The sequence below is a fragment of the Streptomyces sp. NPDC002994 genome, from assembly GCF_040611155.1.
GTDB lineage: Bacteria > Actinomycetota > Actinomycetes > Streptomycetales > Streptomycetaceae > Streptomyces.
The window spans coordinates 278171-325800 of sequence record NZ_JBEXNQ010000006.1 but is presented as its reverse complement, the minus strand read 5'-3'; the positions used below and the strand labels follow the sequence as shown (position 1 = coordinate 325800).

35 protein-coding genes and 1 pseudogene (1 of these 36 cut by a window edge) are annotated in these 47630 nt (G+C 70.4%); 14 read left to right on the top strand and 22 right to left on the bottom strand.

The window, feature by feature from the left end:
• Positions 1 to 1389: 1389 nt before the first annotated feature.
• Together ABZX79_RS10555 and ABZX79_RS10550 are read right to left on the bottom strand one after the other, a co-directional pair.
• Positions 1390 to 1608, bottom strand: a complete 219-nt coding sequence (locus ABZX79_RS10555) for a hypothetical protein (protein ID WP_355254267.1) — start codon at positions 1606 to 1608, stop codon at positions 1390 to 1392.
• A gap of 111 nt (positions 1609 to 1719) precedes the next feature.
• On the bottom strand, positions 1720 to 2565 hold the full coding sequence (locus tag ABZX79_RS10550; RefSeq protein WP_355254265.1) for an LLM class F420-dependent oxidoreductase: 846 nt from the start codon (positions 2563 to 2565) through the stop codon (positions 1720 to 1722).
• 178 nt (positions 2566 to 2743) lie between these two features.
• On the opposite strand from ABZX79_RS10550, the gene ABZX79_RS10545 reads away from it, so the two are divergent.
• Positions 2744 to 4255, top strand: a complete 1512-nt coding sequence (locus ABZX79_RS10545; protein WP_355254263.1) for a CehA/McbA family metallohydrolase — start codon at positions 2744 to 2746, stop codon at positions 4253 to 4255.
• A 151-nt stretch (positions 4256 to 4406) separates the two neighbouring features.
• Here ABZX79_RS10545 and ABZX79_RS10540 read toward each other — a convergent pair whose 3' ends face one another.
• The 10 genes from ABZX79_RS10540 to ABZX79_RS10495 form a co-directional block, all read right to left on the bottom strand.
• A complete protein-coding gene (locus ABZX79_RS10540) occupies positions 4407 to 5795 on the bottom strand; it encodes an FAD-binding oxidoreductase (RefSeq protein WP_355254261.1) in 1389 nt (462 codons plus the stop codon).
• Between the two features lie 370 nt (positions 5796 to 6165).
• Complete coding sequence (locus ABZX79_RS10535; protein WP_355254259.1) at positions 6166 to 8082, bottom strand: LuxR C-terminal-related transcriptional regulator; 1917 nt, start codon at positions 8080 to 8082, stop codon at positions 6166 to 6168.
• A gap of 184 nt (positions 8083 to 8266) precedes the next feature.
• Positions 8267 to 9826: an APC family permease gene (locus ABZX79_RS10530; protein WP_355254257.1), complete on the bottom strand. Its 1560-nt coding sequence runs from the start codon at positions 9824 to 9826 to the stop codon at positions 8267 to 8269.
• A gap of 239 nt (positions 9827 to 10065) precedes the next feature.
• Positions 10066 to 11526, bottom strand: a complete 1461-nt coding sequence (locus ABZX79_RS10525; protein ID WP_355254316.1) for an aldehyde dehydrogenase family protein — start codon at positions 11524 to 11526, stop codon at positions 10066 to 10068.
• 11 nt (positions 11527 to 11537) lie between these two features.
• Positions 11538 to 13280: a D-aminoacylase gene (locus ABZX79_RS10520; RefSeq protein ID WP_355254255.1), complete on the bottom strand. Its 1743-nt coding sequence runs from the start codon at positions 13278 to 13280 to the stop codon at positions 11538 to 11540.
• 335 nt (positions 13281 to 13615) lie between these two features.
• A complete protein-coding gene (locus ABZX79_RS10515; RefSeq protein ID WP_355254253.1) occupies positions 13616 to 14746 on the bottom strand; it encodes an LLM class flavin-dependent oxidoreductase in 1131 nt (376 codons plus the stop codon).
• A 95-nt stretch (positions 14747 to 14841) separates the two neighbouring features.
• The gene (locus tag ABZX79_RS10510) at positions 14842 to 15627 is read right to left on the bottom strand and encodes a glucose 1-dehydrogenase (RefSeq protein ID WP_355254251.1); all 786 of its coding nucleotides are present in this window, start codon (positions 15625 to 15627) and stop codon (positions 14842 to 14844) included.
• A 12-nt stretch (positions 15628 to 15639) separates the two neighbouring features.
• The gene (locus ABZX79_RS10505) at positions 15640 to 16560 is read right to left on the bottom strand and encodes an LLM class F420-dependent oxidoreductase (protein ID WP_355254249.1); all 921 of its coding nucleotides are present in this window, start codon (positions 16558 to 16560) and stop codon (positions 15640 to 15642) included.
• 248 nt (positions 16561 to 16808) lie between these two features.
• A complete protein-coding gene (locus tag ABZX79_RS10500; protein ID WP_355254247.1) occupies positions 16809 to 17057 on the bottom strand; it encodes an SCO4226 family nickel-binding protein in 249 nt (82 codons plus the stop codon).
• A 142-nt stretch (positions 17058 to 17199) separates the two neighbouring features.
• The gene (locus ABZX79_RS10495; protein WP_355254245.1) at positions 17200 to 17613 is read right to left on the bottom strand and encodes a PaaI family thioesterase; all 414 of its coding nucleotides are present in this window, start codon (positions 17611 to 17613) and stop codon (positions 17200 to 17202) included.
• Between the two features lie 232 nt (positions 17614 to 17845).
• On the opposite strand from ABZX79_RS10495, the gene ABZX79_RS10490 reads away from it, so the two are divergent.
• On the top strand, positions 17846 to 18694 hold the full coding sequence (locus ABZX79_RS10490; protein WP_355254243.1) for a hypothetical protein: 849 nt from the start codon (positions 17846 to 17848) through the stop codon (positions 18692 to 18694).
• Between the two features lie 82 nt (positions 18695 to 18776).
• Here the strand turns inward: ABZX79_RS10490 and ABZX79_RS10485 are convergent, their stop codons facing one another.
• Positions 18777 to 19997, bottom strand: coding sequence for an amidohydrolase family protein (locus ABZX79_RS10485; protein ID WP_355254241.1), 1221 nt, complete (start codon positions 19995 to 19997; stop codon positions 18777 to 18779).
• Positions 19998 to 20166: 169 nt separating this feature from the next.
• On the opposite strand from ABZX79_RS10485, the gene ABZX79_RS10480 reads away from it, so the two are divergent.
• Entirely contained in the window at positions 20167 to 23208 is a 3042-nt protein-coding gene (locus ABZX79_RS10480) for a BTAD domain-containing putative transcriptional regulator (protein WP_355254239.1), read from the top strand.
• A gap of 211 nt (positions 23209 to 23419) precedes the next feature.
• Complete coding sequence (locus ABZX79_RS10475) at positions 23420 to 23581, top strand: hypothetical protein (RefSeq protein ID WP_355254237.1); 162 nt, start codon at positions 23420 to 23422, stop codon at positions 23579 to 23581.
• Positions 23582 to 26539: 2958 nt separating this feature from the next.
• Here the strand turns inward: ABZX79_RS10475 and ABZX79_RS10470 are convergent.
• On the bottom strand, positions 26540 to 26689 hold the full coding sequence (locus ABZX79_RS10470) for a hypothetical protein (RefSeq protein WP_355254235.1): 150 nt from the start codon (positions 26687 to 26689) through the stop codon (positions 26540 to 26542).
• Positions 26690 to 26726: 37 nt separating this feature from the next.
• On the bottom strand, positions 26727 to 28331 hold the full coding sequence (locus ABZX79_RS10465; RefSeq protein ID WP_355254233.1) for a FadD3 family acyl-CoA ligase: 1605 nt from the start codon (positions 28329 to 28331) through the stop codon (positions 26727 to 26729).
• 175 nt (positions 28332 to 28506) lie between these two features.
• Between ABZX79_RS10465 and ABZX79_RS10460 the strand changes: the two genes are divergently transcribed.
• The 3 genes from ABZX79_RS10460 to ABZX79_RS10450 are packed head-to-tail and all read left to right on the top strand — an operon-like array spanning position 28507 to position 30944.
• Positions 28507 to 29655 (top strand): lipid-transfer protein, encoded by a 1149-nt coding sequence (locus tag ABZX79_RS10460; RefSeq protein ID WP_355254231.1) that lies wholly within the window; start codon positions 28507 to 28509, stop codon positions 29653 to 29655.
• Between the two features lie 3 nt (positions 29656 to 29658).
• The gene (locus ABZX79_RS10455; protein ID WP_355254229.1) at positions 29659 to 30105 is read left to right on the top strand and encodes an OB-fold domain-containing protein; all 447 of its coding nucleotides are present in this window, start codon (positions 29659 to 29661) and stop codon (positions 30103 to 30105) included.
• Complete coding sequence (locus ABZX79_RS10450; protein WP_355254227.1) at positions 30102 to 30944, top strand: enoyl-CoA hydratase/isomerase family protein; 843 nt, start codon at positions 30102 to 30104, stop codon at positions 30942 to 30944. The genes ABZX79_RS10455 and ABZX79_RS10450 overlap by 4 nt, the downstream gene beginning before the upstream one ends.
• Before the next feature lie 49 nt (positions 30945 to 30993).
• Here the strand turns inward: ABZX79_RS10450 and ABZX79_RS10445 are convergent, their stop codons facing one another.
• Complete coding sequence (locus ABZX79_RS10445; protein WP_355254225.1) at positions 30994 to 32229, bottom strand: serine hydrolase domain-containing protein; 1236 nt, start codon at positions 32227 to 32229, stop codon at positions 30994 to 30996.
• Positions 32230 to 32432: 203 nt separating this feature from the next.
• Between ABZX79_RS10445 and ABZX79_RS10440 the strand changes: the two genes are divergently transcribed.
• Entirely contained in the window at positions 32433 to 33110 is a 678-nt protein-coding gene (locus ABZX79_RS10440; RefSeq protein ID WP_355254223.1) for a hypothetical protein, read from the top strand.
• 87 nt (positions 33111 to 33197) lie between these two features.
• Here the strand turns inward: ABZX79_RS10440 and ABZX79_RS10435 are convergent, their stop codons facing one another.
• Together ABZX79_RS10435 and ABZX79_RS10430 are read right to left on the bottom strand one after the other, a co-directional pair.
• Positions 33198 to 35738 carry a PQQ-binding-like beta-propeller repeat protein gene (locus ABZX79_RS10435; protein ID WP_355254221.1) on the bottom strand — a complete coding sequence of 847 codons (2541 nt, stop codon included), beginning with the start codon at positions 35736 to 35738 and terminating at the stop codon, positions 33198 to 33200.
• Positions 35739 to 36317: 579 nt separating this feature from the next.
• Positions 36318 to 37124: pseudogene (locus ABZX79_RS10430) on the bottom strand (VOC family protein); the annotation flags it as partial.
• Between the two features lie 302 nt (positions 37125 to 37426).
• On the opposite strand from ABZX79_RS10430, the gene ABZX79_RS10425 reads away from it, so the two are divergent.
• Positions 37427 to 38074, top strand: coding sequence for a TetR family transcriptional regulator (locus ABZX79_RS10425; protein ID WP_355254218.1), 648 nt, complete (start codon positions 37427 to 37429; stop codon positions 38072 to 38074).
• A gap of 95 nt (positions 38075 to 38169) precedes the next feature.
• Here ABZX79_RS10425 and ABZX79_RS10420 read toward each other — a convergent pair whose 3' ends face one another.
• Together ABZX79_RS10420 and ABZX79_RS10415 are read right to left on the bottom strand one after the other, a co-directional pair.
• A complete protein-coding gene (locus ABZX79_RS10420) occupies positions 38170 to 38652 on the bottom strand; it encodes a nitroreductase family deazaflavin-dependent oxidoreductase (RefSeq protein ID WP_355254216.1) in 483 nt (160 codons plus the stop codon).
• Positions 38652 to 39884 (bottom strand): acyl-CoA dehydrogenase family protein, encoded by a 1233-nt coding sequence (locus ABZX79_RS10415; RefSeq protein ID WP_355254214.1) that lies wholly within the window; start codon positions 39882 to 39884, stop codon positions 38652 to 38654. Before ABZX79_RS10415 ends, ABZX79_RS10420 begins: the two co-directional genes overlap by 1 nt.
• Positions 39885 to 40089: 205 nt before the next feature.
• Between ABZX79_RS10415 and ABZX79_RS10410 the strand changes: the two genes are divergently transcribed.
• Entirely contained in the window at positions 40090 to 41265 is a 1176-nt protein-coding gene (locus ABZX79_RS10410; RefSeq protein WP_355254212.1) for an acetyl-CoA acetyltransferase, read from the top strand.
• A 64-nt stretch (positions 41266 to 41329) separates the two neighbouring features.
• Complete coding sequence (locus tag ABZX79_RS10405; protein WP_355254210.1) at positions 41330 to 41983, top strand: pyridoxal 5'-phosphate synthase; 654 nt, start codon at positions 41330 to 41332, stop codon at positions 41981 to 41983.
• Between the two features lie 35 nt (positions 41984 to 42018).
• On the opposite strand, the gene ABZX79_RS10400 is transcribed toward ABZX79_RS10405, so the two are convergent.
• Positions 42019 to 42432, bottom strand: coding sequence for a Zn-ribbon domain-containing OB-fold protein (locus ABZX79_RS10400; protein WP_355254208.1), 414 nt, complete (start codon positions 42430 to 42432; stop codon positions 42019 to 42021).
• The gene (locus tag ABZX79_RS10395) at positions 42432 to 42881 is read right to left on the bottom strand and encodes a DoxX family membrane protein (RefSeq protein WP_355254206.1); all 450 of its coding nucleotides are present in this window, start codon (positions 42879 to 42881) and stop codon (positions 42432 to 42434) included. Before ABZX79_RS10395 ends, ABZX79_RS10400 begins: the two co-directional genes overlap by 1 nt.
• 163 nt (positions 42882 to 43044) lie before the next feature.
• On the opposite strand from ABZX79_RS10395, the gene ABZX79_RS10390 reads away from it, so the two are divergent.
• The 3 genes from ABZX79_RS10390 to ABZX79_RS10380 form a co-directional block, all read left to right on the top strand.
• Entirely contained in the window at positions 43045 to 44223 is a 1179-nt protein-coding gene (locus ABZX79_RS10390; RefSeq protein WP_355254204.1) for an NAD(P)/FAD-dependent oxidoreductase, read from the top strand.
• Positions 44224 to 44450: 227 nt separating this feature from the next.
• Positions 44451 to 45647 (top strand): RNA-guided endonuclease TnpB family protein, encoded by a 1197-nt coding sequence (locus ABZX79_RS10385; RefSeq protein WP_355254202.1) that lies wholly within the window; start codon positions 44451 to 44453, stop codon positions 45645 to 45647.
• Positions 45648 to 45894: 247 nt separating this feature from the next.
• Positions 45895 to 47630, top strand: partial view of an acetate--CoA ligase family protein gene (locus ABZX79_RS10380; RefSeq protein ID WP_355254200.1) — the 5' portion only. Its footprint extends 499 nt past the window's final position; 1736 of the gene's 2235 nt are visible here — the first part of the coding sequence; the start codon lies at positions 45895 to 45897; its stop codon lies beyond the right edge, outside the window.

The window sequence follows — 47630 nt, the reverse complement described above, 5'->3', positions numbered from 1 at the left end:
TACACCCCAGACTGCCGCCCGCGACCAGTACGAGCAGCCCGAAACGGGGTCACGCCACCCCGCGGACCAGCCACTTCAAGATGGCGGAGCTTCAGTGATGGTCGCAAGCGAGTCGCGTTCCGACGCCCGGAAGAAGCCGTTGCTGCGACTCAACCCCACGCACGGCGATGACGGAACGCTGCGGGGGCCGAGGCGGTGGCGGCTGCCGGGCTGGCTGACGAGCCGCCGCCCCATCCACTCCTGCCGCACCAGCAGAACCTGCTGCCCCGACAGTCGCCCTGTTCGGTCTCGCCCGGCTTTCTGCCAATGGGCCGAAACGCTAGCGCGAGGGTTTGAAGCGATACGGCGGAGACGGGTGGGACTGGAGGGGAATTGGGATTCGCCAAGTGGTGGGTTAGTCGCGTTCCGATGCTTCGACTGAAGCCCATCCACGACCAGCGGGACTGCTGTGGGCGAGACACCGGCTCATGGCGGCGCACCGGACCGCAGGGGTCGCGCTCGACGGCACACCGCGCGTCGACTGGGGCAGGTGAAGCAGTCGTGGTCGCTGGGGTTTGTGGGCCGTCGGGCATCGCCATCTGGTGGATTAGGTGCACGCCGAAGTCCGAGCCGGGCTGTTGACGCGCAACGAAACCGGCATGTGACACATGTCGAGCCCTTCCCGATGCTCCGAAAGTAGGGCAAATAGGATGCCCTGGTTCGTCTTCTGCCGGGTTCGTCCCATCCACCTGGTTAATAACCGGGACCGATCCCCAGCCGTGACCGTCGTACCGGCCGCAGCCCGTTTCCGGCCGTACCGTCAGCAGGACTGCCTGCCACTGGACGCCCCTCCACCCATCCACATCAGCCACCCGCTCGAGGCTCCACCGATCACCGGCCGGGGTGGACGCCACACCCGGCCGAGTCACCCCATTCAACTGTCGCGCCCTACCCACGCAGCTCAGGAATCCGCAGGTCGACCCGGTCGGTCGGCCGTCCACCTGCGTGGGTGCTCGTGTGCGTGGGAATGGGCATGTCGCACCAGCGGCCGTTCCTGCAGTCGCTGAGGCTGGGGCCGCGCCGCCCCAGAGACCTCGTGCGCCCCAGCCACTCAGCCGCAAGCCACCGAGCCGGGCCGCGCCCATCCCCCAGCTCCCGTGCAGGGCGTTTTTCTTTGGGCCGTCCCCGTACAAGCGTTAGCGGTGGGCCGGGGCGGCGGGTCAAGGGGAGCCCGCAGGGCTCTCGCGCAGCGACGCGACCGCAGGGAGCGCCCTTGACGCGGCGTCACGGCCCACCGACACTCGAGCGCTCAGGGACGGCCCGAAACCCCCAGAAGCAAGCCTTGGTTCGGCTCAGCGGCCGTGGGTTCAGGAGCTCAGAGGAGGGCTAGGTCACCCCGTCGCGGTGTCGTCACGGTGCCGACATCGAGCTGAAGACTACGAAGCCCAGCACCATGCCGATGGCCAGGCCCGCTCCCGCGACGATCAGGCCCGTCACCGCCAGCGGTTCGTCCTTCGACTTGGCGATTCCGCCGAAGACCAGGCCGAGGATGCCGAACAGCGGCGGGCAGAAGAACAGCGCTACCACGCCGAAAACGATCGCGACGATGCTGAATGGGCTTTTCTGCATGTGCGTAGCCTCTCCCCCGAGGTGCCGGCCGCAGGGCCGGGCGCTGTCCATGCCGAGATGGCCAAGGTAGCGGCGACCGGGCGCCTCGCACAGAGGGGCGGGCCGTTCTGGTCAGATAAACCTCGCGTACTCATCCAGTACGCGAAGGACCTCCGCCTCGCCCGCAGGCGGCAGTTGCAGCACCACCTCCGTGATGCCCAGGTCCGCGAAGTGCGCCAGCTTCCCCGGGCTGGGTTTCACCGCGTACGGGACCACTTGCAGGGACTCCGGGTCGCGCCCCGCCTCCTCCCACGCCGTACGCAGCACCGGCACGGACTCCGTCAGGCCCCGGCCGCCGATCGGGAGCCACCCGTCCGCGTACTCCGCGATGTGGGCGAACAGCTTCGGGCCCGCCGCCCCGCCCACCAGCGTGCGCGGGCCGGTCACCGGGCCTCGTGGCTTCTGCACCGGCTTCGGGTGGGCGTATGACGCGCGTACCGTGCCGAACTCGCCCTCGTACGCCGTCGGTTCCTCCGCCCACAGCGCCCGCATCAGCGCCATCCGGTCCCGCGTCCGCTCGCGACGCGTGGCCCACTCGACGCCGTGGTCTGCGGCCTCCTCCTTGTTCCAGCCGTAGCCCACACCAAACGTGAAGCGGCCGCCGGAAAGGTGGTCCAAAGTCGCGATCTGCTTGGCCAGGTCGATCGGGTCGTGCTGGGCGACCAGCGTGATGCCGGTGCCGAGGCCCAGGCGTTCGGTGACCGCGGCGGCCTGGCCGAGAGCGACGAAGGGGTCGAGCGTACGACCGTACTCACGCGGGAGTTCGCCGCCCGCCGGATACGCGGACTCCCGCGAGACCGGGATGTGGGTGTGCTCGGGCAGGTAGAGGCCGGCGAATCCGCGCTCCTCCAGCTCGCGCGCGAGCCGTACCGGCGTGATCGTCTCGTCGGTGAGAAAGATCGTGGTGGCGATGCGCATGCGGGAGCTCCTCATCGTCGTGACCTCGGCCAGCCTGTCTGTCTGTGGGCCGACCCACGAGCGTCAAACTACGTCCTGCCGTACGTTGGCGCACCCCTTCCGTTGCAGGGGCGTTCACGGCTCAATATCAGGGTTTCTGTACGCACCATCACGCCAACACGCCAACGGAGATACCGGCATGACGGGTTCTACGACTGGACCGACGCGACGCCAACTGTTCGTGACCGGAGCGGCCGCCACCCTTACCTTGGGCAGCGTGACCTTCGCGAATGCCGCGCCCGCCGACGGCGAGGAGACCACGACCGTACGCGGCACACTCCCGCCAGGGTCCCCCGACTACGTCTACCTGCCCGTCGAAGTACCGCGCGGCGTGCGCGAGATCGCCGTGTCGTACACGTACGAGAAGACGCCCGTGCCCACCGGCACTCAGGGCAACGCCCTCGACATCGGCATCTTCGACGAGCGCGGCACCGACCTCGGCGGTCGCGGCTTCCGCGGGTGGTCCGGCGGGGCTCGTACGGAGTTCTTCGTACGAGCCGACGCCGCCACGCCCGGTTACATCCCCGGCCCGGTGCGCGCCGGGACCTGGAACATCGTGCTGGGTCCGTACACGACCGCGCCCGAGGGTCTGCCGTACGCCGTGACCATCACCCTGCGGTACGGCGCCCCGGGCAAGACCCCCGCGCCCGTCTATCCGCCCGAGCGCGCCAAGGGGCGGGGGCGCGGCTGGTACCGGGGCGACTGCCACCTTCACTCCGTGTACTCCGACGGACGGCGCACCCCGGGCGAGATCGCCGCGGCCGCCCGTGCCGCCGGGCTGGACTTCATCAACACCAGCGAGCACAACAACCACTCCGCGCACAGCGCCTGGGAGCGGCTGTGGGGTGACGACCTGTTGATCCTCACCGGTGAGGAAGTCACCACCCGTAATGGTCATGTCGTCGCCGTCGCCACCGACCCTGGCACCTTCATCGACTGGCGCTACCGCGCCCGCGACAACCGCTTCGGGCACTTCGCCCGCGAGATCCGCCGCGCGGGCGGCCTCGTCGTACCCGCGCACCCGCACGCCTCCTGCATCGGGTGCAACTGGAAGTTCGGCTTCGGGGACGCGGATGCCGTGGAGGTGTGGAACGGGCCGTACACCCCGGAGGACGAGATCGCCCTCGCGTCCTGGGACAACACCCTGGTCGACGGAGCCGGCGGCCGCGGCTGGACACCGGCCATGGGCAACAGCGACGCCCACCGCGAGCCGCAGCTCGTCGGTATGCCGCAGACCGTGGTGCTGGCCGACGACCTGACCCGCGAGGCGATCCTCGACGGCATACGAGCCGGACACTCCTACATCGCCGAGTCCTCGTCCGTGTCGCTCACCTTCGGCGCCTCAGGCGGCCGCGCCCGCCACGCCGGCATCGGTGACCGGCTGGACGTCGACGCCGGCACCCCCGTGACCGTCCGCCTGGAAGTCACCGGCGCGCCCGGCTGCACCGCCCACTTCGTCACCGACCAGGGCACGCTCCACACCGCGCCGCTGCCGGAATCCGGCGCGGGCACGGTGGAGTGGCGTACGACGCCGCAGTACGCGACGTACGTACGGGCGGAAGTCCGCCACGCACCGAAGGTGCCCGGCCTGCCTGGACCACTGGCGGCACTGACGAATCCCATCTTCCTAACCAGTGAGAACCAGGGGTGAGAACCAGAGGAACCAGGGGAACTAAGTGAAGTCCCAGCTGCCCGCGAATGTACGGTCCTGCTGGCCGAAAGCGGCGACCCCTCCCACGCGATCCTGAGCACGACGCCCACCGCTATGGCCGCACTGCTCCTGCACATCAAGGCCGAGGGCGTCATGGCGCGATGTTGTGGTTGATGCGGAACACGTTCTGCGGGTCGTACTGGCGCTTGATCGCACGCAACCGGTCGTAGTTCTGCCGGTAGTTGGTACGCACCCGGTCCTGGTCGTCGGCGCCGAGGAAGTTGATGTAGCCGGCCTCCTCGGTGTGCGGGCGCAGCGCCGCGTCGTACTCACGGGTCCAGGCGATGTTGTGCTCGGTGTCGGCGGGGTCGGCGTAACTGGCCCCGAAGGCGGCCGAGAAGGTGGCGTCGCGGTAGGCGAACGCGGTGTCCTCGCCGCCGACGCGGTGGCAGGCGCCGTCGATCGGGAAGATGACGGTGTCGCTCTCCATCGACGGAATCGTCGCGCCGTACGTCATGTGGACGTCGATGGCGCCGTCGGTCAGTTCGCGGCTGAAGTTGCCCTTCCAGTAGTGGTAGAGGCCTGGCGGCAGGTCCTCGTCGAAGAGGGTGTTGATCACGGGGTACGGCATGCGGTCGACGTACTGGCCGATGACCGGACCCAGTGCGTCCAGGCGGCCGCGGGCCGTGTCGTCCTTGTCTGTGGGGCCGGTGAAGCAGGTGAGGACGGCGCACACGGGGCGGCCGTGCCAGCGTTCGGGCAGGAACGGGAGCTGTGGGCCGAGAAGGACAGCGAAGAGGGAGTTGAACTCCTCCGGGGCCTCGGCGTTCATGTCCCGCCAGCGGCGCGCGACGTCGCCGTCGAGCGGGTAGAAGGTGGGGCCGCCGAGGATGTCGCTCACCGGGTGCAGCCGGAACTTGAAGGAGGTGACGATGCCGTAGTTGCCGCCTCCGCCGCGCAGGGCCCAGAAGAGGTCGGGGTGGTGCTGGTCGGCGTCGCAGGTGAGGAGGGTGCCTTCGGCAGTCACGACGTCGGCGGAGATGAGGTTGTCGCAGGACAGGCCGTATCGGCGGGAGAGGTGTCCCATACCGCCGCCGAGCGTGAGGCCGCCGACCCCGGTGGTGGAGACGACCCCGCCAGTGGTGGCGAGACCGAAGGCGTGGGTGGCGTGGTTGAAGTCGCCCCAGGTGCAGCCGCCCTCGGCGCGGGCGGTACGGGCCTCGGGGTCCACGCGGACGGCGCGCATCCGGGACAGGTCGGCGACGACACCGCCGTCGCAGGTTCCGTATCCGGCGACCGCGTGGCTGCCGCCTCGGACCGCGAGGGGGAGGTCGTGGTCGCGGGCGAAGCGTACGGCGGCGATGACGTCGGCGGCGTTGGCGGCGCGGACGACGACGGCCGGGGTGCGGTCGTGGATGGCGTTGTAGACGCGGCGCGCCTCGTCGTACGCCGGGTCGGCGGGGGTGATGACGTCGCCGTGCACGGTGGCGCGCAGCAGGTCCAGGGCCAGGTCGGTGGGCTGGGTGGTCAGCGTTGTCATGGCGGGCACCGGCTTTCTGGGAGCGCGAGGAGTGGCTTCATACGTCCGTTGTACGCCGGGGGTGTGCGGCGGGCATCGCATGGACCACCCACTTCGGCCGGGGCCGGACATGGGCAGAACGGCCTATGGGACGCGGGCGGGGGCGTTGCCGCTGCGCGGGGCTCTTTCCCCGACCCGCCCCTTCCCGCTGAGACACTTTGCGGCTCCGCCGCGTGAGGGGCTCCGCCCCAGACCCCGCTCCTCAAACGCCGGAGGGGCTGGATAGTGCCGCTGAGCGGGCAAATCCAGTCCGTCCGGGGCCTGGGGGCTTGCCCCCAGTTCGGGAAGGGGCGGGTCGGGGAACAAGCCCCGCGCAGCGGCGCCGGCGGTGTCAGGTCAGGCCGTGGGAGTAGGCGTAGGCCGTGGCGGCGGTGCGGGAGGTTACGTTCAGCTTGGCGAAGATGTTGTTCAGGTGACGGGCCACGGTGTGCTCGCTGATCACCAGCTCGCGCGCGATGTCCCGGTTCGTGCCGCCCGCCGCCACCAGCCGTAGTACCTCGCATTCCCGTGGGGTGAGGCCCCCGGGCAGCGCCTCGTGTCTCTCGCCCAGCAGAGCCGCCGCGCGCCGGGCGTCGGGAACGGCGCCGAGTTGCTCGAAGGTGGTCCGGGCGGCCCGGAGCTCCAGCCGGGCTGCCTCGTCGTCACCGGCCGCCCGGTCGGCGGCGGCGAGCAGCATCCGTACCTGCGCGGCCTCGTACGGGATCCGCAGCTCCAGCCAGCCCGCCAGCGCCCGGCGCAGCGGCCGCAACGCCTCGTCGGGGTCCCGGGCGCCGTGCCGCGCGAGTGCGAGCGCGCCGCGGGCCGTGTCGGCCATGGCGCTCAGCAGGGTGGCAGCGGAGGCCGGGGGGCCGCCGACGGCGAGTGCCTCCAGCTCCGCGACCGCGGAGGCGGCGCCGTCCACATCACCCACGGCCAGGGCCACCTCCGTCTGGGCGGCCCGCAGCCGGGCGCGTCCCAGCAGGTCGGGCGGCGCGTCGTGCTGGCAGGCGAGGGCCAGCCGCAGGCCGGTTACGGCGGCGTCGGCCTTTCCCTGGGCCAGGCGTAGCAGGGCGAGGCCGGGCTGGGGGATACGTCCGAGTTCGTGGGCGTGCGCGTACGAGACGGCGGCGGCGTCGAGGTGGCCTCGGCGCCGCATGATCTCGCCGACCGCGTAGTGGGCCGCCGCGGCGGCTTCGAGGGAGTCCGGCAGCACCTCCTCGCAGACCCGCTCGGCCTCGGCGGCCGCGAGAGACCAGGCGCCGCGCAGGTCGAGCACCTCGACGTGGTGCACGCGGCAGAGCCCGCGGAAGGGGTTGTCCGTGAGGGGTCCGACCACCGCACCTGTTTCCGCCGCGCCCGGTGCGGAGCCTCCCGTACCCGTGGCGCCTGGATCCGCAACGCCCACGCGCATTGCGCCCGCCCGCGTTACGCCCATACCCGTGGCGCCCGCACCCGTGGCGCCCGCAACGCCCCCACCAGCCGTACCCGCGCCCGCGCCCGTACCCGCGCCCGTACCCTGCGCTGCCCGCTCCCCGCCCCCCGGCGGCGTCGCGTGCTGCGACCACGGGACGGAGCACCAGGCCATCGCGGCGTCGGTCCATTCGACGGCGCGGCCGAAGTCCGCCGCCGCCATGCACTGGTTGAGCCCCATGCAGTAGAGCCAGCCGGTGAACATGCCGCTCAGCTCGCCCGCCGTAACCGCGCACATCACGTCGTCCAGCAGGGCCAGGCCCTCTGCCGTCCGGCCGTCCGCGAGCAGCACCGCCGCGTGCGCCTGGCGGCTCAGGGCGATGAGGTCGGGGCTGCCGGAGTGCCGGGCGATGCGGTACATCCGGCGGGCGGCGGCCAGTGCGGCTGCGGGGTCGCGGTTCGCTTGCGCCTCTTCCGAATCCGTCCAGGCGAGGAAGCACTGCTCGGGGCACTCCGGTTCGTGCTCCAGGTGGTGGCGGGCCCGGTGCAGCCAACCTGCGGCCGCGGCGGGACGCCCCAGCTCGCGGTACTCGAAGTACAGCCACCAGGCGGCACAGCCGGCCCGGCGGTGGTCTCCGGCGGCGGCGTACCCAGCATGGGCGCGCAGGCGGGCGTCGACCGACTCGTCCACGTGACCGGCCCACCACGCGGCGTCGGCCAGCGTGTCGAGGTCCTCGGGGGCGAGAGCGCGCGGGGCGTGGCCGTCGAGGGCGCGCAGCAGGACGTACGCCTCGGCCCAGGACTCCCGGGCCGCCGCGTCCCGCGCCCGCTCGACGGAGGGGGCCTCCTGGACGGCCATGGCCGCTCCCTTTCCTCCCGGTCCCCCGGTCCTCCCAGAATATGGGCGGCCCGGCACGCACGCCCAGTGTGGTGGTCGCCGGCTCGCGGCGGCACGACAGACAAACAGGTCAGGGGGAGCCGTATACGGCTCCCCCTGACCTGTGACTCATGTACGTCGGTCCGACTGGTCCGACTGGCCCGGACTAGTCCTCGACGACGAGCGCCGGGGTGTCCTGCGTCAGCACCTCGCCGCGGAAGAACGCCGGGCTGACGCGCTGCATGGCGAACATGAGCACCGCACCGAGCAGCAGCAGGCCGACGCCGATCACGAAGACCGAACCCATCCCGAAGAGCGAGCTGCCGCTGCCGTACGCCGGGTCCCACATGTCGTACAGCGTCTGGCCGAAGACGGCGGTGAGCATCAGGGCGCCGACGCCCGGGAAGATGCCCTTGACCATCAGGTTGCGCGCCGACTTGCGCAGCTCGCGGCGGAAGTACCAGACGCAGGCGAAGGCGGTGATCGCGTAGTAGAAGCAGATCATCAGACCGAGCGCGTAGATCGTGTCGACGAGGACGTTCTCACTGAGCATGGTCATCGTCGCGTAGAAGACGCCGGTGGCGAGGCCCGCGACGACGGTCGCGCGACCAGGCGTCTTGAAGCGCGGGTGCACCTTCGAGAAGGAGGCCGGCATGGCCTTGTACGTGCTCATCGCCAGGGCGGTGCGCGCGACCGGGATGAAGGTGGTCTGCAGGCTCGCGGCGGCGGAGGCGACGACCGCGAGGAAGAGCAGGATGCCCAGCCCGGAGCCCATGATCGGTTCGGCGAGGACCGCGAAGACGTTGTCCGAGGTCTCCGGGTTGCCGAGGCCGGTGCCCTTCTCGCCGACGCCGGCGTACATCTGCGCGGCGATGGCGACCATCAGGTACGAGACGACGATCACGATCATGGCGAGCGTCGCGGCGCGGCCGGGCGTCTTGGCGCTGCCGGTGCTCTCCTCGTTGATCGACAGGCAGGCGTCCCAGCCCCAGTAGATGAAGATCGAGAGGGACAGACCCGCGGTGAAGGCGGCGAAGGACTCGACCGCGAAGGGGTTCATCCAGGACCAGGAGAAGTCGATCGAGTTGGCGACCTCGCCGGACTTGGTGAGCGCCATGTAGACGAACATCAGGAGTACCGCGAGCTGCAGCCCAACCAGGGTGTACTGGACCCACTTGGTGGCGGTGATACCGCGGTAGCTGATCGCCGTGGCGATGGCGATGAAGGCCAGCGTGGTGAGGATGTGGGCGGCCTTGTTGTCGTCCAGCGCGGCGACGTCCGCACTGCCGGTCAGCTCACCCAGGAGCAAGTAGAAGAAGGATGTCGCGACGCCCGCGAGGTTCGAGAGCACCACGATGGTGGCGACCAGCAGGCCCCAGCCGCACATCCAGCCGATACGAGGCCCGAAGGCCTTCACCGACCAGGTGAAGGAGGTGCCGCAGTCGGGTATGGCCTTGTTCAGCTCGCGGTATGCGAAGGCCACCAGCAGCATCGGCAGGAACCCTGCGAGGAAGACTGCGGGCATCTGCAGTCCGACCTCGGCGACCGTGGGGCCCAGCGTGGCAGTGAGGCAGTAAACAGGGGCAACGGTGGAGATGCCGATGACGGCGTTGCCCATAAGCCCGACGGAGTTCCCGCCCAGGCCCTTCTCGCGTACGCCGCCCTCCACCGAGGGGGCGCCGCTTACCGTGTCTCCGGCCTGGGGCCGTGTATCCACATGAGTCATAAGCGCGACGTTAACGGCTGCGCTTTCCACATCCGGAGCACTTGACTCCGCTCCAAAGATCCTTGCATTCGGCGGTGTCGGACGACTCATTGGTTGAGTATTGAAGGTCGTGAGCAACTCACGGGCGGCCATTGCCAGGCCAATTGCAGAAACTTCCACGCTACGGAAACCGCAACACTGTCCGTTATGCCCGTTTCAAAAGTTTCCCGTACGTCTTTCCGGAGGGCCCATCCGGTTCATCAGGTCCAGACGATCGCCTGCGTCTCGCCGTACGCGTGCAGCGCGTACGAGCCGACATCCCGCCCCACTCCGCTCTTCTTGAACCCGCCGAACGGCGCCTCCATGTTCCTTCCGACGGTGTTCACCCCGACCCCGCCGGCCCGCAGCCGCCGCGCCACGCGGAAGGCGCGGGCCATATCCCCCGACCAGACGTAGTCGATCAGCCCGTAGTCGCTGTCGTTGGCGAGCGCGACCGCTTCCTCCTCGTCGCCGTCGAAGGGGACGACCACGACGACCGGCCCGAAGATCTCCTCGCGGACGACGCGCATGTCGTTCGTACAGTCGGCAAAAAGAGTCGGCGCCACATAGAACCCCTTCTCGTACGACGGACGCTCGCCGCCCGCGACCAGCCGGGCGCCCTCCTTCTTGCCCAGCTCGATGTACGACTCGACGCGGTCGCGATGGGCGGCCGAGATCACCGGGCCGACGACCGTGCCCGGGGCTGCCGGATCGCCCACCGTGAGGGAACCGACGTAACCGGTCAGCTTCTCCACCAGCCGGTCGTAGATCCCGCGCTGTGCGATCACGCGGGTCGGGGCGGTGCAGATCTGGCCGCTGTAGAAGGAGAACGTCGTCCCTATCCCCATCACGGCGGAGTCGAGGTCGGCGTCGTCGAACACGACCGCCGCACCCTTCCCGCCCAGCTCCATGAGCTGACGCTTCATGCCGCGCCCGCAGACTTCGGCGATGCGCTGTCCGACCGCCGTGGACCCGGTGAAGCTGACCATGTCGACGTCCGGCGAGTCGACGGCGGCCTCACCGACGGCGGGCGCTGAGCCGGTGACGACGTTCACCACACCGGGCGGAACTCCGGCCTCCGCCAACGCCGCCGCCATGCGGTAGACGGACAGCGGGTCCTGCGGGGCGGGCTTCACGACGACGGTGTTGCCCATGGCCAGCGCGGGCGCGACCTTGCCAGCCGCGTTGGCCCAGGGGTTGTTGTACGAGGTGATGCAGGTGACGACGCCGACCGGCTGGCGGACGGCCAGGGCGCCGAAGATCCCCGCCTTCCCCATCGGCCCCGCCGGATTGACCTGCGGCGGCAGCCCGGTCTCGACCGGCTCCAGCGCCCCGCGCGCGTACCGCCGGAAGCGGGCAGCCCCCACCGCCACCTGCATGCCGAGCGCGGTCGCGGTGGTGGCGCCGGTCTCGGCGCGGGCGAGTTCGGCGTACGCCGCCGAGTCGCGCTGGATGAGGTCGGCGGCCCGGTCGAGGATCGCGGCGCGCTCCTCGGGGGCGGTGCGGGACCAGGCCGGGAAGGCGGCCCTGGCGGCGGAAGCGGCGGCGTACACCTGCCGGCGGCTCGCCTCCGGGGCCGGCCCGACCACTTCCTCCGTGGCCGGGTTGACCACCTCGTAGTGGCCGCCGTCCGGCTCGGTCCACTCGCCGCCGATGAACAGCCGCTCGGCGCCGCCCTTCACCTGGTCGCCCTTCACTTGGTCGCCACCGTCCTCGTGTCCCGGCCCGAGCGCAGCACCGTGCCCGGCACCGCCCCGGTGACCTGGTCGTCGCGTATCGCCTCGACGCCGTTGACGCGTACGGACACGACGCCGATCGCCTTCGAGTCGAGCCGCGGACTGTCGCCGGGCAGGTCGTGCACCAGCGTGGCCGGGCCCGCCTCGATCTGCTCCGGGTCGAAGAGGACGAGGTCCGCGTGGAAGCCCTCCTCTATACGTCCGCGCTCGCGCAGCCCGAAGAGCTGGGCGGGGTCGTCGGTCAGCATCTTCACGGCCTGTTCGAGTGACACCAGTTTTCGGCCGCGCAGGCAGTCGCCGATGAAGCGGGTCGTGTACGGCGCCCCGCACATCCGGTCCAGGTGGGCCCCGGCGTCGGAGCCGCCGAGCAGAACGTCCTCGTGCTGCCAGGTGCGCTGCCGCAGTTCCCAGCTGGCGGGGTCGTTGTCTGCGGGCATCGGCCACAGGACGGTGCGGAGGCGGTCGTTGGCGCATATTTCGACGAGGCAGTGGAAGGGGTCCTGGCCGCGTTCGGCGGCGATGTCGCGTACGACGCGTCCGCTGAGGCCGGCGTTGGCGTCGGAGTACGTGTCGCCGATGACGTACCGCTCGAAGTTGGCGAGGCGCCGGAAGACGCCGGCCTCCTTGCTGTCGGCGCGGCGCAGCATTTCCCGCCGTACGTCCGCATCGCGCAGCTTCTCGATGCGCTCGGCGACGGGGAGGGCCAGGATGTCGCCCCAGCCGGGGATGAGGTTGAGCGCGCAGAACGTGCCGAGGGACATGTTCATGGGGGTCAGGATCGGCATGGTGAGGGCGACGATCCGGCCGCCGGCCTGCCGGGCGCGTTCGCTGGCCTGCAATTGGCGCGGGACGCGGGTGGGGACTGCCGCGTCGATGGTCAGTACGTTCCAGTTGAGGGGGCGGCCGGCGGCCGTCGTCATCTCGACGAAGAGGTCGATCTCGTCGTCCGTGAACTGGTCGAGGCAGCCGGCGACGATCGCCTCCAGCTGGGTGCCCTCGTGCTGGCCGACGGCCCGGGAGAGGGCGATCAGTTCGGCGGGCTTGGCGTGCCGGGAGGCGACGGGCCGGCCGTCACCGTCGGAGTGGGTGGACGACTGGGTGGTGGAGAGCCCCCAGGCACCGGCGTCCATCGCGTCGTGCAGCAGCTGGAGCATGCGCGCCATCTGCTGCTGGGTGGGCTGCGCGTCGCTGACGGCGTCGGGGCCCATGACGTGGCGGCGCAGGGCGCAGTGGCCGACCATGAAGCCGGCGTTGACGGCGATGCGGCCTTCGAGGGCGTCGAGGTATTCGCCGAAGGTGTGCCAGTTCCAGGGGGCGCCTTCTTCGAGGGCGACGAGGGACATGCCCTCGACCTTCGACATCATGCGGCGCGTGTAGTCGGCGTCCTCGGGGCGGTCGGGGTGCAGGGGGGCGAGGGTGAAGCCGCAGTTGCCGCCGGCGACGGTGGTGACGCCGTGGTTGAGGGACGGGGTGGCGTACGGGTCCCAGAAGAGCTGGGCGTCGTAGTGGGTGTGCGGGTCGACGAACCCGGGGGCGAGTACGAAGCCTTGGGCGTCCTCGCTGGTACGGGCGGCCTCGTCGACGGTGCCGGGCGCGGCGATGACGGCGATACGCCCTTCACGGATGCCTACGTCGGCGACGTACGCGGGGGCGCCGGTGCCGTCCACGACGGTGGCTCCGCGGATGAGGTGGTCGAGCATGGCGGTCCCTTCGGGGAGGAGTGGAAAAGGTGGGTATGGGTGCGGGGTGGGGGCTGCGGGCGTGGGCCGCTGCGCGGAGCTTGTCCCCTACCCGCCCCTTCCCGCTGTGACATTTGCGGCTCCGCCGCGTGGGGGGCAAGCCCCAGCCCCCAGACAAAACGGACGCCCTCCGGGCGTGTCCTCAAACGCCGGACGGGCTGGATTTGCCGCACAGCGGTAAATCTCAGCCCTCCGGCACTTCCAGCCCCTCCGGCGTTTGAGGAGCGGGGCCTGGGGCAGCGCCCCAGTTCGGGAAGGGGCGGGGTGGGGAAAGGGCCCCGCGCAGCGGCAGCCACTCAGCCGCCCGCCGCCGCCCCGCGGAACCGCGTGGTCCGGTGCACCGGATCCGTGTCGATCTTCGGGATGACGTGCTCACCGATCAGCTTGATCGTCGTCTTCGTGTCCTCGGGCGACACCCCGATCGGCAACCCGAACGAAAGCTGATCCGCCCCCGCCTGCTCCCACCGCTCGCACTGCCGCAGCACCTCATCAGGATCCCCGCAGATCATCAGCTCCTCGGCGATGAGCAGCTCGATAATCTCCGCCGAATACTCCGGCAACAGCTCCGGCCACTCCGGAACCCCCTCCGGCCGCGGAAACGTGTCGTGGTACCGGAAGAGCAGCGACTGCAGGTAGTTGAGCCCCCCACTCACCGCGATCTCGACCGCCTTCTCGTGCGTCTCCGCACAAATCGCCGTCGACGTCACCATCACGTTGTCGTTGACGAAGCCCCCCACCGGCTCCGCGTCCTTGACCGCGTTCTTGTACGACTCGACGACCCACTCCATGTCGGAGACCTTCTGCACGCTGAAGCCCAGCACCCCGAGCCCCTTCTTCCCCGCCATGGCGTACGACGACGGCGACCCGGCGGCGTACCACATCGCCGGGTGCGACTTCCCGTACGGCTTCGGCAGTACCTTCCGCGGCGGCAGAGACCAGTGCTTGCCCTGGAAGCCGACGTACTCGTCCTGGAGCCACATCTTGGGAAACTCGGAGATCGTCTCCTCCCAGATCTCCTTGGTGTGGTTCATGTCCGTGATCCCCGGCATGAAGCCGAGAATCTCGTGGCTGCCGGCCCCGCGCCCCGACCCGAACTCGAAGCGCCCCTCCGACAGGTGGTCCAGCATCGCCACCTTCTCGGCGACCTTCACCGGGTGATTCACCGGCGCCAGCGGATTGAAGATCCCCGACCCGAGGTGAATCCGGTCGGTCGCGTGCGCGAGGTACCCGAGGAAGACGTCGTTCGCGGAGAGGTGCGAGTACTCCTCCAGGAAGTGGTGCTCGGAGGCCCAGGCGTACTTGAAGCCGGACTTGTCCGCCTGGATGACGTACTCGGTCTCCTCCATCAGCGCCTTGTGCTCCGCCTCGGGGTCGGCCTTGGCACGCGCGGCCGGCACGTATCCCTGTACAAAGAGCCCGAATTCCACGGTACTCCCCCTCCGGAGAAAACTGACACACCGTCAGTTACGAATATGCACGACTGTTCCACTGCCCCTTCGGACCGTCAATAGCTGATACACCGTCAGAAGAGACTGACGCCCGCCAGCCACCCGCCGTCGATGACGAACGGCTGCCCCGTGATGTACGACGAGTCGTCCCCGGTCAGGAACAGCGCCAGCGCCGCCACCTCCTCCGGCTGCCCGATCCGCCCCATCGGCACGAGCTTCTTGTAGAGCTCCTCCACGGCGGCCTTGGCCTCCACCGGATCGGCCGTCGGATCCAGCGCGGCCGGATTCGTCATCGGCGTGTCCACGGCCCCCGGGCACACCGCGTTCACCCGTATCCTCTTCGCCGCCAGCTCCACGGCCGCGACCCGCGTCAGCCCGAGAATCGCGTGCTTGGTGGCGGCGTACGCACCCACGAAGGCCATGCCCGTGAGAGCGGTGTACGACGCCGTATTGACGATGGTCCCGCCACCGGCCGCCTCGATCTCGGGCGCCACGGTCCTGATCCCCAGAAAGGCGCCCACCTGGTTGACCTGCACCACCTGCTGGAACTCCTCCAGCGGCGTGTTCACCAGCTCGTTGAACCGCAGAATCCCCGCGTTGTTGACCAGCCCGTCGATCTTCCCGAAGGTGCCCTTGGCGGCGGCCACGGCAGCAGCCCAGTCCGCCTCCTGGCTCACATCGAGATGGACGTACGTCGCGACGCTCTCCCCGAGCTCCTTGGCGAGCGCCTCGCCCTGCTCGTCCAGCACATCGGCCAGCACCACCTTCGCGCCTTCGGCCACGAAGAGCCGCGCCTCCTGCTCGCCCTGCCCGCGCGCCGCGCCCGTGATGACGACGACGCGCCCGTCCAGCTTGCCCATGCCAGGTCTCCCTCAGTTCAGGTGCGGGGCCACTTCGGCGGCGAACGCCGCCATCTGGTCGGTCAGTTCGGTGCGACCGCGACTGCGGAACCGCACCTGGATCTGATGCACACCCATCGCGCCGTACGCCCGCAGCGACTCGGCGATCGCCTCCGGCTTCCCGGCCACCGTCCGCCGCCCGACGTCCCAGGCCGCGTCACCGACGTACAGCGGCTCGGTGATGGCGCCGACGGTGAGGGGCCACACGACCCCGGCCTCCTCCCGGATCGCCTTCAGCCTGGCGATCTGCCGCGGCAGCCGGTCGCGCGGATCGCCCTGCGGAAGCCACCCGTCCCCGCGCAAAGCCGCCCGGCGCACGGCGGCGGGCGACGACCCGCCCACCCACACGGGTACGCGGTCCTGCGCCGGGCGCGGCTTCTGCCCGAGCCCGCTGAAGGCGTACCGCTCCCCGGCGAACTCGGGGTATTCGTCCGGCCCCAGCGCTGCCCTGAGCGCGTCGATCGTCTCGTCGAGTACGCCGCCCCGCCCGCCGAAGTCCGCGCCGAGCGCCTCGAACTCCTCCCGCACGTGCCCGGCGCCGACCCCGAGGACCAGCCGCCCGCCGGAGAGGTGGTCGAGCGTCGCGTACTGCTTGGCCGAGGCAAGAGGATGCCGCAGGCCGACGACGGCGACGTGGCTGAGCAGCAGGACGCGCTCGGTGACGCCGGCGAGGAAGGAAAGGGTGGCGACGGGGTCGTACCAAACGGTGCTCATCGCGTCGGCCAGCCGACGAGGGATCGCGACGTGGTCGCAGCTCGCGATGTAGCCGAACCCGCAGCGGTCGGCGGTCCTGGCCACCTCGGCGAGATCCTCCGGCCCGGCCTCGGCCTCCCACGACTCGGCGTAGAGGGTGCTCTGCGACTGGACCGGGAGCTGCATCCCGTACATCACCATGGGAACACCACCTCATCTGATGGGCCGTCATGACTGACCAAGGTGGCCATCGTCGTTCCTGACGGTCCATCAGACAAGAGGCGGGGGCGGGCCGGCTCGCGCACGAGGCCGTTCCGCGCGCACGAGGCCGTTCCGCGCGCACCTGGCCGTTCCGCGCGGCCACAGCACTGCAGCCGCCCGAGCGGCTCCCCTCGGGGGCGCCGTACGAACGGCTGCAGGGCTCGGCCGCGCGATCGGCCGGGGCGCTACTACACGGAAAGCGGCACGGGGTGGATCTCGCTGGCCGGGTGACCGGTTCGCTCGTGGATACGCTTCACCGCATCCGCGGACGGCGCCTCGGAGAGGCAGTACACGACTCCCGCGTCGGGATCGGCCCACGCCCGCTCGAAGTGCACCCCTTCCTCTGCCTCGATCGCCAGGTCTGCCCGGTGTGCCGCCGACAGCTGCTCAGCTGTGATGCCCTTCATGTCGTGGTGGACGTCCATAAAAGTGGTCATCGACCGCCACCTCCCGTCGTCTCGTCGTCTGCTCCTTCCATCGTGCGCCCGCCCCCGCACCGCCGCACCCGCCGGTACGCACGGCGCCCCGGCGAGCACGGAGAGTAAACAGCGCGTGCCTCCCCCTCCCCCTCCCCCCGGGTCATCCGAGCAGCGCGTAGACGACAGAAGCGCGGGCTGCGGGGTCCTGGGATCCGGTGGCGGTCATGCTGATGTCGGCGAAAGCCATGCGCTTGCCCAGTTTGGTGACGCGCGCGTCGAGCACGACGTCCGCGCCGACGACGGCGCGCTGGAAGGACGTCGACTGCTGGACGGTAGTCATTGGAACGAACGCGCCGCGGGCCGCGGACACGGCGATGACGGTCGCGGTGTCCGCGGCGGCCATGAGCGCCTGCCCGGACATGCCCCCGCCCTCCCGGGCCAGCCGGTCCGACCAGGGCAGCCGCAGCACGGCATGGCGCTCGCCGGTTTCAACGACGGCCAGCCCGAGGTCGAGCACCCAGGGAGCGAAGTTGTCGGCGAGGATCTTTTCGGCTTCGGCGAGGGTCAGTGTCATGCGCAGATGATCCCGCCCCGCCCCGGCTGCCACCAGGGGTCGGCCGGTGTGCCGGACCATCGCACAAGTGATCAGATACGTTGGCTTTTCGCATACGCAACGCCCAACGGGGCTGGCCGGTATACGCGGTGAGGTGTTCAGGCTGCGGCCGGCGAAGCCGGGGGCCCGTCTCCGGGGACCGGACCCGGGGCAGTAGCAGCAGAACAGAGCGACAACGGGGGGATCTCGCAGGATGAGTTATCAACAGCCACAGCCACAGCCGGGGCCACAGCCGGGGCCGGGGCCGTACGGGCAGCCGCAGCAGCCAGGGCCGTACGGGGGGTACCCGTACCCGCAGCAGCAGCAACACCAGCCCTTCCCCGGGCAGCCGTACGGCCAGCAGCCGCAGCCGCATCCCGGTGGGTGGGGCGGGCCGCCGCCGATGCCGCCGAAGAAGAGCAACAACGCGCTGATCGTGACCTTGAGCATTATCGGGCTCGTGGTCTTCGCTGTCGTCGCGCGGGTCGCTGTCAACGCGGCCAGCCGTGGCGAAGGGCCCGCCAGTTCCTATCCCGACGCCGAGTACAGGCTCACCTTGCCCAAGACCCTTCTCGGCGGGACGTACACACTGGCCGAGGACCTGTCCAACTCCGCCCCCCAGGAGAGCAGCGGCAGCTGGGACAAGAGCGACATGAAGAATTGGACGGGCGTCGCGGCGCAGTACACCGGGAAGGGCGGCGTCGAGTCCGGAGAGGTTCTCACCCTCTCCGGGTTCTACGGCCAGATCCGGCACCCCGAGGACGCGCGCGCGAGCCTGTTGCGTGGGGCTTCCCAAGGGGAAAACGTGACCCTTGCCGTGCCCGCCGAGGAGATCACACCCGCAGGAGCGGACATGTCGCTGAGCTGCCAGGTGATGACCTCCGACCAGGCCGGGACCAAGGCCACCGTGCCCATGTGCGCATGGGCCGACGACAACACCAGTGCGGTCGTGGCCCAGGTCGGCAAGGACACCGTGTCGCAGGCCCCCGAGGAGGTCGACCTGGAGAAGGTGGCCGCGCGCGTGCTGGAAGTGCGGGATGAGATGCGCCGGCCGCTGGGCTGAGTTTCCCGGGACGCGGCCGGTTCACCCGACACCGCAGTCCCGTCCAGAGGTGAGGAGCGTACGGAGGCCACACCCGATCACATCACTGCCCCGGCCACAGTCCTTCGTCGGTGAGTCCGAGCAGCTCGATCGCGTTCCTCCGTACGATCCGGTCCACCACGTCCGCGTCCAGGTGGCCCATCTGCTGCTCGCCGACCTCCCTGGACTTGGGCCAGGTGGAGTCGGAGTGCGGGTAGTCCGTCTCGTACAGGACATTGCCCACGCCGATCGCGTCGAGGTTCTTCAGGCCGAAGGCGTCGTCGAAGAAGCAGCCGTACACGTGCTGCGTGAAGAGCTCGGAGGGTGGCCGCAGCACCTTGTCGGCCACGCCGCCCCAGCCGCGGTTCTCCTCCCAGACGACATCAGCGCGCTCCAGGATGTACGGAATCCACCCGATCTGCCCCTCGGCGTACATGATCTTCAGGTTCGGGAAGCGCTCGAACTTGCCGCTCATCAGCCAGTCGACCATCGAGAAACAGCAGTTGGCGAAGGTGATCGTCGAGCCGACCGCCGGCGGGGCGTCGGCCGAGGTCGACGGCATCCGGCTCGACGATCCGATGTGCATCGCGATGACCGTTCCGGTCTCGTCACACGCGCGCAGGAAGGGGTCCCACTCGTCGGTGTGGATGGACGGCAGGCCCAGGTGCGGGGGTATTTCGGAGAACGCGACCGCACGGACGCCGCGCGCCGCGTTCCTGCGGACTTCGGCGGCGGCGAGTTCGGCGTCCCAGAGAGGGATGAGCGTGAGCGGTATGAGCCGGCCGCGGGCCTCCGGACCGCACCACTCCTCCACCATCCAGTCGTTGTACGCCCGGACGCCGAGCAGTCCCAGCTCGCGGTCCTTGGCCTCGGTGAACGTCTGGCCGCAGAAGCGCGGGAAGGTGGGGAAGCAGAGGGCCGACTGGACGTGATTGACGTCCATGTCGGCGAGGCGGTCGCGGACGGAGAAGGACCCCGGCCGCATCTGCTCGTACGTGATGACTTCGAGCCTGATCTCGTCCCTGTCGTACCCGACCGCCGTGTCGAGCCTGGTCAGCGGGCGGTGCAGGTCCTCGTACACCCACCAGTCGCCGACCGGCCCGTCATCGCCCTTGGCGCCCATCACGGGGGCGAACTTCCCGCCGAGGAAGGTCATTTCCTTCAGCGGGGCACGGACGATGCGCGGACCGGAATCCTTGTACTTGGACGGGAGCCGGTCCCGCCAGACGTTGGGGGGCTCAACCGTGTGGTCGTCCACCGAGATGATCTCCGGGAAGGTCTCCATACGATCCAAGGTAGCACCGATCTGACGATCCGTCAGCTATACGGGCGTGGGTAGGTAATGGGTAGGCGCCTTCCCGTGCTGACGCATTCGCCATGGACAAGGCAAACTGACTGTTGCGACTGGGCGGTAAGGGCAGACCGCAGGCGGCAGCAGAGGCAGGGGGAGTGCGATGGACGGCGTACCACGGGTCCCGGAGCAGCGGACTCCGGCTTCCGGCCCGCGCCCCGACGAGGGCACTCAGCACAAGAACCAGCACCAGAAGAAACACCAGCGACAACACCAGCAACACCAGCAACACCAGCAACAGCAAGAAATCACCGAGGCCGTGCGCTTCAGCGTGCTCGGTCCCGTCCGTGCCTGGCGCGGCGGCGAATCCCTCAACACCGGCTCACCGCAGCAACGCGCCCTGCTGGCCGCCCTCCTGCTCCGCGACGGCCGCACCGCGACCGCGTCCGAGCTGATCGACGCGATCTGGGGCGAGGAGCCGCCGTCACAGGCCCTGGCGGCGGTACGGACGTACGCCTCCAGGCTGCGCAAGGCGCTGGACCCGGGGGTGCTGGTCAGCGAGTCCGGCGGGTACGCGATACGGCCGGGCTCCGACACCCTCGACCTGGCCGTCGCACAGGAACTGGCCGCCGACGCCGAGAAGTCGCGCGCCTCCGGCGACCGCTGCCAGGCCCGTACGCTGATCAACAAGGCGCTCGGCCTGTGGGACGGCGAACCGCTGGCGTCGGTCCCGGGACCGTACGCCGAGAACCAGCGGGCCCGGCTGGAGGAGTGGCGGCTCCAGCTCACCGAGACCCGCCTCGACCTGGACCTGGAGGTCGGCTGCCACGCGGAGGCGATTTCGGAACTGACGGCGCTGACGGCGGCCCACCCCCTCCGCGAACGCCTGCGCGAACTGCTCATGCTCGCGCTCTACCGCAGCGGCCGTCAGGCGGAAGCCCTCGCCGTATACGCCGATACGCGCCGCCTGCTCGCCGACGAGCTGGGCGTGGACCCGCGCCCCGAACTCTCGCAGCTCCAGCAGCGCATCCTGGAGGCGGACGCGGACCTGGCCCGCCCGGTGGAACCGGCGCCGTCGGCGGCCCCCACGGTCGTACGCCCCGCACAGCTCCCAGCCACCGTCCCGGACTTCACCGGCCGGTCATCCTTCGTACGCGAACTGGGCGACCGCCTGGCCACGGCCGAGACGAGCGTCATGGCGGTGTCGGCGCTGGCCGGGATCGGCGGCGTAGGGAAGACAACCCTCGCGGTGCACGTGGCGCACGCGGCCCGCTCGCACTTCCCGGACGGCCAGCTGTACGTAGACCTGCAAGGCGCCGGCTCGCGGGCAGCCGAGCCAGAAACGGTCCTGGGCGCGTTCCTGCGAGCCCTCGGCACCCCCGACACGTCCATCCCCGACACCCTGGACGAGCGCGCGGCCCTCTACCGCTCGACCCTCGACGGCCGCCGCATCCTGGTCCTGCTCGACAACGCCCGCGACGCATCCCAGATCCGCCCCCTGCTCCCCGGAACCACCGGCTGCGCGGCGCTGGTGACGAGCCGGGCGCGGATGGTGGACCTGGCCGGAGCGCACCTGGTCGACCTCGACGTCATGTCCCCCGAGGAGGCGCTCCAGCTCTTCACAAAAATAGTAGGAGCCGAGCGAGTCGCCTCCGAACGCGAGGCGGCGCTCGACGTCGTAGGCGCGTGCGGCTTCCTCCCCCTGGCCATCCGCATCGCGGCCTCCCGCCTGGCTGCCCGCCGCACGTGGACGGTCTCGGTCCTGGCGGCGAAGCTGGCGGACGAACGCCGCCGCCTGGACGAACTCCAGGCCGGCGACCTGGCCGTAAAGGCGACCTTCGAGCTCGGCTACGGCCAGCTGGAACCGCAGCAGGCCCGCGCCTTCCGCCTCCTGGGCCTGGCGGACGGCCCGGACATCTCGCTGGCCGCGGCGGCGGCCGTACTGGACGAGCCCCTCCAGACCACGGAAGACCTCCTGGAGTCCCTGGTCGACACGTCCCTCCTGGAATCAGCGGCGCCAGGCCGCTACCGCTACCACGACCTGGTCCGCCTCTACGCCCGAGCGTGCGCGGAACGCGACGAACAGCCCCCGGTGGAGCGCGAACGGGCACTCTCCCGCCTCCTGGACTTCTACCTGGCCACGGCGGCGGCGGTGTACGCGCTGGAGCGGCCGGGGGATCGGCTGGCCGACCACCTGGAGCCGACCGATTTTCGAGGCCTCACGTTCCCCGACCGTCACGCCGCGCAGGACTGGCTGTATTCCGAGGCCAACTCCCTGCTGGCGTGCGTACAGCAGTCCTCTGCGCCGGCCATGCTCCGCCGGGCCGTGGACCTGCTGTGGGCGGCCAAGGATCTGGCGGAGTCGGGAGCCAACGCCAAGCAGTACGAGGCGGCGGCCACGGCCGTGCGTGAGAGGGCCCTGGAGTGCGGCGACGTGCGTGCCGAAGGCCGGGCGCTCACCACGCTGACCAATGTCCACCTGGTCGCCGGCCGCTTCGACCAGGCTGATCAGGACGCACAACGCGCGATGCTCCTCGCCGAGGACGCCGGAGACCCGCTGCCCAGCTGCTGGGCCCCCAACGACAGGGGAATCATCGCGATTTACCAGAACCGGCACGCCGACGGCGAGGGGTACCTGAACCAGGCGATCGCCAACTTCCGCCTGGGCAAGAACCGTCCCGGCGAGGCCAGTGCGCTGTGCAACCTGTCCCGCATCCACCTTGCGATGGGACAGACAGTCAGCGCTGTCGACCTCGCCCAGCAGGGCATCGACATCTACGACTCCATGGGGCACTCCCTGCGGGGCGCGAACGGCCGGTACGCCCTGGGTCTGGCGCTCACTCGGTCCGGACAGTTCGCCGATGCCACGGACAGGCTTCTGGAGGCCCTGGATGTATTCCGCGACAGCCGTCAGCGCCTGTGGGAGGGCATGACGCTGTTCCGGATCGCCGAGGTCGATCTCGCAGCGCAGCGACCGGCAGCGGCCGCCGCCCGGGCGGAGCAGGCACTCGCCATCCTGCGGGGCATCGGCGGGGAGTGGCGCCGCGGCAACGTACTCACCGTCCTGGGCCGTGCTCTCCATGGAATCGGTCAGATCGGCCGGGCTCAGGTCTGCTGGCGCGAAGCCGTGGCCATCTACGAGGAATTGGGTTCGCCGGAAGTGGCCGACGTACGGTCACTTCTGGCACCCGTAGCGAGGGCGTAACGCCCCGTACAGGGCGTTCATTGAACGTTTATCGCCGGAGGCCATGCTCGTACCTGTCGATCCGCCGCATCGGGGGCAGACGGATCAACGGGGAAGGCCGCGCACTAAGGTGAACGGCCCTGACTTGCCCGCCCGGCAGTCCACGGGGGAACAGCCGGGCGGGCATCTCCGACCCATCGAGCACAGCAAGCCTCACAGGGGAGCAGACATCATGAGCGAGACGAAGAAGACAGAGCCCGTACTGAAGCCGCAGGACAACCACGCCACGGGCACGGACAACGACGCCATCACAACCATGGACAACCACGCCACGGGCACGGGTGACGTCATTGCTACCCCTGAGGACAACCACGCCACGAGCGAGCCGGCGTAACAAGACCTTCCTGACGGGGAACGGCCGCGGTGGCGCGGAGGGGAGCCACCGCGGCCGCCGCATGTCCGGGGGCCGCCCCCTCGCGACCAAGCCGCGCGGGGGCGGCGGGGGTGGCGGGGGTGGCGGGGCCGGCTTCGGGCGCCCCGGGGCGTTGGTCGCTTCTGCGATGGGGGCCGCCACACGTAAGTGTGGCGCCGGAGCCCCGCCCCTCAAGGGCGCTCCTACGTCGCGTCGCCTGCGGCGATTGCGCTGCGCTACACCCTTGACCGCCGGACCTCCGCCGCAATGCTTCTGGGGGGCGGCCCCCGGGGGGAGCCCACGGGGAAACCCCGGCAAGTGGCCGGCGTGCCGCTGCCGACCGACGGCTGAGTGGGTGGGGCGCGGCAGGTTGAGGAAGCGGCGCGGCCCCAGACTCAGCGGGTGCGGGAACGGCCGCTGGTGGCACATTCCCATTCCGACGCACACGACCACCCACGCCGGTGGCCGGCTGGCCGGTCGGGCCGACGTGCGGACTCATGGTCGTGGCGGGTGGTACGCGACAGTTGAATGGGGCGACGCGGGCGGGTGCGGCGTCCACCCCCACCGGTGGCCGGTTGCACTGCAAGCCCGTTGCTGATGTGGACGGGCGAACCCAGCACACCACCCATGCGACGGTCGGCACGGCCCGTATGGGGCCTCGCGTGGGCCGAAACACGCCCGTGGTGGCCGAAGGCGTTGCGCGTGCGACGGGTGGGACTGGATGGGCGTTGAAATTCATCAAGTGGCGGGTTAGTCGCATTCCAAGCCCGGAAACGGGCGAAAACCGGGCGCTACTGCGACACAAGCTGCGTCACACTGCCCAGACCAACTGACCTGTTCGATCTCTGTGCGCCGAAGCGCTCCATTGATGGTCGCAAGCGAGTCGCGTTCCGACGCCCGGAAGAAGCCGTTGCTGCGACTCAACACCACGCACGGCGATGACGGAATGCTGCGGGGGCCGAGGCGGTGGCGGCTGGCGGGCTGCCGCCCCATCCACTCCTGCCGCACTAGCAGGACCTGCTGCCCCGACAGTCGTCCTGTTCGGTCTCGCCCGGCTTTCTGGCAATGGGCCGAAACGCTAGGGCGAGGGTTTGAAGCGATACGGCGGAGAGGGGTGGGACTGGAGGGGGATTGGGATTCGCCAGGTGGTGGGTTAGTCGCGTTCCGATGCTTCGATTGAAGCCCGTCCACGACGAAAGCGGGACTGCTGTGGGTGAGACACCGGCTCATGGCGGCGCACTGGACCGCAGGGGTCGTGCTCGACGGCACACCGCGTGTCGACTGGGGTAGGTGAAGCAGTCGTGGTCGCTGGGGTTGGTGGGCCGTCGGGCATCGGCATCTGGTGGATTAGGTGCACGCCGAAGTCCGAGCCGGGCTGTTGGCGCGCAATGAAACCGGCATGTGACACATGTCGAGCCCTTCCCAATGCTCCGAAAGTAGGGCAAATGGGATGCCATGGTTCGTCTTCTGCCGGGTTCGTCCCATCCACCTGGTTAATAACCGGGACCGTTCCCCAGTCGTGGCCGACGTGCCGCAGCGACCAGCCACACATCAGCAGGACGTCGTCCCACCATCCCTGCCCGTCTCATCAGGCTCACCGCCCAGTCGGTCCCTCGCCCACCGGCCCGCCGTGATCACGCCCCGAGGTGGCCGAGCCCGCCCCACCGGGTGCCGGTGGGGGCCGGTGTGACTGGTGGGCCGTCGGGAGCCGCCTGCCTGCGCCGCGCCATTGGCTGCAACGAACCCCACACATGACGTACGTCGAGGCCTCCCACAAGGGGTGAAAATGGGGTGAAAAGGGGGCGCCTGTGTGTCATGTGCTGGGTTCGTCCCATCCCGCCGGTGTGGGAGCCGGGACAGTGCCCTATACGCCGACCGAGAGTCGCCAACTTGTTCATCTGTCCGGCCGAGAGTGTCGGCTGTCCCACTGGCGGGCCGAGAACGTGCGCCGCCCCTACCGGCCGGGCCGAAAGCTTCGAACCACTGTTGGCTTGGCCGGGAGTGTCGAGCCAGCCTGCGAGTCCGGTCGTTCATTCGGCCAGGCCGTCGGCAGGGCCCACCCGCCCCTGGGCGCCCCTCCACCCACTCGCATCAGCAACCTGCTTGCTGCCCAGCCGGCCACCGGCCGGGGTGGACGCCACACCCGGCTGAGTCACCCCATTCAACTGTCGCGTCCTATCCGCGCAGGTCAGGAATCCGCAGGTCGACTCGGTCGGTCGGCCGTCCGCCTGCGTGGGTGCTCGTGTGCGTGGGCATGGGGATGTCCCGCCAGTGGCCGTTCCTGCAGTCGCTGAGGCTGGGGGCGCGCCACCCCATAGACGTCATGCGCCCCACCCACTCGGCCGTCGGCCACCGAGCCGACCCGCGCCGCTTCCCGGAGGTAGCGTGCAGGGCGTTTTTCTTTGGGCCGTCCCCGTACAAGCGTTAGCGGTGGGCCGGGGCGGCGGGTCAAGGGTGGGCCGCAGGCACATCGCGCAGCGACGCGACGCAGGAGCGCCCTTGACGCGCCGTCACGGCCCACCGACCCTGGAGCGCTCGGGACGGCCCGAAACCCCCAGAAGCAAGCATTGGTTACCGACCCCCGCCGAGGGCGCGACGCCGCGCAGGCACTCGACCGGGGGCGCGCTACAGCGGCCAGACCCGCACCCGGGGGTGGCAGAGTTTCCTCATGTCGTCCTCGTCCGAGGTGTAGAGGACCACATCGCCCGGCTGCCTTCCCGCGATCACCGCGAGTGCCGCATCAAGAGCGTACTTATGACCGTGCAGCCCCGTATCTTCGGCGTCGGACCTTGCTGCGATAGGCCTCGATCAAGGTCATGGAGCTCGTCACCACCGTGATACCCATCCGGTGCGCGTCCTTCAGCCTGGCCGACCTCGCCCGGTCACCAAGGACAGCCCGCGACAGGCCCTCGCAATCCAGCACGTAATACGAATCGACCATCAGGCGGCCGACGAGTGGTTCTCGAAAGCAGCTGGGCCGCGCTCGGCAAACCAGCGCTCGTTGTCCCGTCGCTCCGCCTCTGCGGCCGCCAGCTCCTCCTCGGTGACCGGGCCGTACTCCCCCTCCAGGTCCGCGATCAGCTCACCCAACCTGTCCCGCTCAGACTATGGAGTGACCCACACCACTTCACCGATCCCGATCCCGGGCCCGCAGCTCCGTCTTCAGGACCTTGCCGCTCGCGTTGCGCGGAAGATCCGTGACGAACTCGACCTCCCTCGGGACTTTGTAGTTCGCCATTTCGCGGCGGGACCACGCCATCAAGTCGTCGGCCGTCAGCGTCGAGCCCGGGCGGCGTACCGTGTACGCCTTGCCCACCTCGCCCAGCCTCGCGTCCGGGACGCCGATCACCGCCACGTCCGCCACATCCGGGTGCAGGCCCAGCAATTGCTCGATCTCCGCCGGATAGGCGTTGAAGCCGCCCACTATGAACATGTCCTTGATCCGGTCGGTGATGCGCAGGTTGCCGGCCTCGTCCAGTACGCCCACATCGCCCGTACGCAGCCAGCCGTCCGGGGTGATGGCGGCAGCCGTCTCCGCCGGGTCCTCGAAGTAGCCCCGCATGACGTTGAAGCCCCTGACCAGGACCTCCCCGGGACTACCGCGCTCCGCCAGTACGCGGACCTCCGTACCGGGGATCGCGCGGCCCGACGTCGACGCGATCGTCTCCGGCGGGTCGCCCCGCCGGCACATCGTCACGATGCCCGACGCCTCGGACAGGCCGTACGCCGTGAGCACCGTGGCGATGTGGAGCTCCGAGCGGAGGCGTTCCACCAGTTGCAGAGGCACCACCGCCGCCCCTGTGACGACGAGGCGGAGGGCGGAGAGATCGTGGGTGTCACGGGACGGGTGGTCCAGAAGTGACTGATGGAGGGTCGGCGGGCCGGGGAGGACCGAGATGCGTTCGGCGGCGATGTTCGCCAGGACCGTGTCCACGCTGAAGACGGGCTGGGGGACCATCGTGGCCCCCCGCATCAGGCAGGCGATGATCCCCGCCTTGTAGCCGAAGGTGTGGAAGAAGGGGTTCACGATCAGGTACCGGTCGCCTTCGCACAGACCCGCCAGCTCGGACCAGATTGCGTAGCCGCGCAGCGTCTGCCCATGCGTGATCAGCGCGCCCTTGGGGCGACCCGTCGTGCCCGACGTGTAGATGATGTCGGAGGGCGAGGAGGGGGCGATCGTCGCCGCGCGAGCGCGTACCTCCGACGACAGCACCGCCTCGCCCCGCGCCAGGAAGTCCTTCCAGGTGCTGAAGTTTTCGGGCGCGTCGTCCGCCAGCACCACCACCTCCTCCAGGTGCGGAAGGGAGGGGAGCGGGCCGTCGCCCGCGCCGTCCGTCGTCGCACGGCGCAGGGACGCGACGTACGACGTGCCCAGGAATGTGCCCGTGACGAAGAGGAGTTTGGCCCGGCTGCGGTGCAGGACGTACGCCGCCTCCGCGCCCTTGAAGCGGGTGTTCAGCGGGACGAGGACCGCGCCCGCCGTCACCGCGCCGAGGGCGGACACGATCCAGTCCAGCGTGTTGGGCGCCCAGACGGCGACCCGGTCGCCCGGCTCGACCCCGTGCGCCATGCACGCCGCCGCCGCCCGCTCGACGCGCTCGCCGAGGTCGGCGTACGAGATCCGGGTCCGGCCCTCGACCACGGCCTCCCGCTCGCCGTGCCGTTCGGCCGCACTCCGCACCAGCTCCGGGATGCTGCCCCATCCGGCGTCCCCGCCGTCCGCTGCGCTCATCGCAAGCCCTCCACACCGCACGCCGACGCACTAGCTGACTATCCGTCAGATTAGCTGTAGCCTGACGCGCTGTCAGTAGTCAGTGGTCGGCAGCCGGCGACCAGCGACCAGCCGCCAGCCGCCAGCGACGAACAGCCAGCAGCCAGCAGCCACGACCATCGCGGAGGTACCCGACGTGGCGACGCTCAAAGATGCGACAGCGATAGTCGGTACCGGACAGACCGCCTTCGCCAACCAACTCCCCGACTCCGAAAAGACCTTGGCCTGCCGCGCCATACTCGCCGCCCTCGACGACGCCGGCATCGCCCCGTCCGAGGTCGACGGCCTCGCCTCGTACACCATGGAGGAGACCGACGAAGTCGAGGTGGCGAAGTCCATCGGAGCCGGCGACCTCACCTTCTTCTCCAAGGTGGGTTACGGCGGCGGCGGCTCCTGCGCCACCGTCGCCCACCTCGCCGCCGCCATCGCCACCGGCCAGGCGAGCGTCGGCGTCGCCTGGCGGTCGCGAAAGCGCGGGTCGGGGCCGCGGCCCTGGAAGAACACCGCCGTGCAGTTGCCCACCCCCGCCCAGTGGACCCGCCCCTCCGGCCTCCTGCGCCCCGCCGACGAGATCGGCATGCTGGCCCGCCGGTACATGCACGAGTACGGCGCCACCCGCGACCACCTCTTCAATGTCGCCCTCGCCTGCCGCAACCGGGCCAACCAGAATCCCGCCGCGATCATGTACGAACGCCCCCTGACCCGCGACATGTACATGAGCTCCCGCTGGATCAGCGAGCCGCTGTGCCTCTTCGACAACTGCCTGGAGACGGACGGGGCCCTGGCCTGCGTGGTCGTATCGGCCGAGCGTGCCCGCGACTGCCGGCAGAAGCCCGTGTACGTCCACTCCGCCGCCCAGGGCCTGCCCGCCCAGCACCACGGCATGGTCAACTACTGGAACGACGACCCACTCACCGGCCCCGCCTGGACCGCCGCCCGCCAGCTCTGGAAGCAGGCCGACTTCGGCCCCGACGACGTCGACGTCGCGCAGATCTACGACGCCTTCACCCCACTCATCCCGCTGTCCCTAGAGGGCTACGGCTTCTGCGGGAGAGGAGAAGGAGCGGCGTTCACCGAAGGCGGGGCCCTGGAGAGCGGCGGGCGGCTGCCGATCAACACCGGCGGCGGCGGGCTCAGCGAGGCGTACGTCCATGGCTTCAACCTCATCACCGAAGGCGTCAAACAACTGCGTGGCACCAGCACCGCCCAGGTACCCGACGCCGCCACCTGCCTGGTCACCGCGGGCGAGGGAGTTCCGACGTCCGCCCTGCTGCTGAGGAGTTGAGGGATGAGTGACAGCCTGCTCGCGCCCGTCGTCGACGACGACGGCGCGCCCTTCTGGGAGTACGCCGCCCAGGGCGAGCTCCGCATCCAGGCCTGCGCCGCCCCCGGCTGCGGCGAGCTGCGCTTTCCGCCCCGGCCCTGCTGTCCGCACTGTCAGTCCTTCGACAGCGAGTGGCGGCTGATGAGCGGCAAGGGACGCATCTGGTCGTACGTCCTGCCCCACCCGCCACTCCTGCCGGCCTACGCCGCCCAGGCCCCGTACAACGCGGTCGTCGTCGAGCTGGCCGACGCCCCGCACATCCGGCTCGTGGGGAATGTGGTCACCAAGCCCGACGCCGCGCTCGACTCCGTCGATCCGGCGCGGCTGCGCATCGGCGCGAGGGTGCAGATCGCGTTCACCGAGGGCGCCGGCGGCGTGACGGCGCCTCGGTGGCTCCTGGAGCGATCATGAGCAGGAGCGGGAGCAGGAGCGGGAGCGGGAGCAGTAACAGCAGCAGTAACAGCAGCAGCGACGCCCACGTCCGCGTCCGCGTCGAGCGGGACAAGGAGACCGGCGTCGCAGTCGTCACGCTCGACCGGCCGGAGAAACACAACGCCATCGATCTGGAGACAGCCGGCGAACTGGCCTCCATCTGGCGTGAGTTCCGCTTCGACGACAGCGTACGGGCCCTCGTACTCACCGGAGCCGGAGACAAAGCCTTCTGCACCGGCATCGACCGGGGAGTGGACGTACCCCAGCCCCCGTCGCCGTACTCGATCGACGATCCGCTCCTCACCATCGGGCCGAAGGCGAACGACCTGTGGAAGCCGGTGATCGCGGCGGTACGCGGCATGGCATGCGGCGGGGCCTTCTACCTGCTGGGGGAGGTCGAGTTCGTCGTCGCCGCCGAGGATGCGACGTTCTTCGATCCGCATACGACGTACGGGATGGTCAGCGCGTACGAGGCGATCTGCATGGCGCAGCGGATGCCGTTCGGCGAGGTCGCCCGCATGTCGCTGATGGGTACGGCGGAACGGGTGTCGGCGCGTCGGGCGTACGAGACGGGGCTCGTGTCGGAACTGGTGGCCCCGCACGACGTGTTGGGGGCGGCCGTCCGGTCGGCCGAAGTGATCGCGTCGTATCCGACTGAGGCTGTCCAAGGCACCGTACGCGCGGTGTGGGCGGCAACGGAGGGGGCGCGCCACCAGGCGCTCGCGCAGGCGCCGCACCTGGTGGCGCTCGGGAACCTGCCGCCGGACCGGCAGGCGGAGCTCTTCGCCGCCCGCCGGACCGGCTTCCGTACGCGCTAGGTGTAGCCCGTGTAGCCCCTGTAGTCCCTGTAGCTCCCGGGGAGACACCTCAGCGGCGGAACAGCTCGCAGACGAAGTCCTCCTGGACCTTCCGCAGCTTTGCCAGGAGCTCAGGCGTTTCCTGCTGGCTCAACTGGGTGTTGACGGAGACCGCCACGGAGCGTTTGCCGTCGGGCGTGGCGGCGGCGAACTGGGTGTAGCCCGGGATGGTGCCCGTGTGGCCGTAGACCACGCCACAGCGGGTCGTGTACTGGAACAGCGCCAGCCCGGCCTTGTTGCGGCCGGGTCCGGGGTTCACGGAGGAGCCGTTGACCCACTTCGTCTGCTGCTTCCGGGTCGCTTTCGAAAGGAGCGCGCCGCCCGCGTGGGCGCGCATGAAGGCGTTCATGTCGTTCGGGGTGGCGACCACCCCGCCCGAGGCCCAGAACCACGACGCGCTGAAGGCGGTAGTGACGTCCTCCGGCGGCTGTTCCGGCTCGAAGGCGTAGCCGTGGATGTAGGGCCGGGGAAGCAGGTGTCCGCGCGGCAGGCTGGTGTTGCGCAGGCCGAGCGGCCGGTAGGCCAGCCGGCGCAGCAGTTCCTCGTACGTACGACCAGTCACCGCCTCCGCCATCAGGGCCACCGCGATGTTCTCGGAGTTGGAGTACCGGTAGCGCGAGCCGGGCTTGAAGCGCAGGGGCTCGTCGGCGACGAAGTCGAGCAGCCTGCGCGAGTCCACCACGCGGCGCGGGTCTGCCGCCACCGCCTCCTGGAGCCCGGGGTCCTCCGTGAAGTCCGGCAGGCCGCTGGTGTGCTGAAGCAGCTGACGCAGCGTGACCTTGTGCCAGGCTCTCGGCAGGGCCGGCAGCCGCTTGCCGATCGTGTCGTCGAGCCGCAGCTTCCCCCGGTCCACGAGCTGGAGTGCGACGGACCCGCTGTACGCCTTGGCGACGCTGGCCACGCGCATGTGGTCGTCGGGCCGCGGCGGCCGTCCGGAATCCAGGTCCGCCACACCGGCCCGGTAGACCTTCACGTTCTTGCCCCGTTGCAGAACGGCGATGGCCCCGGGCGGCCCGTCCGGGGGCCCCACCAGCCCCTGGAGGGCCTCCTGCAACGCGCGGTCGTGCTGCCGGTTGCTGGTGCCGGGAGGCGTCTTGCTGTCGGGACGCGGCCCGTCGGCCTGTGCCGGCCCGGCGATCAGACCGATCGCACACGCCCCGGCCGCGACCAGGGCGGCGGTCGGCCGCAGCCGGGGTCGCAGTCGGGGGCTGAAGGGTCTACCGCGGTGGTTGGGTGCTGCACGCATGCCGGCGTACCTCCTGGAAGTCCGTCGCTCCCGGCGCATGCCGGGTCGCTCACGGCACAGCATCGGGCGAGCCGCACAGCAGCGCGCCGCCTGGTAGGCCATCTGGCCCGGGCCCGTTCACCGGCCGCCCCCCTTCTGTGACTGGCAACCGCCGCACGGTGGGCGTAGCGTCGTGATCCAGAGCCACCGGAAGGAGGCCGCCGATGTTGCGCAGTGTCCTCGGCTGGGTCCTGGCTCTCGTTGGAGCGACGGCCGCCGTTCTGAGCCCCTTCCGTGCCTGGTACGACGGCCGTCTCGGGCGCGACTACCGCATCGGTGATCTGTTCAGCGGCATTACGGAGAGCAAGGCCGGGCTGGTGGGATCCCTCCTGCTGCCCTTCGCCTTCGCCGCCCTGGTGGCCCTGATCGGGCTGCTGCTGAGATCCCGGCCGGCGGTCGCCCTCGCCGGGGTCGTCGTGCTCGGGTTCACGATCTTCTGGATGGTCCGTGTGGGCCAGGCGCAGGGAAGCCTCGCGGTCAACAACGACGGCACCGGCCTGAACGTCGGCGTCGCCTACGCACTCGCGGGCGGCGCACTCCTGCTGCTGGCCGCCGCCGTGATGCTCGGGCGCGGGCAGCGGCACAGGCATCGCGTGGACGGCAACAAACACCGGCGGCGCGAGCCCGTACCGGGGGAGGAGCACGAGCCCGTACGAGAAGAGCCAGGACGACCAGGACGAGAAGAGGAAGAGCCCTTCCCCAGGTATCCGCCGCCGCGCGGCCAGGGCGGGTATCCGCCGCCGCGCGGCCAGGGCGGGTATCCGCCGCCGCGCGGCCGGGACGACCGGGACGGGTGGGACGGCCGGGACGACCGGCCGGGCCCGTCGCCGTACCGCCCCTGACCGGTACCGCCCCTGACCGGCGACGGGCCGGTCGACCTCAAAACGACCCCTACGCGGGCCGGTCGACCTCAAAACGACCCACGACCCCTACGACCGGCCCGTCGCCGTGCCCTTCACCGCGTCCAGGGCGTACACACACCGGTCCTTGCTGCACGCGTACACCACACCACCCTGTGCCACCGGCGACCCGGTGATCTCGCCGCCCGTCGCGAGCTTCCAGCGCAGTTGCCCGCCGCTCGCATCCAGCGTGTACAGGCAGTGGTCGGCCGAGCCGAAGTGCACACGGCCGTCGGAGACGACCGGCGCGCCGACCACCTCGCCGCCCGCCGCGAAGCGCCACTTCGGCGTGCCCGTCACCGCGTCCAGGGTGTAGAGCGCGCTGCCGCTGCCCACGTGGATGTTGCCCGCGGCGACGAGCACCGGCTCGATGGACTGGCGGGACTCGGTGGCGATGCGCCAGCGGTCCTTGCCGGTGGAGGCGTCCAGGGCGTACACCGTGCCGAGGTAGTCGGCGAGGTAGATGCCACCGCCCGTGACGGCCGGACCCGGTGCGAAGGCGGGCGGGCTCAGGAAGACCGCGGGGGACTCGAAGTGCCACCGCACATGGCCGCCGGCCGCGTCGATGGCGAGGACCCGGGTCCCGGCGGCGACGTACACATAGCCGTCCGGCGCCGACGTCAGCCGCAGCGGGACTCCCCCGCAGGATGCCGCGTCGCCGATCGGGTACGACCAGCGCTCCATGCCGGTACGCGCGTCCAGCGCGCGCAGCCGCGCGTCCTTCCACACGTACACCGTGTCGTCGTGTACGGCGGGACCGGCCTCCGGGGTCTCGAAGTCGCTCTGCGCGCCGGTGAGTTCCCACAGCTTCTGGCCGTTGGACGCCTCCCAGGCCTGGATGCCGCCGCCCCGCGTGCCGGTCACGACCGTGCCGCGGTGGGCCTTGAGGGAGTACACCCACGCGTCGGTCTGGAGCCGCCAGCGCTCCTGGCCGTCGGCCGCGTCGAGGGCGTACAGCGTGGGGCCGTCGGAGGCGTGGATACGCCCGCCCTCGACCGCCATCGCCCAGGCGACGTCACGCGTCTTGAACTGTCGCCGGCCGCTGGCCACGTCGAGGGCGTGCACCTCGAAGGAGGTGACGTAGACGAGATCGCCCGCTACGGCCGGTGTGCCCCACACGTCGTTGGACATCCGGAACCGCCACGGCCGCCATCCCCCGGACGGCCCCGCGCCGTCCGCCGACTGTGCGGGCGGCGGAATGGCGGGGGGCGGCGGGGCGGTGGAAGGCGGAGGTACGACGCCGGCGTGGGCATCCGCGCCGTTCGGGGAGGCACTCACCCCGGCCGGGGGCCGGATCCACCCCGTGGCCTGCTCGCCGGGCACGTGAATGGCTGCGGCGGTCCGGCCGTCGAGCACGCGCGGACCTGGGCCGATCGGCACCTTCGCCCCGGGCAGGCGTACGGCGGCATGCTGCGGGGCGTGGGCGGCATGGTCACCGGCCTGTCCGGCGTGGGCTCCCTGAGGGCCGCCCTGGGCGCCGTGGGCACCCTGGGCGCCTTGCGCCGCACGGCCGGCGTGGGCGCCTTGCGGAGCGCGCCCATCCGGGTACGCCGGAGGCGCGGCTGCTGCGGCCTGCGACCGTGACGCCACCGGGGCGAACGGCGGCGGGCCCGGCGGCCTCGGCGGCGTGGAGTGCGCCCGGGCCGGCGGCGTACTCGGCGTGGACGGCAGCGCGGGACGTCCGCCCCGCCGCTGCTCGATCATCGCTGTGGCCCGTGCCGGCAGCCAGGCCGACGCCGTACCGCTGTCGTCCTCGCCGGAGTCGAAGAGGTGCGGCGAGAGCTGCGCCTGGAGGTCGGCCGGGCTGGGGCGCCGTACCGCCTCCATCTGCATGCACGACTCGATCAGCGGGCGCAGCTCGTCGGGCAGCCCTTCGACGTCGGGGCCTTCCCGCAGCAGCATGAAGACGGTCTCGACCGGGTTCGCGCCGTGGAAGGGCGCATGCCCGGTCGCCGCGAAGACCAGCGTCGAACCGAGCGAGAAGATGTCGCTGGCGCCGGTCACGCTGCGCGAGTCGCGCGCCTGCTCGGGGGACATGTAGGCCGGCGTACCGACGGCGACGTTGGTCATGGTCAGCCGGGTGTTCGAGACGCCCGACGCGATGCCGAAGTCGATGACGCGCGGTCCGTCCTCCACCACCAGGACGTTCGACGGCTTGAGGTCGCGGTGGACCAGGCCCGCCCCGTGGATGGACTGGAGCGCCTCGGCAATGCCCGCCGCCAGCCAGCGCACCGCCTGGGCCGGCATCGGCCCGCATTCATTCACTATTTCTTCGAGGGAAGGCGCGGGTACATACGCCGTGGCCAGCCACGGCACCGCCGCCCGCGGATCGGCGTCCACGACGGCGGCCGTGTAGAAGCCGCTGACGGCCCGCGCCGCCTCCACCTCGCGCGTGAAGCGGACGCGGAACAGCTGGTCCTCGGCGAGCTCGGTCCTTACCGTCTTGATCGCCACGCGCCGGCCGGACGCCGACCGCGCGAGATAGACCAGCCCCATGCCGCCGGCCCCGAGCCGGGCCAGTACCTCGAACGGGCCGATCCGCCGCGGGTCATGCTGCGTCAGCTGCTCCATAACTTGCCTGCCACCTCCCCGTACGAGGCCGTGAACACAGCCCCGTGAAGCGTCTCACCACTGGGCACCACCCAGCGGTGCGCACCCTGATTCTTCCTGTCGGAGGCGGTGGTGGCGAACCCGGGGGCGGACCGGGGTGTCTCACCCGGATTCGGACAGGTGACGCAGGCGCGTAATGTCGCTGATGACCTGCTACGTCCCGGTTTCGCGGGGCCGGTCGGGCTCGGGCCGCTCGGCAACCTCGCCAGTTTCGGCCACTTCGGCGGAGTCGGCCGAGTCGGCCACCTCGGCCGAGTCGGCGGACCGCGCCGGTGCGGCCGACTCCGCCGGTGCAGCCGACTCCGCCGGTGCAGCCGGTGCAGCCGGTGCAGCGGTCTCACCCGCCTCGGCGGTCGCAGCCCTGTCGGCCGACTCCCCCGGCTCGGCGGTCTTCGCCGCCTCAGCGGTCGCAGCGGTCTCAGCCGGCTCAACCGTCTCGGCCGGCTCAACCGCGTCAGCTGTCTCGCCGGTCCCGGCGGTCTCGGCGGTCTCGGCGGTCCCCGCCGTCCCGGCAGACTCAGCAGACTCCGCCAATTCAGCCAGCACAGCGAACGTGGCCCCCTGGTTGTCGGTGAGCACCGCGATCCGGCCGTAGGGCGTGTCGAAGGGCTGCGCCTGGACCCGGCCGCCGAGTTCGACCGCCTTCGACACAGCCCCGTCACAGTCGTCGACCACGAAATAGACCAAGAAGTGGTCGGGCATCTCGACCGGGAAGGCGTCCCCCATGACGCTGCGGCCCCCGATGGCGGCATCGGGGCCGGGCTCGGCACCCGCCGGGGACCACATTCTGAAGTCCTGGCCCGGTTCGTCGAGGTCGAGGTCGAAACCCTGGAAGCCGAAGACCGTCTCGTAGAAGGGGTCGGTCCGGTCCTTGTCGCGCGCGTAGACCTCGGTCCAGCAGAAGGAGCCGGGCTGGTCCCGCTTCTCGAAACCGGCCTGGCTGCCCGCCTGCCAGATGCCGAAGACCGCGCCGCCGGGGTCGGCGGCCACAGCCATCGTGCCGAGCGGGGGCACGGGCAGCGGGTCCGTCACCAGCTGGCCGCCCGCGTCCCTGATCTTGCGGGCCAGCGCCGCGGCGTCATCGGTGGCGAAGTAGACGCCCCAGGCGGTGGGCATGCGGCCGTCGAGTTTGGGCGCGAGGGCGGCGACCTTCTTGCCGCCACTGAGGGCGTTGACGAACGTGGCCTGCCCCCCGGCCCGCCCCGACCATCGCGTTCTGGCCCGGTCGTCGATGCCGGGGTCCTCAAAAGTCCAGCCGAACAGCCCACCGTAAAAGCGCTTGCCCGCTTCGACGTCAGCCAGCGTCACATCCACCCAGCACGGCATGCCTTCCGCGTATACGGCCATGAGCCCGGCTCCTTCCGTCGCGCAGGGCATGGGCGAGCTGTGGCGCCCGTCACAATCAAGCTAACGGGCCACCGCGCTCCGCGCAGCGGAGAAGAATCGAACAATTGATTCATTATCGGGGCATCACGCCATGGCGGGACTGGGTTGTCCACCGAAGTTGTCCACAGGCTGTTGATAAGACTATTCGAGTACGAGGCGGTCAGCAGGGTGGCGGCACACAGGAGCGGGCCGGGACATCTGGCCGGTTCCCCATTTGCAGTCGGCCGAATCGCGCTCCGATCACCCCTCGGTAAGCTGACGGCATGACAGGACAAGTACGCACCGTCGACGGCCGCGTGGCCGGACGACGCGGTCAGGCGACGCGGCAGAAGCTGCTCGACTGCCTCAGCGAGATGCTCAGCTCCTCGCCCTACCGCGACGTCAAAGTCATCGATGTGGCCCGGAAGGCGGGGACTTCACCCGCGACGTTCTACCAGTACTTCCCTGATGTGGAGGGCGCCGTCCTCGAAATCGCGGAAGAAATGGCAAAGGAGGGCGCCGGGTTGACCGAACTTGTCTCCGGCCGCTCCTGGGTCGGCAAGGCCGGCTGGGCCACCTCCGAAGAACTCGTCGAGGGCTTCCTCGACTTCTGGCGCAAAAACGACGCCATCCTCCGGGTGGTCGACCTTGGCGCCGCGGAGGGCGACAAGCGGTTCTACAAGATCCGCATGAAGATCCTGAACTCCGTGACCAACTCCCTTACGGACACCGTGAAGGAGCTCCAGGCCAAGGGCAAGGTCGACAAGGACATCAGCCCCGCCGCGATGGCCGGCTCGCTCGTCGCGATGCTGGCCGCGGTGGCCTCGCACCAGAAGGGCTTCCAGACCTGGGGCGTGAAGCAGACCGAACTGCGCCCGAACCTCGCCCTGTTGGTGCACTTGGGCATCACCGGCAAGAAGCCGACGAAGTAGGCCCCGCGCCCCCAACTCCCAACTTCCAACTCCCACCCGACCCAGTCCTGTCTACGCAGCGGCGGCCCCACACCGGTCCGCCGCTGTGGCATTTATCAGCGGCTACGCCGCTCCTCCAGCCGAAAAAGCCGGATCTCCCGCTCCACTCTCGCCTGGTACGTCGCGTACGGCGGCCAGAACTTCAGCACCGCCCGCCACGCCTCCTCCCGCTCGGCACCCTCCAGCCGCCGCGCCCTGACCTCGATGTCCTTGCCCCGCCAGCTGATACTGGCGTCCGGGTGCTTCATGAGATTGGCTGTCCAGGCGGGATGCCCCGGCCGGCCGAAGTTGCTCCCGATGAGAATCCACCTGCCGCCGTCCTCCGGCATGCAGGCCAGCGGTGTGGTGCGCGGCAGGCCGCTCCTGGCGCCCTTCACCGTGAGGATCACGCCCGGCAGCATCTGGGCGCTCAGCATCACCTTGCCGCGGGTCAGGCGGTGGACGGCGCGGTCCATGGCGGGGACGAAGTGCGGGGCGATCCGGGCGAAGGCGCGGGTCGAGGACACCCTCTGCATGAGCCGTACTCCGGGCGGCGGCATCAGGCCGTCACCCCTTGCTTCGCACCGGAAGTACCGGAAGTGCCAGAAGTATCGAAAGTACCGAAAAGCCCCGCTACCTGCGCCGCGTGGTCGCGCAGGCGGTGGACGGGGCCGAACAGCAGCTCGTCCGACGCCGCCCGCTTGAAGTACAGGTGCGCGTCGTGCTCCCACGTGAATCCGATCCCGCCGTGCATCTGGACGGCCTCCCCCGCGGTCGCACGCAGCGCCTCGACGGCGTGCGCGAGCGCGAGGCCCCCGGTGGCCGGGTCCCAGGCCGCGTAGTACGCCGCCGAGCGTGCGGCCTGGACCTGTACGTACAGGTCCGCCAGCCGGTGCTTGACCGCCTGGAAGGAGCCGATCGCGCGCCCGAACTGCTCGCGCGTCTTGACGTAATCGACGGTTCGCTCCAGCGCGTGCGAGGCTGCCCCGACCGCCTCGGCGGCGAGCATGACGGCGGCGGTACGCCCGGCTTCCGACAGCGCGGCAGGCACATCGGCAGCGTAGTCAGCCCCCAGCAACTCCCCTCCCACATCCCGCAATTGGATGCGCGCCTGGGGTCGGGTCTCGTCCAGGGCGGTCTGCCGTACGCGGACCAGCCCCGGCGCGTCGGCCCGTACGAGAAACAGCAGGGTGCGGCTGCGGGCGAAGCCGCCCGTGTGCGCGGCGACGAGCAGCAGGCCGGCGCTGTGCCCGTCGAGCACCTGCTCGGCTTCCCCGTACAGCGTCCAGCTTCCGTCGCGCTCGTCCGCAGCCGTACGCCGGGCCTGTACGCCGCCGGACCGGCCACCGCCCGCCCACTCACCGGCGGCGTTGTCGCCGGTGAGGGCGAGCGCGGCGGAGAGGCCGCTGCCGGGGACGGCGAGGGTGGCGGTCAGCGTGCCGTCGGCCACGGGCGGGAGCAGGTCGGCGCGCTGGGCGTCCGTACCGAGCGCGGCGATCAGCGGTGCGGCGAGCACGGCGGTGGCGAGCAGCGGGGACGGCAACAGGGCCCGCCCCGTTTCCTCGCAGGCGAGGGCGAGTTCGACGGTCCCGCAGCCGACTCCGCCGTAGGCGGCGGGGAGGGCGAGGCCGGGCAGCCCGATCTGTTCGGCGAGCTGCCGCCAGAGGTCGGGGTCGTACCCGGCAGTGGTCCGCACGGCCGACTTCACCTCGTCGGGACCACATCGCTTGGCCAGCAGTTCGCGCAGCGTGCGGCGGATCTCGTCCTGCTCCACGGTGAAGGCGGCGTCCATGGAACTCCCTCCGTATCTCCGTCTGACGGGCCGTCATGTTAGGGGTGTGTCCGCGAGATGCACAGGGGCGTGCGGCGGGTGCGGGCGATGGCTTTGGGCAAGCCGCAGACCCCAGACCACACAGACGCCCTACGGGCGTGTCCTCAAACGCCGGACGGGCTGGATTCGGCCGCACCCAACCCACACCTGATGTACCGTCAGTTTCATGCTGCCAACCCACCCCACCCGCAAGGTAGCCATCGTCGGCACAGCCCTCTCCGACTGCGGACGCGTCGACGACGCCACCCCCTACGCCCTGCACGCACAGGCCGCCCGCCGCGCCCTCGCCGACTCCGGCCTCGACCGGTCCGTCATCGACGGCTTCGCGTCGGCCGGCCTCGGCACGCTCGCGCCGATCGAGGTCGCCGAGTACCTCGGGCTGCGCCCCACCTGGGTCGACTCGACCAGCGTCGGCGGCGCCACCTGGGAAGTCATGGCCGCACACGCCGCCGACGCGATAGCCGCCGGCCACGCCAACGCCGTACTTCTGGTGTACGGCTCGACCGCCCGCGCCGACATCAAGGCGCGGCGCCGCACCGCGAACCTCTCCTTCGGCGCGCGCGGCCCGCTGCAGTTCGAGGTCCCGTACGGGCACACCCTCGTCGCCAAGTACGCGATGGCCGCCCGCCGCCACATGCACGAGTACGGCACGACCCTGGAGCAGCTCGCCGAGGTAGCCGTCCAGGCCCGGGCGAACGCCGCGACGAACCCCGACGCGATGTTCCGCGACCCGATAACGACCGACGACGTACTCTCCGGCCCGTTGATCGCCGACCCCTTCACCAAGCTGCACTGCTGCATCCGCAGCGACGGCGGCTGCGCGGTGCTGATGGTGGCGGAGGATTACGTACCGGATGCGGCAAAGGCCCCGGTCTGGGTGCTCGGCGCCGGGACCGCCGTGTCCCACACCACCATGTCCGAGTGGGACGACTTCACGGTCTCCCCGGCCGCGACCTCCGGCCGCCTGGCCTTCGAGCGGGCAGGCGTACGCCCCACGGACATCGACCTCGCCGAGATCTACGACGCCTTCACCTACATGACCCTCGTGACGCTCGAAGATCTCGGTTTCTGCGCGAAGGGCGAAGGCGGCGCGTTCGTCGAGAAAGGCCGGCTGCTCCGCGACGGCGCGCTCCCGGTGAACACCGACGGCGGCGGCCTGTCCGCCTGCCACCCCGGCATGCGGGGCCTGTTCCTGCTGGTGGAAGCGGTACGGCAGTTGCGCGGCGAGGCGGGCGAGGGACAGGTCCGCAGAGCGGACGGCGGGCTGCCGGAGCTGGCGGTGGCGTCGGGGACGGGCGGCTGGTTCTGCTCGTCGGGGACGCTGGTGCTGGGGCGCACGTAGCGGCGCACGTAGGGACATACAAAACGCGCGGACGTCCAAACGCGCGATGGTGTGAGATGGCGGGATGACCTTCCAAGACCTGCTCCACTCCCAGCGCGTCTGGGACACCGAACTCCCCGCCTTCGACCTCGCCGCCGCACCCCCCGCCCCACTGCCCCTCTTCCACCAGTGGTTCGCCGAGGCCGTCGCCGCCGAGCAACCCGAGCCGCACACGATGAGCCTGGCGACCGTCGACGAGGACGGACTCCCCGACGTACGAACGCTGATGCTGCACGACGCGGACCACCGTGGCTGGCACTTCGCGTCCCACTCCACCAGCGCGAAGGGCCGCCAGCTGGCCGCGCACCCGCACGCCGCGCTCGGCTTCTACTGGGCGGCGCAGGGCCGGCAGGTGCGGGTCAGGGGCGCGGTGACGACCGGGACGCGCGAGGAGAGCCTGGCGGACCTCCACGCACGGTCGACGGGTGCGCTCGCCTCCGCGCTGGTCGGGCGGCAAAGCGAAGTCCTGCCGCGGTACGGGGAGTTGGTCAGGGCATCGGAGGCCGCGTGGGAGCGGGCGCAGGCCGATCCGGAGGCCGACGTACCGACCTGGACGCTGTACGTCGTCGAGCCTACCGAGGTGGAGTTCTTCCAGGGGGACGGCAAGCGCCGGCACGTGCGGCTGCGCTACCGGCGGGACGGCGGCGGGCAGTGGTCGCGGGAGCTGCTCTGGCCGTGAGCGGCGGGATACGGGCCTCGCGCTAAGGCCTCGCGCTAAGCGTCCCCGGCGGGCCGGAAGACCGGCACCGCGTGCGTACCCTCCTCCCGAAAACCGACCGCCAGCTCCATGCCGATCCGCAGATCCGCCTCCGCGCAGTCGACGACCTCCGTCATCATGCGCGGCCCCTCCGCGAGGTCGACGACCGCCGCGACGTACGGGACGCGGGCGCCGAAGGGCGGCAGGTCGTTGCGGTGGACGACCGACCAGGTGTAGAGCGTGGCCCGGCCGCTCGCCCGCTCCCAGTCGACATCCTCGCTCCAGCAGTACGGGCAGAACTCGCGCGGGTAGTGGTGCGGCGTGGCGCAGGCGCGGCAGCGGCGCAGGAGCAGGCGGCCCTCGGCGGCGGCGTCCCAGTAGGGGCGCGTGAACGCGTCGATTTCGGGGACCGCCGGGTTGGCAGCGCTCATCAGAAGAGCCCGATCGCGTGGTCGAGGGACCAGGTCTGCCAGGACATGGCGAAGAGCGCGACGAGCGAGATCAGCGCCATCATGGCGTTCTGGCCCTGCTCGGCCCAGTCGTGGATCATCAGCACGAGGTAGAGCAGGTTCAACAGGAGACCGGCGGCCAGGGCGATCGGAGTCAGGAACCCGACGACCAGCCCCACCCCCAGGGCCAGTTCGGCGTACACGACGATGTACGCCATCACCTTGGGGCGCGGCGCGACAACCGCCTCGAAGCCGCGCTTCACCGCCAGCCACCTGTGCTTTCCGGCGACGTCCGCCGCCCAGGCGATGCCCGTACCGCGCTCGAACCAGCCCTTCTTGTCCTTGTGGCGCCAGCTCTCCAGCCACCACAGTCCGAGGCCGATGCGCAGCACGGCCAGCCACTCCGCGCCGCCGAGCCAGATGCTCTGCATTCCGCGCCTCCCCCTCATCCACTTTCTGACGGTACGTCAGTTCAGCTGATGAGACAGACCGCGCGCAAGAGGTACGACCCGACAACTGTCCGTGACCGATTCGCAACCGATTTCGGTCTTGACCGAGACCCATCAACAACTTTCGTCATTACGCTGACGAATCATGGCCAATACCACTACCGACCGGCACCACCCCGTCTACGTCATAGGTGGCGGTCCGGGTGGACTCGCCGCCGCGGCGGCCTTGCGCGAGCAGGGCGTACACGCTGTCGTACTGGAGAAGTCCGACGCCGTCGGGGCGTCCTGGCGCGGCCACTACGACCGGCTGCACCTGCACACCACGCGACGCCTGTCGGGCCTGCCGGGCCTGGCGATGCCGCGCGCGTTCGGGCGGTGGGTGTCGCGGGACAACGTGGTCCGGTACCTCGAGAGGTACGCCGAGTTCCACGAGCTGGAGATCGTCACGGGGGTCGAGGTAACCCGTATCGAGCCCACGTCCGACGACGACAACAGCTGGCTGCTGCACGCCACCGGCGGCCGGCAGCTCACCGGCTCGGCGGTCGTGGTCGCCACCGGCTACAACCACACGCCGCACGTCCCCGAGTGGCCGGGCCGGGACACGTACACCGGCGAACTGACGCACGCCCGCCACTACCGCAACCCGCGCCCGTACGAAGGCAAGGACGTCCTGATCGTCGGCACGGGCAACACGGGTACGGAGATCGCGGTGGACCTGGTGGAGGGCGGTGCGTCGCGCGTACGCCTGGCCGTGCGCACCGTCCCGCACATCGTGCGCCGCTCGACGGCGGGCTGGCCCGCGCAGCGCACCGGCATTCTCGTACGCCGCCTGCCGGTGCGGCTGGTGGACCGGGCCGGTGCCCTGATGGCCCGGATCGCGATCCCGGACCTCTCGGCGCACGGCCTGCCGCGTCCCGGCACCGGGCTGTACTCCCGGGTCAGGGACGGCGCGATCCCGGTCCAGGACGTCGGGTTCGTCGACGCGGTGAAGCGGGGCACGGTGGAGCCGGTGGCGGCGGTCGAGTGCTTCGACGAGGACGAGGTCGTACTGGCGGACGGCACCCGGATCTCGCCGCAGGCGGTGATCGCGGCGACCGGTTACCGACGCTCGCTGGACGGCCTGGTGGGCCACCTCGGCGTACTGGACGGCAGGGGCCGCCCGATGGCGCACGGCGCGCGCACACCACCGAAGGCTCCGGGCCTGTATTTCACGGGGTACACCAACCCGATCAGCGGCATGTTCCGCGAACTGGCCATCGACGCAGCGAAGATCGCCAAGAAGATCGCGTCCACGAACCGGGCCACCGACCGGGCCGGCCGCTGAGCAGTCGCCGCGGCGGCCCGCCTACCAACCAGCTCCCGGCACCTGCTTCGTGGTGGCGTTCAGGCGGTTGAAGAAGTTCGCCATCCCAATCTCCTTGCGTGGGTACCCCGTGCTTCAGCTCGAGGAGGAAACGCATCCTTGGCCCGGAGCCGTGAAGCGGCGGAGTCTCGGTGTGCACCCGTTCTGGCTTTCCGTGTCCTATTAACGGGCCTGGCAGTTAGTGAGATGTGAAGACCGAGCTGGTGAAGCGGGCGTTCAAGTTCCGCTTTCACCCCACGAACGAGCAGGCGGCGGAGCTGTCGCGTACGTTCGGGTGTGTCCGCAAGGTCTACAACCTGGCGCTCGACGCCCGCACGGTGGCATGGTTCCAGCGTCAGGAACGGGTGAACTACAACGCCACCTCGGCGATGCTCACGCAGTGGAAGAAGACCGAAGAGCTGGCCTTTCTCCGCGAGGTGTCGTCCGTGCCGCTGCAGCAGACGCTGCGGCATCTGCAAGGCGCGTTCTCCAACTTCTTCGAGGGCCGGGCAAAATACCCCCGGTTCAAATCGAAGAAGAAAACCCGCCGCTCTGCGGAGTACACCAAGTCGGCGTTCACATACCGCGACGGTGCGCTCACGCTCGCGAAAATGAAGAACCCACTCGCAATCGTATGGTCCCGCCCTCTGCCCGAGGGGGCGGAGCCGTCCACGGTGACCGTGTCCCAGGACAGCGCGGGCCGCTGGTTCGTCTCCATGCTGTGCGAAGACGCATCCGTCAAGCCCCTGCCGGCACTGGACACCGCGGTCGGGATCGACGCCGGAATCACCAGCCTCGTGACGCTCTCCACCGGCGAGAAGGTCACCAACCCCCGGCACGAACGGCGAGACCGCGCCCGTCTGGCCAAGGCCCAGCGGGCCGTGGCGAAGAAGGAGAAGGGCTCCCGCAACCGGGACAAGGCCCGCATCAAAGTCGCCAAGATCCACGCCCGGATCGCCGACCGGCGCCGGGACTTCCTGCACCAGCTGACCACTCGGCTCGTTCGTGAAAACCAAACGATCGTGATCGAGGACCTGACCGTCCGCAACATGGTCAAGAACAAAAGTCTCGCCCGGGCCATTTCGGACGCGGCCTGGACCGACATGCGCTCCATGCTGGAGTACAAGTGCACCTGGTACGGAAGGAACCTGGTCACCATCGACCGCTGGTTCCCCTCCACCAAGCTCTGCTCCGCATGCGGCACCATCCGAGAGAAACTGCCGCTGCACGTCCGTGAATGGACGTGCGAATGCGGTACCACGCATGACCGCGACGTGAACGCGGCATGCAACATTCTGGCCGCCGGACTGGCGGTTACAGCCTGTGGAGCGGGTGTAAGACCTCAACGGGAGACCTCCCGGACGGGGCAACCTGCTGCGAAGCAGGAAACCCTCACTGCGAAGTGAGGAATCCCCCTCGTTCACGAGAGGGAGGATGTCAAGGACTTCACCATCAGGGACGGGAAGATCGTCGAGATCAACATCCTCGCCGACCGCGACCGCCTGAGCCGGATGGAGCTGCCCGCCCTGGACGACTGACGGGAGGGAGCGGGAGGCTTTGCCCGCCGGACTGTTCCTGACGAGCCGTCAGTTCAGTAATCTGACTACGCGTCAGTTACGTTACGTCGGCCGACGAGCAGGAGCGGGCTGAGACATGCTTGGATCTACCCACGGCACCCTGACCACCGATCTCCGCGCCCGCGTGGTGGCCTGCGGGGAGGTTCCGCACGCCGCCGTCCACGACACGGCGACCCCCACCGCCACCGCGGCCGGGGACCTCGATGTCAGCGGCCGGCCGCTGTACGCGTCGGTCCCCGACCTCGACCGGTTCTTCCGGCCCGAATCGGTGGCCGTAGTCGGCGCGTCCGACGCCGACGGCAGGCCCAACACCGGGATCACGCGCCAGCTGATCGCCTGGGCCGAGCGGGTCGGCGCCCGGCTGCACCCCGTCCATCCCACGCGCGAGTCCGTCTTCGGACTGCCCTGCGTCCCCTCCGTCCGTGACCTGCCCGAGCAGGTCGATCTGGCGGTGCTGCTGGTCGCCGACCCCGTCCCGGTGGTCGGGGAGCTGGGCGAGGCGAAGGTGAAGTTCGCCGTCGCCTTCGCCTCCGGTTTCGCCGAGACGGGCGAGGCCGGCGCGGCCGCCCAGACGCGGCTGGCCGCCGCGGTGGAGCGGTCCGGCGTACGGCTGCTCGGCCCGAACACCAACCTCAACGCCTTCGAACGCTTCCGCGACGACCTCGCCGGGCCCGCCATAGCCCTGATCACCCAGTCCGGCCACCAGGGCCGCCCGCTCCACGCCCTCCAGGAACTCGGCATCCGCCTCTCCCACTGGGCGCCGACCGGCAACGAGGCCGACCTGGAGACGGCGGACTTCATCTCGTACTTCGCCCAGCAGCCGGAGGTCGGCGCCATCGCCTGTTACGTCGAGGGCCTCAAGGACGGCCGTTCCTTCCTGCTCGCCGCCGACCGGGCCGCGCAGGCGGGGGTGCCGGTCGTCGCGGTCAAGGTGGGGCGTACGGAGAGGGGCGCCCGTACGGCAGCCTCACACACCGGCAAGCTGACCGGCGCGGACGAGGTGGTGGACGCGGCGATGCGGCAGTTCGGGGTGATCCGGGTGGACGGCCTGGACGAACTCCAGGACACAGCGGCCCTCTTGGCGCGGGCGCGCAAACCGGTGGCCGACGGGGTCGTCGTCTACTCGATCTCGGGCGGTACGGGCGCGCACTTCGCCGACCTGGCGACGGCGGCGGGGCTGCGGCTGCCGGAGCTGTCGGCGGCCAAGCAGGCCGAGCTGCACGAGTGGATACCCGACTACCTGAGCGTGGCGAATCCCGTCGACAACGGCGGCCACCCGGTCGGCGACTGGCGCGGCCGCAAGATCATCGACGCGATACTGGCGGACCCGGGGGTCGGGGTCCTGATCTGCCCGATCACGGGTCCGTTCCCTCCCATGAGCGACAAACTGGCCGAAGACCTGGCGGCGGCGGCCGAGGCGACGGACAAGCTGGTGTGCGTGGTGTGGGGGTCGCCGGTCGGGACGGAGGCGGCGTACCGCGAAACGCTGCTCGGGTCGTCGCGCGTGGCCACCTTCCGTACCTTCGGGAACTGCATCTCGGCGGTACGCGCCTACCTCGCCCACCACCGCTTCACCGCCTCCTACCGCTCCCCCTTCGACGACGCGCCGCGCACCCCGTCCCCCTCCTTCCGGAAGGCGCAGGCGCTGATGCGCCCCGGCGAGCAGCTGAGCGAGCACGCGGCGAAGCAGCTGCTGCGGGCGTACGGCATCCGCGTACCGCGCGAGCAGCTGGTGACGAGTGCGGCGGCGGCCGTACGGGCGGCGGGGCTCGTCGGCTACCCGGTGGTGATGAAGGCGTCCGGCCCGCGGCT

Excerpts from the sequence above, each read along its gene's own strand:
- ABZX79_RS10435 (WP_355254221.1), bottom strand. The coding sequence starts at position 35,738 with ATGGAGCAGCTGACGCAGCATGACCCGCGGCGGATCGGCCCGTTCGAG.
- ABZX79_RS10465 (WP_355254233.1), bottom strand. The coding sequence starts at position 28,331 with ATGAGCGCAGCGGACGGCGGGGACGCCGGATGGGGCAGCATCCCGGAG.
- ABZX79_RS10510 (WP_355254251.1), bottom strand. The coding sequence starts at position 15,627 with ATGGGCAAGCTGGACGGGCGCGTCGTCGTCATCACGGGCGCGGCGCGC.
- ABZX79_RS10555 (WP_355254267.1), bottom strand. The coding sequence starts at position 1,608 with ATGCAGAAAAGCCCATTCAGCATCGTCGCGATCGTTTTCGGCGTGGTA.
- ABZX79_RS10395 (WP_355254206.1), bottom strand. The coding sequence starts at position 42,881 with ATGCAGAGCATCTGGCTCGGCGGCGCGGAGTGGCTGGCCGTGCTGCGC.
- ABZX79_RS10415 (WP_355254214.1), bottom strand. The coding sequence starts at position 39,884 with ATGGACGCCGCCTTCACCGTGGAGCAGGACGAGATCCGCCGCACGCTG.
- ABZX79_RS10455 (WP_355254229.1), top strand. The coding sequence starts at position 29,659 with ATGAGTGACAGCCTGCTCGCGCCCGTCGTCGACGACGACGGCGCGCCC.
- ABZX79_RS10545 (WP_355254263.1), top strand. The coding sequence starts at position 2,744 with ATGACGGGTTCTACGACTGGACCGACGCGACGCCAACTGTTCGTGACC.
- ABZX79_RS10550 (WP_355254265.1), bottom strand. The coding sequence starts at position 2,565 with ATGCGCATCGCCACCACGATCTTTCTCACCGACGAGACGATCACGCCG.
- ABZX79_RS10505 (WP_355254249.1), bottom strand. The coding sequence starts at position 16,560 with ATGGTGATGTACGGGATGCAGCTCCCGGTCCAGTCGCAGAGCACCCTC.
- ABZX79_RS10520 (WP_355254255.1), bottom strand. The coding sequence starts at position 13,280 with ATGCTCGACCACCTCATCCGCGGAGCCACCGTCGTGGACGGCACCGGC.
- ABZX79_RS10450 (WP_355254227.1), top strand. The coding sequence starts at position 30,102 with ATGAGCAGGAGCGGGAGCAGGAGCGGGAGCGGGAGCAGTAACAGCAGC.
- ABZX79_RS10530 (WP_355254257.1), bottom strand. The coding sequence starts at position 9,826 with ATGACTCATGTGGATACACGGCCCCAGGCCGGAGACACGGTAAGCGGC.
- ABZX79_RS10480 (WP_355254239.1), top strand. The coding sequence starts at position 20,167 with ATGGACGGCGTACCACGGGTCCCGGAGCAGCGGACTCCGGCTTCCGGC.
- ABZX79_RS10475 (WP_355254237.1), top strand. The coding sequence starts at position 23,420 with ATGAGCGAGACGAAGAAGACAGAGCCCGTACTGAAGCCGCAGGACAAC.
- ABZX79_RS10405 (WP_355254210.1), top strand. The coding sequence starts at position 41,330 with ATGACCTTCCAAGACCTGCTCCACTCCCAGCGCGTCTGGGACACCGAA.
- ABZX79_RS10440 (WP_355254223.1), top strand. The coding sequence starts at position 32,433 with ATGTTGCGCAGTGTCCTCGGCTGGGTCCTGGCTCTCGTTGGAGCGACG.
- ABZX79_RS10445 (WP_355254225.1), bottom strand. The coding sequence starts at position 32,229 with ATGCGTGCAGCACCCAACCACCGCGGTAGACCCTTCAGCCCCCGACTG.
- ABZX79_RS10420 (WP_355254216.1), bottom strand. The coding sequence starts at position 38,652 with ATGCCGCCGCCCGGAGTACGGCTCATGCAGAGGGTGTCCTCGACCCGC.
- ABZX79_RS10490 (WP_355254243.1), top strand. The coding sequence starts at position 17,846 with ATGAGTTATCAACAGCCACAGCCACAGCCGGGGCCACAGCCGGGGCCG.
- ABZX79_RS10485 (WP_355254241.1), bottom strand. The coding sequence starts at position 19,997 with ATGGAGACCTTCCCGGAGATCATCTCGGTGGACGACCACACGGTTGAG.
- ABZX79_RS10500 (WP_355254247.1), bottom strand. The coding sequence starts at position 17,057 with ATGACCACTTTTATGGACGTCCACCACGACATGAAGGGCATCACAGCT.
- ABZX79_RS10495 (WP_355254245.1), bottom strand. The coding sequence starts at position 17,613 with ATGACACTGACCCTCGCCGAAGCCGAAAAGATCCTCGCCGACAACTTC.
- ABZX79_RS10410 (WP_355254212.1), top strand. The coding sequence starts at position 40,090 with ATGCTGCCAACCCACCCCACCCGCAAGGTAGCCATCGTCGGCACAGCC.
- ABZX79_RS10400 (WP_355254208.1), bottom strand. The coding sequence starts at position 42,432 with ATGAGCGCTGCCAACCCGGCGGTCCCCGAAATCGACGCGTTCACGCGC.
- ABZX79_RS10425 (WP_355254218.1), top strand. The coding sequence starts at position 37,427 with ATGACAGGACAAGTACGCACCGTCGACGGCCGCGTGGCCGGACGACGC.
- ABZX79_RS10535 (WP_355254259.1), bottom strand. The coding sequence starts at position 8,082 with ATGGCCGTCCAGGAGGCCCCCTCCGTCGAGCGGGCGCGGGACGCGGCG.
- ABZX79_RS10540 (WP_355254261.1), bottom strand. The coding sequence starts at position 5,795 with ATGACAACGCTGACCACCCAGCCCACCGACCTGGCCCTGGACCTGCTG.
- ABZX79_RS10390 (WP_355254204.1), top strand. The coding sequence starts at position 43,045 with ATGGCCAATACCACTACCGACCGGCACCACCCCGTCTACGTCATAGGT.